Annotated in this window: 49 protein-coding genes and 2 pseudogenes (1 of these 51 running past the window's edge); 30 read left to right on the top strand and 21 right to left on the bottom strand. The window is 56.6% G+C overall.

Annotated elements, in window-relative coordinates:
• Positions 1-48: 48 nt before the first annotated feature.
• Positions 49-615 carry a hypothetical protein gene (locus tag AB8B33_RS38765; protein ID WP_439019492.1) on the top strand — a complete coding sequence of 189 codons (567 nt, stop codon included), beginning with the start codon at positions 49-51 and terminating at the stop codon, positions 613-615.
• Positions 616-1182: 567 nt separating this feature from the next.
• Here AB8B33_RS38765 and AB8B33_RS38760 read toward each other — a convergent pair.
• The gene (locus AB8B33_RS38760) at positions 1183-1650 is read right to left on the bottom strand and encodes a toll/interleukin-1 receptor domain-containing protein (RefSeq protein WP_439019491.1); all 468 of its coding nucleotides are present in this window, start codon (positions 1648-1650) and stop codon (positions 1183-1185) included.
• Positions 1651-2002: 352 nt separating this feature from the next.
• Between AB8B33_RS38760 and AB8B33_RS38755 the strand changes: the two genes are divergently transcribed.
• The gene (locus tag AB8B33_RS38755; RefSeq protein ID WP_439019490.1) at positions 2003-4339 is read left to right on the top strand and encodes an ATP-dependent nuclease; all 2337 of its coding nucleotides are present in this window, start codon (positions 2003-2005) and stop codon (positions 4337-4339) included.
• The gene (locus AB8B33_RS38750) at positions 4336-6219 is read left to right on the top strand and encodes a UvrD-helicase domain-containing protein (protein WP_439019489.1); all 1884 of its coding nucleotides are present in this window, start codon (positions 4336-4338) and stop codon (positions 6217-6219) included. The genes AB8B33_RS38755 and AB8B33_RS38750 overlap by 4 nt, the downstream gene beginning before the upstream one ends.
• A gap of 131 nt (positions 6220-6350) precedes the next feature.
• Here the strand turns inward: AB8B33_RS38750 and AB8B33_RS38745 are convergent, their stop codons facing one another.
• Positions 6351-7889 (bottom strand): GNAT family N-acetyltransferase, encoded by a 1539-nt coding sequence (locus AB8B33_RS38745; protein ID WP_439019488.1) that lies wholly within the window; start codon positions 7887-7889, stop codon positions 6351-6353.
• Complete coding sequence (locus tag AB8B33_RS38740) at positions 7864-8655, bottom strand: helix-turn-helix domain-containing protein (RefSeq protein ID WP_439019487.1); 792 nt, start codon at positions 8653-8655, stop codon at positions 7864-7866. The genes AB8B33_RS38745 and AB8B33_RS38740 overlap by 26 nt, the downstream gene beginning before the upstream one ends.
• An 87-nt stretch (positions 8656-8742) precedes the next feature.
• On the opposite strand from AB8B33_RS38740, the gene AB8B33_RS38735 reads away from it, so the two are divergent.
• From AB8B33_RS38735 to AB8B33_RS38720, 4 genes are all read left to right on the top strand, one after another.
• Positions 8743-9594, top strand: coding sequence for an HNH endonuclease (locus AB8B33_RS38735; RefSeq protein ID WP_439019486.1), 852 nt, complete (start codon positions 8743-8745; stop codon positions 9592-9594).
• A 168-nt stretch (positions 9595-9762) separates the two neighbouring features.
• Positions 9763-10818 (top strand): N-acetyltransferase, encoded by a 1056-nt coding sequence (locus AB8B33_RS38730; RefSeq protein ID WP_439019485.1) that lies wholly within the window; start codon positions 9763-9765, stop codon positions 10816-10818.
• Between the two features lie 29 nt (positions 10819-10847).
• Positions 10848-12002: a hypothetical protein gene (locus tag AB8B33_RS38725; RefSeq protein WP_439019484.1), complete on the top strand. Its 1155-nt coding sequence runs from the start codon at positions 10848-10850 to the stop codon at positions 12000-12002.
• Positions 12003-12090: 88 nt separating this feature from the next.
• Entirely contained in the window at positions 12091-13008 is a 918-nt protein-coding gene (locus AB8B33_RS38720) for a Shedu anti-phage system protein SduA domain-containing protein (RefSeq protein WP_439019483.1), read from the top strand.
• A gap of 27 nt (positions 13009-13035) precedes the next feature.
• On the opposite strand, the gene AB8B33_RS38715 is transcribed toward AB8B33_RS38720, so the two are convergent.
• Entirely contained in the window at positions 13036-14187 is a 1152-nt protein-coding gene (locus tag AB8B33_RS38715; protein ID WP_439019482.1) for an RHE_PE00001 family protein, read from the bottom strand.
• Between the two features lie 189 nt (positions 14188-14376).
• Here AB8B33_RS38715 and AB8B33_RS38710 point away from each other — a divergent pair, with 189 nt between their 5' ends.
• Complete coding sequence (locus AB8B33_RS38710) at positions 14377-15525, top strand: site-specific integrase (RefSeq protein WP_439019481.1); 1149 nt, start codon at positions 14377-14379, stop codon at positions 15523-15525.
• A gap of 92 nt (positions 15526-15617) precedes the next feature.
• On the opposite strand, the gene AB8B33_RS38705 is transcribed toward AB8B33_RS38710, so the two are convergent.
• Complete coding sequence (locus tag AB8B33_RS38705) at positions 15618-16493, bottom strand: hypothetical protein (RefSeq protein ID WP_439019480.1); 876 nt, start codon at positions 16491-16493, stop codon at positions 15618-15620.
• An 81-nt stretch (positions 16494-16574) separates the two neighbouring features.
• On the opposite strand from AB8B33_RS38705, the gene AB8B33_RS38700 reads away from it, so the two are divergent.
• Both AB8B33_RS38700 and AB8B33_RS38695 read left to right on the top strand, forming a co-directional pair.
• A complete protein-coding gene (locus AB8B33_RS38700; protein WP_439019479.1) occupies positions 16575-16703 on the top strand; it encodes a hypothetical protein in 129 nt (42 codons plus the stop codon).
• Between the two features lie 22 nt (positions 16704-16725).
• Positions 16726-17184, top strand: a complete 459-nt coding sequence (locus AB8B33_RS38695) for a hypothetical protein (RefSeq protein ID WP_439019478.1) — start codon at positions 16726-16728, stop codon at positions 17182-17184.
• A 72-nt stretch (positions 17185-17256) separates the two neighbouring features.
• On the opposite strand, the gene AB8B33_RS38690 is transcribed toward AB8B33_RS38695, so the two are convergent.
• The 5 genes from AB8B33_RS38690 to repA form a co-directional block, all read right to left on the bottom strand.
• The gene (locus tag AB8B33_RS38690; RefSeq protein WP_439019477.1) at positions 17257-18000 is read right to left on the bottom strand and encodes a hypothetical protein; all 744 of its coding nucleotides are present in this window, start codon (positions 17998-18000) and stop codon (positions 17257-17259) included.
• Positions 18001-18037: 37 nt separating this feature from the next.
• Positions 18038-19000 carry a DUF4238 domain-containing protein gene (locus AB8B33_RS38685; RefSeq protein WP_439019476.1) on the bottom strand — a complete coding sequence of 321 codons (963 nt, stop codon included), beginning with the start codon at positions 18998-19000 and terminating at the stop codon, positions 18038-18040.
• A 362-nt stretch (positions 19001-19362) separates the two neighbouring features.
• The gene (gene repC, locus AB8B33_RS38680; protein ID WP_439019475.1) at positions 19363-20577 is read right to left on the bottom strand and encodes a plasmid replication protein RepC; all 1215 of its coding nucleotides are present in this window, start codon (positions 20575-20577) and stop codon (positions 19363-19365) included.
• Positions 20578-20731: 154 nt separating this feature from the next.
• Positions 20732-21718, bottom strand: coding sequence for a plasmid partitioning protein RepB (repB, locus tag AB8B33_RS38675; protein ID WP_439019474.1), 987 nt, complete (start codon positions 21716-21718; stop codon positions 20732-20734).
• Positions 21719-21792: 74 nt separating this feature from the next.
• Positions 21793-22980, bottom strand: coding sequence for a plasmid partitioning protein RepA (gene repA, locus AB8B33_RS38670; protein ID WP_439019473.1), 1188 nt, complete (start codon positions 22978-22980; stop codon positions 21793-21795).
• A gap of 365 nt (positions 22981-23345) precedes the next feature.
• Here repA and AB8B33_RS38665 point away from each other — a divergent pair, with 365 nt between their 5' ends.
• From AB8B33_RS38665 to trbI, 12 genes are read left to right on the top strand one after another with little or no spacing between them, the layout of a single operon-like run.
• The gene (locus AB8B33_RS38665) at positions 23346-23984 is read left to right on the top strand and encodes an acyl-homoserine-lactone synthase (RefSeq protein WP_439019472.1); all 639 of its coding nucleotides are present in this window, start codon (positions 23346-23348) and stop codon (positions 23982-23984) included.
• The gene (gene trbB / locus AB8B33_RS38660) at positions 23981-24952 is read left to right on the top strand and encodes a P-type conjugative transfer ATPase TrbB (RefSeq protein WP_439019471.1); all 972 of its coding nucleotides are present in this window, start codon (positions 23981-23983) and stop codon (positions 24950-24952) included. Before AB8B33_RS38665 ends, trbB begins: the two co-directional genes overlap by 4 nt.
• Positions 24942-25352: a conjugal transfer pilin TrbC gene (gene trbC, locus AB8B33_RS38655; protein WP_439019470.1), complete on the top strand. Its 411-nt coding sequence runs from the start codon at positions 24942-24944 to the stop codon at positions 25350-25352. Before trbB ends, trbC begins: the two co-directional genes overlap by 11 nt.
• A complete protein-coding gene (locus tag AB8B33_RS38650) occupies positions 25345-25644 on the top strand; it encodes a conjugal transfer protein TrbD (protein WP_439019469.1) in 300 nt (99 codons plus the stop codon). The genes trbC and AB8B33_RS38650 overlap by 8 nt, the downstream gene beginning before the upstream one ends.
• An 11-nt stretch (positions 25645-25655) precedes the next feature.
• Positions 25656-28124, top strand: a complete 2469-nt coding sequence (locus AB8B33_RS38645) for a conjugal transfer protein TrbE (protein ID WP_439019468.1) — start codon at positions 25656-25658, stop codon at positions 28122-28124.
• Positions 28096-28905 (top strand): P-type conjugative transfer protein TrbJ, encoded by an 810-nt coding sequence (trbJ, locus tag AB8B33_RS38640; RefSeq protein ID WP_439019467.1) that lies wholly within the window; start codon positions 28096-28098, stop codon positions 28903-28905. Before AB8B33_RS38645 ends, trbJ begins: the two co-directional genes overlap by 29 nt.
• Positions 28902-29129 (top strand): entry exclusion protein TrbK, encoded by a 228-nt coding sequence (gene trbK / locus AB8B33_RS38635; RefSeq protein WP_439019466.1) that lies wholly within the window; start codon positions 28902-28904, stop codon positions 29127-29129. The genes trbJ and trbK overlap by 4 nt, the downstream gene beginning before the upstream one ends.
• Positions 29123-30313: a P-type conjugative transfer protein TrbL gene (gene trbL, locus AB8B33_RS38630; RefSeq protein WP_439019465.1), complete on the top strand. Its 1191-nt coding sequence runs from the start codon at positions 29123-29125 to the stop codon at positions 30311-30313. The genes trbK and trbL overlap by 7 nt, the downstream gene beginning before the upstream one ends.
• A gap of 15 nt (positions 30314-30328) precedes the next feature.
• Positions 30329-30991, top strand: a complete 663-nt coding sequence (locus AB8B33_RS38625) for a conjugal transfer protein TrbF (protein WP_439019464.1) — start codon at positions 30329-30331, stop codon at positions 30989-30991.
• 17 nt (positions 30992-31008) lie between these two features.
• The gene (gene trbG, locus AB8B33_RS38620; RefSeq protein ID WP_439019463.1) at positions 31009-31857 is read left to right on the top strand and encodes a P-type conjugative transfer protein TrbG; all 849 of its coding nucleotides are present in this window, start codon (positions 31009-31011) and stop codon (positions 31855-31857) included.
• Entirely contained in the window at positions 31857-32336 is a 480-nt protein-coding gene (gene trbH / locus AB8B33_RS38615) for a conjugal transfer protein TrbH (protein WP_439019462.1), read from the top strand. The genes trbG and trbH overlap by 1 nt, the downstream gene beginning before the upstream one ends.
• Before the next feature lie 12 nt (positions 32337-32348).
• Positions 32349-33656: an IncP-type conjugal transfer protein TrbI gene (trbI, locus tag AB8B33_RS38610; RefSeq protein WP_439019461.1), complete on the top strand. Its 1308-nt coding sequence runs from the start codon at positions 32349-32351 to the stop codon at positions 33654-33656.
• 454 nt (positions 33657-34110) lie between these two features.
• Here the strand turns inward: trbI and AB8B33_RS38605 are convergent, their stop codons facing one another.
• Together AB8B33_RS38605 and AB8B33_RS38600 are read right to left on the bottom strand one after the other, a co-directional pair.
• Positions 34111-35244, bottom strand: a complete 1134-nt coding sequence (locus tag AB8B33_RS38605) for an MFS transporter (RefSeq protein ID WP_439019501.1) — start codon at positions 35242-35244, stop codon at positions 34111-34113.
• A gap of 269 nt (positions 35245-35513) precedes the next feature.
• Entirely contained in the window at positions 35514-35942 is a 429-nt protein-coding gene (locus AB8B33_RS38600; RefSeq protein ID WP_439019460.1) for a VirK family protein, read from the bottom strand.
• A 42-nt stretch (positions 35943-35984) separates the two neighbouring features.
• Here AB8B33_RS38600 and AB8B33_RS38595 point away from each other — a divergent pair, with 42 nt between their 5' ends.
• A complete protein-coding gene (locus AB8B33_RS38595; protein WP_439019459.1) occupies positions 35985-36281 on the top strand; it encodes a hypothetical protein in 297 nt (98 codons plus the stop codon).
• A 162-nt stretch (positions 36282-36443) separates the two neighbouring features.
• Here the strand turns inward: AB8B33_RS38595 and AB8B33_RS38590 are convergent, their stop codons facing one another.
• From AB8B33_RS38590 to AB8B33_RS38575, 4 genes are all read right to left on the bottom strand, one after another.
• A complete protein-coding gene (locus AB8B33_RS38590) occupies positions 36444-37661 on the bottom strand; it encodes a cytochrome P450 (RefSeq protein WP_439019458.1) in 1218 nt (405 codons plus the stop codon).
• 1515 nt (positions 37662-39176) lie between these two features.
• Positions 39177-39638, bottom strand: a complete 462-nt coding sequence (locus AB8B33_RS38585) for a cupin domain-containing protein (protein WP_131612034.1) — start codon at positions 39636-39638, stop codon at positions 39177-39179.
• Positions 39639-40158: 520 nt separating this feature from the next.
• Positions 40159-40833 carry a GNAT family N-acetyltransferase gene (locus AB8B33_RS38580; RefSeq protein WP_439019457.1) on the bottom strand — a complete coding sequence of 225 codons (675 nt, stop codon included), beginning with the start codon at positions 40831-40833 and terminating at the stop codon, positions 40159-40161.
• A 142-nt stretch (positions 40834-40975) separates the two neighbouring features.
• Positions 40976-42268 carry a condensation domain-containing protein gene (locus tag AB8B33_RS38575; RefSeq protein WP_439019456.1) on the bottom strand — a complete coding sequence of 431 codons (1293 nt, stop codon included), beginning with the start codon at positions 42266-42268 and terminating at the stop codon, positions 40976-40978.
• A gap of 1064 nt (positions 42269-43332) precedes the next feature.
• Here AB8B33_RS38575 and AB8B33_RS38570 point away from each other — a divergent pair.
• From AB8B33_RS38570 to AB8B33_RS38550, 5 genes are all read left to right on the top strand, one after another.
• Positions 43333-44160, top strand: coding sequence for a hypothetical protein (locus tag AB8B33_RS38570; protein ID WP_439019455.1), 828 nt, complete (start codon positions 43333-43335; stop codon positions 44158-44160).
• A gap of 825 nt (positions 44161-44985) precedes the next feature.
• Positions 44986-45714, top strand: a complete 729-nt coding sequence (locus AB8B33_RS38565; RefSeq protein WP_131612043.1) for a response regulator — start codon at positions 44986-44988, stop codon at positions 45712-45714.
• Positions 45711-46745 (top strand): cytochrome-c peroxidase, encoded by a 1035-nt coding sequence (locus AB8B33_RS38560; RefSeq protein WP_439019454.1) that lies wholly within the window; start codon positions 45711-45713, stop codon positions 46743-46745. The genes AB8B33_RS38565 and AB8B33_RS38560 overlap by 4 nt, the downstream gene beginning before the upstream one ends.
• A 34-nt stretch (positions 46746-46779) precedes the next feature.
• On the top strand, positions 46780-49368 hold the full coding sequence (locus AB8B33_RS38555; RefSeq protein WP_439019453.1) for a two-component system VirA-like sensor kinase: 2589 nt from the start codon (positions 46780-46782) through the stop codon (positions 49366-49368).
• Positions 49369-49516: 148 nt separating this feature from the next.
• Positions 49517-50785: an MFS transporter gene (locus tag AB8B33_RS38550; RefSeq protein WP_439019452.1), complete on the top strand. Its 1269-nt coding sequence runs from the start codon at positions 49517-49519 to the stop codon at positions 50783-50785.
• 63 nt (positions 50786-50848) lie between these two features.
• On the opposite strand, the pseudogene AB8B33_RS38545 reads toward AB8B33_RS38550, so the two are convergent.
• From AB8B33_RS38545 to AB8B33_RS38525, 5 genes and pseudogenes are all read right to left on the bottom strand, one after another.
• Positions 50849-50935: pseudogene (locus AB8B33_RS38545) on the bottom strand (IS5/IS1182 family transposase); the annotation flags it as partial.
• A 51-nt stretch (positions 50936-50986) separates the two neighbouring features.
• Positions 50987-51245, bottom strand: a pseudogene (locus AB8B33_RS38540) (IS5/IS1182 family transposase); the annotation flags it as partial.
• Positions 51246-51529: 284 nt separating this feature from the next.
• A complete protein-coding gene (locus AB8B33_RS38535) occupies positions 51530-52645 on the bottom strand; it encodes a branched-chain amino acid ABC transporter substrate-binding protein (protein WP_439019451.1) in 1116 nt (371 codons plus the stop codon).
• A gap of 720 nt (positions 52646-53365) precedes the next feature.
• Positions 53366-54337 carry an SDR family oxidoreductase gene (locus AB8B33_RS38530; RefSeq protein WP_439019450.1) on the bottom strand — a complete coding sequence of 324 codons (972 nt, stop codon included), beginning with the start codon at positions 54335-54337 and terminating at the stop codon, positions 53366-53368.
• A gap of 359 nt (positions 54338-54696) precedes the next feature.
• Positions 54697-55581 (bottom strand): LysR family transcriptional regulator, encoded by an 885-nt coding sequence (locus tag AB8B33_RS38525; protein WP_439019449.1) that lies wholly within the window; start codon positions 55579-55581, stop codon positions 54697-54699.
• A gap of 351 nt (positions 55582-55932) precedes the next feature.
• Between AB8B33_RS38525 and AB8B33_RS38520 the strand changes: the two genes are divergently transcribed.
• Positions 55933-56568 carry a glutathione S-transferase family protein gene (locus AB8B33_RS38520; protein ID WP_439019448.1) on the top strand — a complete coding sequence of 212 codons (636 nt, stop codon included), beginning with the start codon at positions 55933-55935 and terminating at the stop codon, positions 56566-56568.
• 193 nt (positions 56569-56761) lie between these two features.
• Positions 56762-57671, top strand: the 5' portion of a protein-coding gene (locus AB8B33_RS38515) for a ketopantoate reductase family protein (protein WP_439019447.1). Its footprint extends 197 nt past the window's final position; the window shows 910 of its 1107 coding nt (coding positions 1-910); it begins with the start codon at positions 56762-56764; its stop codon lies off the right edge, out of view.

The raw sequence follows: 57671 nt of genomic DNA, 5'->3' as shown, positions 1-57671 counted from the left end.
AAGGTGTAGAGATTTGTCCCTTTCAGGGTTCCCCCCATGGAGACGCAGATGCCTGTCGACCGCCCGAGTTCGTTCATAGGCGACTTCACGCTCGCCAGGAATGTCGCGCACAGCCTCGATGTAGTTCGCACATTGTGGACCCTACGGGAGGAGGCGAACCCCGCGCGGAAGCGCTACCTCCAGAAGCCAATGATCATCCTCAATGTGGCGATCATTGAGGCCCTACTCTACGACCTCCACAAGCGGGTCAAATGGTTCACCCGTGAAGGGGTCATGGGCATGCCGGCGAATATCATTACTTATATCCGAGGCAAACAGATTGACAAACTGGAGACCCTCATCGCCAGTTGCCGGAAGCATGACCTATTCGATGAGCTTGAGTCGACCTTCTACGACGACCTCGATCTTCTCAGGCGGATTCGGAACCGGCTGCATCTGCAAAACGATAAGAACGATCTCGAGCCAGATGACGTCAATGCGTTTTCGGCAGAAAGGCTCGCGCTATCGGAGCGTGCGGTAGAATTCGTCATGATGACGCTTGAAGCCAAGCACCCGCGGCCGGGCAACACGTACACTCAGCCGTTTCATCTGCCATGGCCGAGCTATTTCACCTAATTTAAAAATTCCAGGGCCAGGTGCAAGTCGGAAGGCCGAGGGCAACCCTCTCCCGTAAGCAAAAAAAGATGGGTGCGAGTCTAGGCAGCATGGACGGATTGCCTATTGTTGGGAACCCTCTCGGCTCGAGCTGGTCGAAATCAAGCGCACCGGGTCAGCGCCAATCGCCGAAAGGCGTGAGGCGGATCGGCGTAACTCTGCCGGATACGCCGGGAAAGGCAATCGCGATGCAGGACGGTCGGGCGCCATCATTCCGGGGATCCCGAACAAATCCAACGAGAAGAGAAAACCGGGCTCCTTCGCAAAGGCAGTCTACAAAGGCCGCGCGCGCATCGCACAGGCCGCCGCCAAGCTCAAACGCTTGAAGCGGGTGGCAATAAGCAGCGAGAAGACGAAGCGAAATTTCGCTGCCGATCGTTCCATCGCCGCAGCATTCATCTTGGTCAAATCCGTCCACACTGCCTAGCGTTAGTGCTTGCCATCTGCCTTCGACAGGAACATGCATTCATAGTCAACATGTACTTCCTTTAAGCTTTTATATGGCGTTAAGGATCTGGGTGCGGGAAGCTAAGTGGCAATAAGATCAGCGAGCTTATCGGCCACGACCGCCAACGTGTCCTCCCCAGTGCTCAGGCCGTTTCGCGAGGCCAACAGCGGACTGACGTTGCGAAGAGCATCATAAGTCGTGTTGTGAATAATGGGCACGAGTTGGTCAGTCGCGAGAAGCGCCGAAAGTTCTCGGTCTGCAACACCTCCCGTAGGAAGGCGAAGCAGAAGCGCGGGTGTCACGAGCACGATCCCGATGCGCGACTTTGCCAATCCCCTATCAATCTCGCGAAGGAACGACGATCCAAGAGGAATGTCCTTTTCGCTGAACCACACGGATACACCGCGCGCTTTGAGCTGATTATAGAGTTCCGTGGCGTCTTCAAGACGGTCGGCCCACGCATGGCATAGGAAGACATCACGAAGATCGGGTAGTTCCGCGCGCCTCTCAACGGTTTCGCGGATCGGTTCGAGCGCCTTAGCTTCCACGGGCGTATACAACACTGTTGAACCAGCTTTCGACCACTTCGCTCTAACAGTGCTGGACCCGCCGCCGCTACGGCCCGACGAAGAGGAGTAGGACGGGGAGGAGTATGACCGGGACGGGGGCGAATACGCCCCGTACCCGTAGCCGCCATACCGGCTAGAGCCACCACCGCAAGCAGGGCACTCTGCTCTACCACTTGCTGTGCGGTGGCCCCGCGATGGTGCTGTGCATCGAGCCATTTGAGACCGTCCCTATTCTTCATTAAAACTAGACGCGGGTATCCGCTTACAATTACGAATCACGCCTCCTTAAGCTACAGTACAATTATTGAGGGTATTGTTGGCGGAAAGTTTCATGCACATCGAATCCATACGAATTCGCAACTTCCGTCGCCTCCAAGACGTGCGCTTAGATCTTGCCTCCGATATTTCTATCTTGGTAGGAGCGAATAACAGCGGAAAGACGTCCGCCACGCACGCTCTCCAGCTCTTCACCGCCGCTTCGCGCGAGCGGTTTTCCATTCACGATTTCAGTTCGGAATGCTGGGATTCGATCGACGGTTTCGGAGCGGGCGTTCCCGACGCCGTGCTACCCGCAATCTCCATGGACATCTGGTTCAGTGTGGAACCGGCGAACCTCCACAGAGTCGTCGATCTTCTTCCCAGCCTTTCCTTTACGGGAAACACGGTCGGCATCCGGGTCGAATTTGCGGCCACTGATCCCGCGGCGCTGCTACGGGATTTTCAGGCCGCCTACGCTCTTGCCGCGGCGAACTCGCGCGCCGGCGAAAACGGAGCTCCCGGCTATCATCCGTCACCAAGAACGCTGTGCGACTATCTGCGCGACGAGAGCGGCATTAGACTCCGTAAAGGATTCGACCTCCGCTACTACGTTCTTGATCGACCTCGCTTCGACGACGAATTACGCGAGCAACCGGGCTACGTTCCCCGCTTGATATCTACCGACAAGGGCCGTGGCGGAAAGGATATTCTCGCTGGACTCGTCAAGGTAGACTTCCTGCATGCACAGCGTCACCTTTCCGATTCATCGGGCGGGACGCGCGCGGAAGAGCTGTCACGAGTCCTTGGAAGGTTCTATCAGCGAAACCTTGAGCAACGAGCCGCAGACTTCGAGGCGCAGCGAGCCCTGGCAGATTCGGAGACGATGCTTAACGAGCATCTTGACCGGGTATTCGGACCAACGCTCAACCGGCTTGCAGAGCTTGGCTATCCCGGTCTGGGCAACCCGCGCCTGCTCATCAAGACAGCTTTGAACCCCGCTACGATAATGAGCTCCCAGGACGGTACGCGAGTGCATTATGCACTCGGCGAAGCAGATCAGCATGGCGTCTTGCCGACGCTCCCCGACCGCTACAACGGGCTCGGGTTCAAGAACCTGATCTACATGGTCGTCGAACTGCTTGATCTGCACGCGAGATGGCTCGACGTCGAAGAAAGCAGGCCGCCTCTTCACCTGGTCTTCATTGAGGAGCCGGAAGCCCACCTGCATGTCCAGCTTCAACAGGTATTCGTCCGCAAAGTCCTCGACATACTGAATATTGACGGCGCCGACGCCCAGTACTACACGAGCCAGCTCGTGGTTTCGACCCACTCTTCGCACATTCTGTACGAGCGCGGCTTCCGTCCCATTCGATATTTTCGACGTACGGCTGGCGCGACCTCACACACGTCCGAAGTGCTCAACTTGTCGGCCTTCTACCACGGCACATCATCACCATCTCGAAACTTCCTCGAGCGATATCTCAAGCTCACTCATTGCGACCTTTTCTTCGCGGACGCCGCAGTGCTTGTCGAAGGGAATGTCGAACGTCTTCTTCTACCGCAGATGATAGCGACCGCAGCTCCCCGTCTCCGATCAGCCTATCTGAGCGTCCTCGAAATCGGCGGTGCGTTCGGACACCGGTTCAAAAGTCTGGTGGACTTTCTCGGCATCACGACGCTGATCATAACCGATATCGACAGTGTCCTTCCGGGGGCGGCGCCTGAGCACGACGTGGACGAAGACAACGTCGATCAGCCTGCCGACGCTCTCGCGGCGAACCAACTAGCTCCAGATGAGGAGGCTTTGGGAGCGCTTGTAGTCGCGGAGGAAGAGGAGGAACTTGAAGACGAAGACGGAGAGCCCGGCCCCGGAACGGCCTGCATGGTCTCGGTCGAGGGCGCGGTGACTTCGAACCAGACGCTCATCAAGTGGCTGCCAGGTAAAAAGCCAATCGCGGAGCTGCTTGCTGCCGAAGAAAGCGACTGCATCCAGGTCAGAGGCGCCAACAGAGCGCTTGTTCGGGTGACGTATCAGACCGCTGTCGATGTCGCATGGAAGGAGGAGACCGCCGTCCTTGGGGGGCGAACTTTAGAAGAGGCATTCGCACTCGAAAATCTGGTGTGGTCGCAGGACAAGGATCGCAAGAACCTCAAACTTCGTGTTCAAGGTGCTGCAAAGCTTGATCTGGCGGCAATCTCGGCGCGTCTACACAGGAAGATCGCCGGCTCAAGCTTTCACAAGACAGACTTCGCGTTGGCGCTTCTGGAGCAGAACCCGTCGGACTGGCTCGTACCCCGGTACATCGCTGACGGACTTCGGTGGCTCGAACGTGAAGTCACGCCTCCAGACCCCGGCGACGACGAAGGTGACGCCGGCGGGGAGCCTGGGCTCTTCGAGGAGCTCCTATGACAAGTCGAATTGGCAAGCCCGACACACAGGCGGACGTCGACCTGCGCACGGCGCTCGACACGCGACCGCCGACGAACTTCGTCATGGTGGCGGGGGCTGGGTCCGGAAAGACCACATCCTTGATCAAAGCACTGTCTCATCTATCGCAGACACGAGGAAGTGAGCTTCGCGTGCGCGGACAGCAGGTCGCCTGCATCACTTACACGGACGTGGCAGTAAACGAGATTAGAAGCGACGTCGGAGACGACCCTCTCTGCCGTGTCTCCACGATTCACAGCTTCCTGTGGTCGCTCGTCCAGTCTTTCCAGTTCGATATCCGCGACTGGATCCTCTCGCGGCTAGACGAGAAGATTGCAAAAGAAAGCGATAGACTCGCGAAGCCTGGTACGCGTGCCGCTTCCCGTCCGAAAATCGAAGCAGCGGTCACCAGATATCGACTGCAGAAGGAGATCGTCGCCGGGCTGGACAGGTTCACATACGGGACAGGCAGCGACTACGGACACGGCGTGCTTGGACATTCGGACATCATCAAGTTGGTCCCGGCTCTCCTAGCAGAAAAGCAACTTCTTCGAGACCTTCTTGCCGCCCGGTACCCTGTCCTTTTCGTCGATGAAAGCCAGGATACCACGCCGAACTTCGTAAACGTCCTTCGTACCGTCGCGGAGACCGTTCAGCATGAATTCTGCGTAGGGTTCTTCGGTGATCCAATGCAGAAGATCTACACCACTGGCGCAGGCGCCGTCGCACTTGGCGATGGATGGACAGAAATTCAGAAGCCGGAAAACTTTCGTAGCTCGCAGAGCGTCCTTAGGGTGGTCAATGCGATACGGGCCGAAGATGATGGCCTTCGACAGGTGGGAGGCAGGACGACCCGCCGGGGAGATCAGCACGTCTTATTGGAAGGCACCGCGAGGATCTTCGTACTGCCCGCGGACGAACATCGCACGGCACGCGTCGGCCAGGTACGAGCGTTTCTTGGCCGGGCGAACGAAGATCCTCTGTGGTTGAGCGATCATGATGAGGCCAGCGTCCGGATGCTGGTAGTGGTGCATCGTATGGCCGCTACGCGGCTTGGTTTCCCAAATCTTTATGCTTCGCTGAACGATGATTCGCCGGACAGCCTGAAAGAAGGTCTCGTCGACGGGACTGCATGGCCTCTGCGGCCGTTCATCAATTTTCTCCTGCCCTTGACGGCCGCTGTGCGTGCCGGTGACGAGATCGAGATTATGAATCTTTTGCGGGACAAGGGTCCGCTTTCTGCTCCGAAGACAAACGGAGATTTCATCGAGACCTTAAAACGCCTTGACGATGCAACGCTTGAGCTCAACCGGCTTTTTTCAAATCCTGCTACGACTATCAGAGAGTTGCTTTCGTTCGCGATTGAGACGACGCTGCTGGCCGCCGACGAGCGAATGTCTCGACATCTCGCGCTCCCGCTCGATCCGGCCGATGAGCTCGATCCAGAACACCTCCCCATGACTGCATTTTTTGCGTGTCCGGCAAGCGAGCTGTGGAATTATCGAGCCTACATCGAGGACTTGTCGCCATTCGCCACCCAGCAGGGTGTCAAGGGCGCCGAATTTAACAGAGTTATGGTTCTTCTCGACGACGAGGAGGGCAAGGGGCAAACCCTTTTTTCTTACGGCAAGTATTTTGGGATCACCGACCTGTCAAAAACAGACGACGAAAACATCGCCGAACGCAAGGACTCAGTGATTGAACGAACCCGCCGACTGTTCTACGTGTGTTGCTCACGCGCCATCCAAGATCTTGCCGTCGTGATGTTCGTGGCGGACGTTGCGAGCGCCAAGGCCGCAATTCGTGCAAAGGGTTTCTTTCGGCCGGAGGACATTTTAAGCGAGGCGGAATTACTTGTTTAGCTCGATGTGCTGATTCGGTAGTCCACGTCGAATCTAATTGGCGCTCGCAGGTCGCCGGCATGTCCGCTTAACCTCCGTGACCGAGCTAATTTCAATGGCCGAGAAGAGGGCGCGAAGCCGGTGACCGCTGGTCATACCTCAAACTCAAGGTTGGCGCGATTGAGAAGCTTCGGAAGGATCTCAGGCCGAATCTCGTAGATCGATTGTTGCGGGTTACCGTTCACAATACCCAAATCTCTTAATTCATCTAGCCCGACCACGGGATCTATATAGGCGACCAAAAGATAGTTGATGACTTTGACCGGCCGGGCCGTCGTCGCCTGCCACCGCTCAAGTTGCTGCTCGCTGTAGACCGATCGGCCGCCCGTCAATTGCATCAATTCTCTGGTGGAGCTCGCAAATGTAACGCTCTCCAAAATTCCTAGCGTCGTCATGGCTTGGGAAGGACGCTCCTTTGATGCTCCCTTGTAGAAGAACAGCAGAGAGCCCGCGTCGCCGAGGTTTGACGGCGCTCGGCATAGGTAGACTTTCCGGATCGTATTACCTGGCCGGGTCGGGCGGTCGGCCCGAGAAGCGCCGACGAAGAAGTCCGGCTGCTTAGGCTTCCATAGATCGGGATAGAGGGTGTCGTGATAGTCTTCCTTGATAGGAATTCCGAAGGCGCGAACTTGGTCTGTCACAAGAAAGCGGGGGTAGTTTTTCCTTGCGGTCTCGAAAATCGACATGGCGGGATCATCAAGTAGCTTTGCAGAGGAAAAAGCCCGTTCATAGATGAGCTCGCCGTTGTCTTTCGTGCCGGCATGAGTAAAGCCATAGAATTCCAGGAGGTTCATCAGCGCCGCTTGGTCTTCATATGTCGTGAGATACGCCAAGTCGTAGCCGTTGCGCTGGGCGTACCAAAGGACCTGTTTTAAAAGTAGCTCCCCGAGTTTGACACCGCGTTTGTCGGGCGCCACCTTGAAGGTGCAGACTTTCAAGATCTTGTTGGCTTTCGTCACCGCATCTGTGTCAGTCGCACTCTCATCCTTTCGAACGATCAGACCCGCGAGTTCGTCGTCATCATAAACAACCCAGCACGGGCGGTGTTGGCGAACACACTTCTCGCGCCACCAATCGTCGAACTCCGGATACCCCTGGCGGAGGCTGTCGAAGAAGTTATCTTTGTTGTTGATGGTATGAGCCTCAACCTCGGCAACATGCCTGATTGGGACCTGCTTTGGCTCGTATGTCTGCGTGAGAAGATCGACAGCGTCGCCAACGAACAAGATGCGCCGCCCAAGCTCGGCAGAATGTTTGAAGGCGCGTTCATGGAGGCCTTTGTCCTGCGTAACAAGGAAATCGACAGCGTCACTTTTCAAGGCGTGGAGGAGAGTTGCGTCGACTATGTCATTGGGCCGCTTCAAAGGGCCGAACTCAGCGTCAAGAGCGGCTTGGCTCAGGCCGCGCTGTTTTCCCAAGACTTGGTATTTTGAGATTTTGCTTAGGGAGATTCGGCGACGTTCCGCGTTCTTATCGCGGGCGATGTCGTCGCGGGCCGCCTCGTGAACGAAAATCGTGATCTTGTGGGCCGCGGCGAGACTTGAGAATTTAGCGTATGCGGCTTCCACCGCGTGGTAGTCTTCCAGGCCAATCAGGATGTTCGTATCAATGAGATACGACTGTTGCCTCATCTCTCAGGGCCTTTCGCAGATCGCGGCTCGCGTACAGGAATGACTGTGGTGGTTCGAATCCAAATTTCTCTCGCAACTCCGTGAGTGGCACGGGCCGGGAGAATGGCTTAACATCTTCAAAGAGCAGAGCGAAACCAAACTCTAAACCCTGAAAATAGCTTTCAAAATCATTGCGCTCGATAAATGCGGTGTCTTCAAACTCGGACCAGATTTGCTGCACGGGCAACTTCAGCACATCCTTGATCTCCGCAATTCCGACCATCGCTCGAATTGGCGACGTCGAATAGATGTATGCCAAGGTCCCCCCAGGCGCGGAAACCGGAAATCGCCGGCGAAGCTCAACTGTTTTGCGTCCTTCCATAATTTTCTCCGAGTATTGCGGACGAATGGAAAGAACAACATCTCGCTGCGGACGAAACGGCTCATCTGCCAAGAGGGGAAAGACGAGCTGATCGTCGTTGCCGTATTCAATGTCGAAGGTCTCTTTCACGCGCAAGACAAGGCGAGCATTTGCGGGAAAGACTGCGTCTACGCGCAACGACGCACCAAGAGCTTCCACGTAGCGTTTGACCGTGGACAGGTGAACCTCGCCACCCTTTTCAAGTTTTGAAACGGCTGCTTGCTGGATATTCATGCGGATAGCCATTTCGGCTTGTGTCAATCCAGACAGAAGCCGAAGTCGACGCAGATCGACGCCGGCGGCATGCTCGTCGCGTGGCTCGGTGGCTGCCGAAGCTTCGATAACTTTTCCCGCCAGTTTGCCCATGCTATGCTACTCCATGTTGTGGAGTTGCTACCCCGAAGGAACATTCCTTGCAAGGAATATTCTTGTCGGGAGACATGGAACGCAAATTTGAACTGGGCTTTCTGCATTCTTGCCGCAGTTTTAGGGGGAACGAACTTCAAGCAATGTATTTTTTGTCGAGGGGATGCGACGCAATCGCGCTCGGTTGAGCATATTGTTCCCGAATCACTGGGTAACTTTGAGCATACGCTGCCATCTGGCATCGTATGCGACCGCTGCAACAATTACTTCGCGCGGAAGATTGAAGGCCCGCTACTCGAGACGGACTACTTTCGTCACCTGCGTAGCATGATGGCGGTCCCAAACAAACGGGGCCGTATTCCGCCCATGAGCGGCCACATTTCCCATTCGAAAATTCCAATAAACATCGGGATGGATGCAACCGGGATTTTCGTGGAGCCAAAAGATAGGAGCCGAGCCAGTGAGCTTGAACGTTCCTTGCTCGCGGAAACTCAAGGCACTTTGCTGGTGCCCATCCCACACAAATCACAAGTCGATCCTCATCTCATGTCTCGCTTCATTGGGAAAGTTGCGATCGAAGCGCTCGCGCTGAGGGTCATGCAAGTCGACGGTTGGCGCGAAGAATTGCTTTCTAACGAAGGTTTGGAGGCTTTGAGAAAATTTGTCCGCGTTGGAGAGAAGCCTAAAGAATGGCAATTCCACCGCCGCAGTCTCTATCGCTTTGATCAGCGGTTTCGTGATGGGACCGATACTTTCGAGATGCTACATGAGTATGACTTCGTCTACACAGATAAGAATTTGCTGTTTTTTATACTAGCAATTTTTGGCGAAGAATTTGCGATTGATATGGGCAACCCTGACATACAGTCCTATGAGGACTATTTACGAGAGCACGACGGAGCGAGCCCCCTTTACCCCGTAGCCACAAAAGATTGTTGATGCCTCTGGCTCATGCAGACAATTGTTCTTTAGCGGATAGCAGTTGGCCTCTTTGCTACAAACATTATTCGATAATCTACCTTCCTCGCTACTTCAAATTGTGCCCGCGGAATGATCTATTCGTTGCACTGGTAGGCTGTATTTTCATACGATTCGGGGGGAAGGCGCATGGGGCAGACTCTACGCCCGACAAAATTCAAAGATGTGGATCTCAACGACAAATTCTTCGACAGTTTGAAGGCGCAATACCAGGAATTTTCAAACTGGTTCGCCAAGAAAGCGGCGGAACCGGTATATGTCATTGACGATGATGTCGGACAGGGGGTTCGTGGTTTCCTTTATATCAAGGTCGAGACTGGAGCGATTACAGATGTTCATCCGCCTCTGCCTGCCAAGCGCCGGCTTAAGGTGGGAACTCTGAAGGTAAATGCGAAAGGAACCAAACTCGGCGAAAGGATCATAAAGCGCATCTTTGATCACGCTATCCTGGAGGGCGTTTCAGAGGTTTACGTTACCGTTTTCGATACGCACGTCTCGCTTATAAGCCTTTTCAAGCGGTACGGCTTTGAGCAAAAGGGCATAAAATCCACGCCCAATGGGGAAGAGCTCGTTCTACTCCGCTCGTTTGCCGACCTGGCGAATGACATCGTCAAAGACTATCCGTTGATGCAGACCGCCGGAAAGTCCAAATGGCTGCTGGCGATCAAGCCGGAGTTCCACACGGATTTGCTGCCGGACTCAATCCTCAAGACAGAAGATCCATTTTCGGAAGAAGACGTTCCTCACACCAATTCGATTCATAAGGTCTATATCGCTGGGCTCTCTTTAAATCGCATGAAACGAGGCGACCTCGTCGTAATTTACCGCACGACGGACATCCAAGGGAAAGCATATTATCGTTCTGTGGCAACTTCGGTATGCGTGGTGGAAGAAACCTACTCTCGCAAGCATTTTAAAGACGCAAACGCGTTTGTGTCCTTTGCAAAGGACCATAGCGTATTCGGCGAACAACAGCTCAGGGATCGCTACGACGATGGGCGGCCATTGTACGCTGCGAAATTGACCTACAACGCCGCCTTCTCGAAACGCCCAAATCGCGCCGCTCTTCTGGACGTTGTCGGCATTGCGGTTCAGCCCAAGTGGGATTTGCGTGCGCTTACCGATGCTCAATTTTCGAGCATTCTAGATCTAGGCGAAGTTGATGAAAGTCTGATCGTCAATTGAGCTCGAAGGTTTGAAAGGTCTGATGTGAGATGAACGGAACTTTGGCGATTTGGTACGAGCCGGAGGAGTATGATCATTCTACCGCACCGATCGATCGCGACCCGCAGCGGCCGAACTTGGAGATTCACTTCAACCTTTGGCGAGACAACCCGTCAAAAACCAATTTTCTCGACATCGGCCTTCGGTTGTCCGAGATTGAATTGGTCAAACGGATCTACTTATATTTTCCGATATCGCTCCAACTCGATCAGTTTCAGGATCTGAGCGCGGTGATGGCCTACGACCAGACATTGGACGCGGTTTTTAACATGGTCGTCGAGGTCGGGAGCAAGACCGACCTGCGATACGAGACAACAACCAATGGTGAGCCGTTTGTAACTGTTCACAAAGTGAACGTCGGTGACGACCTCGTCCTGACGCCGGTTGAAGACGGCCTGAAAGGACCTGGCTCGACTATTACGCTGACCGAGGCCATGTGCACGCGCTTACGGCTTGCTGGGGCTGGACCGCAGTATATTCGCCTCAGGCTACACCTTACGGGCAAAACCCAATCTCTATTCACACAAGAGATAGTCGGGCAAGAGAAGGTGTTCGTCAGTTCGTCACAGCGATTAGAGTTGACCGAGCTCAGACTGAACGAACAGCGTAGCTTCCCCCATTCAATCGCAAAGCGGGCCTCTGCCAACGCTTTTAATATCATCCGCGTGCATTATTTTCTGATCCGCGAGCTTGGTCATGCACTTGTTACGCAGCATGCCCCTTTACGAAAGGTGCGCAGGCTTGAAGCAAAACTATGGGCCTCTTACCTGCGTGGCCGTGAGATTGCCGCGCGAGACGCTGCCGAAGAGGAGCGGCTCCTCTCTCGCCTGATCATTTATCATTGGCGTGAAGGTTCGAAAGAAGATCCAATTCAGGACTTTACGGCGTTTGCGAGTTTTCAAGCGAGCACTCCGGGCCTCCTGTTCTATATGATAGGGGTCATCTTGCTCGGTGCGATTGGAAGTGCCCTGTACGACTGGGGCAAGAGCTTTTGGGGCGTTACGGAAACAACTCTACCGTATTGGTGCGGTGGGCTAGCCGTTTTATGGGCAATTGCGCGAACTGGTGTATGGGGATGGCTGGAAGCGGGAGCCAGTCGGTTTCGGCGAGTATGTGCTCGAACCTTAAAGCGACTATCGCAATAACGGTACGATTTGTGCCGGGCACGATCCTCGGCTGAATGAGCGTGACAGGCGAAATCCGATAGACCTCCCGATCGATTGGCGAAGAGGGATGGCGAGTGACCGATTGGGAAAAGCATCAAGGGGCAAAGAAGTGCTGACTGCTGAGCGAACCTATAAACTGGAAAGCGGGCCCCCACCTTTAACTTGGGAACGCTATAGCGAGCTGGTGCGGCGAGATTGGCGCGACTTGCTTGATTCAGCTGAGCATCACGACGAGGCGATCTTCCAAAAATTTCTTGAGACACATCCGTGCATGGTCCCTGGCGGGCAGAGCATGTCAGGTCCATCGGGGCACAGCGCGTTCCCCGCAGCGATGATCACTCAACCATCTCTGCCGGGCTTCAGCGAGCATATCCCAGACTTTCTGTGGCTCGCGACTGACAGTTTGCACATTTATGCGGTACTTGTTGAGATAGAGTCCCCGAAGAAAAAGATGTTCACCAAAAGTGGTCAACCGACAGCGCAATTCACCCAGGCGCAAAATCAAATCGCCCATTGGAAAAGCTGGTTCCGCGACGCTTCAAACCAGAGATTGTTCTGTGATCACTACCTAATGGACGGGTTGCCGCGCTGGCGCACCTTCGTCCCTCAGTACGTGCTGATTTACGGCCGCCGATCTGAAATCGAGGGAAACACGCGACTGAATGGCCTTCGTGCCAACCTCAGTAGGGATGGCGAATATTACATGACGTTCGATCGCCTACATCCGATAAAAGACCATGACCAGTATATGACCGTGAAGTTTCGAGACGGCGGGTATCAAGCAGTGTCTATGCCGGCGACACTGGAGATGGGCCCGCTCTGGGCGCCAAATCGGTCGAGAATTGAAGGCAAAGATCTGATCGTTGATAGCACGCCCCACATGGCGGACGACCGCAAAGAATTTGTAAAATCGCGGTTGGCATATTGGGACAAATGGGCAGCCGATGGTCGTACTGGCATAATGAGTCTCGGCGATCGGGAGTGATGAGAGTTTACAACCGTCCAACGCGCATTATGCTATTCCCCACGCCCGAAACCTCCCCCGTCCCGTCATCTCCCGCAAGCCCAACTCCAAAACAATCCGCCGCGCCGCCTGCGGCGTCACCTCGAGCGTCTTCGCCACCATTTTGGCCGACACCAGCGGCCTTGCCATCACCAGTTCGACCAGCTCCGGCAATTTAGACGATGTCCGCCTCCCCTCCAGTTTTCGGTCCATCATTGTTTTCGCCAACGCCAGCCGGTCATGCTCCTTCAGCCCGATCTCCGCGGCCGCGATCAGCCCATGGGCGATGGCGAGCAGCCGGGTCTCCCGATCACGATGCCGGCGCCGACCGACGGGAATGGTTTTCAGGCCAAGGTTGATGCCAGCGAGATGAGCACCTAACGTGATGCCCGACTGGCGCAGGATCGATGCAGCAAACAGCCGGCCGAGCCAGGGCGCGTGCTGCAGCACGGAAAGCTCGTTCCAGCCATCGAGGGCAACGATCGCCTGCAGCACCGCCGGGAGATCGCCTATCTGTCGCAACACGCCGCGCCACTCGTCGAGCCTGGCATCCTCGTCCCAATCGAGATCGTAGATCATCGGATCTTTCTCCGACGCACGGCTGCCCGCCGCGGCGCGGCCGGGCCGTGTTGCCTTTTCGATCGCCGCGTCGGATCGGGCGAGCACCGCGTCGATGGCCGCATAGTCGAGACTGGGCAGATTTTCGGTGTCGGCGTCGTCGGCGCCCTCCCCTTCCGGATCGGTCGCGACCACGCGCCGAATGGCATCGGTCGGCTCCACCGCCTCCGCGCCTATCGGATTGATGTCCGACGTCTGTCGCAAAGTTCGGATACCCTCTGCGGACAAAGCCCAATCCGGCGGCTGTGCGGCGATGCGTCGGCGGGTCCGGAGCACGTCGCGGGCGATTGTCAGTTCGTGGGTTGGCGTGCGAATATCGCGTGTTGCATCATGAAGGACGAGGTCTTCGAGATGGACGAGTTCGCCGTCGATCCACAGCGAAGCGCAGGCATCGGCGAACTGGGCGCGCTCGAGAAAACCCTGGCCGACCGGCGAACGGGCGATACGCTCGTCCAGCCGCGTCAGCGCGATACCGGCGTCGAAAGCCGGCCCGATCAGGGCTGTCATGCTGATTTTCGCGAGATCGTAAGCCATTGAAATCATGGTAAATGATTTCTTATAGGAACTCTATATGAATATTGCGGTTCCTCACATGCTATGATCGACGGTCATGCCTATAACCATCGATAAGTATCTCTTATCGATGGTAGATTGATTTCGGCCTGCAAATCGGAAAGAATCGGGGCAAATCACGGTCTCAGAGGCCGCCGAAACCGTCCTTTTGGAGCGCCTGTGGCCAAACCGAAGACACCACTGACCGCCGTCGAGCGGCGCGCCGAAGAACTCGACACCATCGCCGCCGTGCTGCCGATCGAGCGTCGCGACGAGCTCGCCGAACTTTTGACCGACCAGGATGTCGAGACGCTGCGCCATCTCGTCAACCAGGGCATGGGTGACAATACGCTGCGCGCCCTGACTTCGGATCTCGCCTATCTCGAAGCTTGGGGCATGGCCGCGACCGGATCCTCCCTGCCCTGGCCGGCGCCCGAGGCGCTGCTTTTGAAATTCGTCGCGCATCACCTCTGGGATCCGCACCGACGCGAGACGGACGCCGATCACGGTATGTCGGCCGCGGTAGACGAGAACCTACGGAGCCAAGGATTTCTGAAGTCCGTTGGCCCCCACGCGCCCGCCACGGTGCGCCGGCGGATGGCGAACTGGTCGACGCTGACCAAATGGCGTGGCCTGGACGGCGCGTTCGCCTCCCCGGCCTTGAAATCGGCCATCCGCCTTGCGGTTCGCGCTGTCCCCCGGACGCGGGGCCGCAAGAGCGCCAAGGCGGTCACCGGTGACGTCCTGGCAAAACTACTGGCGACCTGCGCGACCGAGAGCCTGCGCGATCTGCGGGACCGGGCGATCCTGATGGTCGCATTCGCGTCCGGCGGCCGCCGCCGCAGCGAGATTGCCGGGCTTCGATGCGAGCAGCTGACCGTCGAGCCGCCGATCGAGATACCCGATGGCCCTCCCCTCCCCTCTCTCGCCATCCATCTCGGTCGCACCAAAACCACCTCCGGGGAACAGGACGATGTCGTCAATCTGACCGGCCGGCCGGTGGAGGCGCTCAATGCCTGGATGGCGGCAGCCAAGATCGAGAGCGGAAGCGTGTTTCGGGCTATCGGACGCTGGGGAACTGTATCGCGGCGGGCGATCGATCCGCAGTCGGTCAACGCAATCCTCAAGCAGCGGGCTGAGATGGCCGGGTTGGAGAGTGGGGACTTTTCGGCGCACGGGCTGCGGTCGGGATATCTGACCGAGGCCGCCAACCGCGGTATCCCCCTCCCCGAGGCGATGGAGCAGTCACGGCATCGCTCGGTCCAGCAGGCATCCAGCTATTATAACAGTGCCACACGACGAAGCGGACGTGCTGCTCGCATACTTTGACGGCATTCGCGCGAAAACCGTCGCCCAATGTCCGGTTAGCTGCATCATGGCCAACCGATCGAAGATTTTTGCCATACTGATATTCTCCTCGGTCAGAACCGCATCTTCATTGTCTGGGCTACGCTGAAAGGCGGGAAATTCGGCTGCCGTAGTGATCCCTGCATCAGCTCGAAGAACTGGGCCCAAGCGAACTTGTTGACGATCTCGTCTGGCCGCTCGAAAGTGAACATCTCCAATCCATCGACATTTCCAGTCACTCTGTACCGTTCCTTCGCCACTGGCGTGATGTAGAGCCGGATCGCATAACGGATGTTGTTCAAAAACTCCGCGATCGTGCTGGCGTGGTAGGCGAGCAAGTGGGTGTGAAACCAATCCCAACAGTCCGGCAATGCCAGATATGCGTCGCTCTCATCGATCTCGACCTTGTTATCGGCCAAGATCCTGCGGAGGGAATTTGCTTGCCCACCCAGACGCAGGAAGTTGTGCTTTCCGATGTCACCGCTCATACGGATGAATTCGATTCGCTTGATCCGAAGATCCACCTTCACCTCGATACTGCCTAACCAGACCTTTTCTACGAAAGAATAGGCCTCGAGCCAGTCGCTGAACTCTTGAACGATCCGGCTGAGGTGATCGATTTTCGTTCCGATCAGCGGTTTCTCGCAGATGCGCTTCAGATAATAAAGTGTCGTGTGATCGACTTTACTGCCATCCTTTGGCGGCTTTGGCAGGCTGAATGGCAGGCGCGAGCCACCCTTACCCGTTACCGGTGACAGAAAGTCCCGGAGGAAGGTCCCGAACTGCCGCAGGCTTCCGGCGGTCTGTGGAAGGAGGTTCGTGTCAGTGCGCTTATCGTCAAGGGGACAGAAGATCGCGTGATTGACCATGTCGTCGACCATACTGATGACAGCACTGAGGACGATGGCCTCCTGCTCGATCTCGGAAAATGTCCCTGGTTCAACCGTCATTGACTCGCCGAAATTGCTTGAGAAATTGGATGGTGCGAATGTGCTGACCACAAGACCACACCGAAGGAAGGAAATCGAGATATGGCACGCCGAAAGACCACAATGTCGCTGGACGAGCGCGCCGCGGCGTTGCCGATCGCCGAGGAGAACCCCGGCATCGAATACCTTCGGTTGAACAGGCAGGAGATCGATCAGGCTATTCCTGATTGACGAAGATCCGATCTCGGCTCACGTGCTCGCCAGCGCCGCGACCGCCATCATGGAAATCCTAGGAAAGGGCCGCGCCAGCGTCGGATTGAACAGCGTGCGAGATATGCTGAAAGAAGCAGAGCTCCCCCCAGATCTCGAAAACGAGGTGTTCACCGGCCTGCAGCACCCGTACAATTTTCTCAAGTACTCATCCTCCGATCTCGCGGTAGAGAACGACTTCTCGGTCGATTATATCTTGATGACGGTCTACGGCGCCGCCCATAGCTCCAAGCTGATTTTTCGAAACTACGACGGCAGAGATGCGGGTGTTCAATGCCATAGTCCAGGCATGGGGCGCCCGCAATGGTGGTCGGACGATCCAAACCTTGACGGCAAAGTCGCAGTCGCTCGGCAAATGGGGCTGCTGGGAGCCACACGGCACGAGTTCTGCGAGATTGGTCGGAGATATCTTCAGCGGGAGTGGGATCGGCAAGGCTTATGAACGAAAACAGGCGACCTAAAGGCCGCCCGTTTCCCTCAATGACAATCAGGTGGTGGCCGTGGAAGGCTCGGCCTAGCCAACCGTCGCAATCGGCTTATCCAAGGGGGCCTCCTCGATATTAATGAGGCCCTCTCCTTCCAGCGTCGCCATGGCATGGTAAAGCATCTTCTCCTCGTCCTCAGACGCTCCGTCAAGGCCGATGGCATCGTGGATCTGGCTGGTCAGCCTACCGATCATCACAATGTAGCAGACATGCAGCGAATATAGGTTCCGGGCGAGGTCGCGATGGTAGATCGGGAACGCCGATGGCCCACGAAGTTCACCCTGCTCCATCTCTACGATATCGTGAAGAAGTGCCGACTGGGAAACGTGGGCGGCACCGCTGAGGTCACCGTAGACTTTTCCCATATTCTTCAAAACGCCGATCGTGGCGTGCGGCGTCTTCCCGTCTCTGCGCTTATCGATCCCGAGCTCCTGAACAGCTGAGACGATCTCGTGCTCCTGTCGCAGAAGGGTCGCCGCCTGCACGTAGAGCCCCTCGACGATCGCCTCTTCGCATAGATGGATGCCCTGCATGAAATGTGACAACAAATTGATCTGCTTGCTCGCTTTAGGATCTTCCTTAATCTTCCTGCCGGCATTTCTCGAAAAAAGATTCATTAGCGCGCTGCAGGCAAAAGCGTGTGCTTCCGTCAGCGTGATGTCGTTTTCCTTGAACTTAGCCCTGTTTGCCTCGCGTCGTTCCATGTGCTTTCCGCCAACGATCGACACAGGGATCAAAGCCTTCTCGCCCCAATTGTTGAGCGCACCGACCATATCGTCGCCGAATTTCAGCTCTCTCTTCTGTTCCATTCTACTGACCCTTCACCGCAGCCTGCCGCCACAGCGCGGCCACCAGATCTTTGCCGCGGGTGTAGGACTCTGTTCGAGTATGGAGCTCAAATTCGCCGTCTCTGGCATAGAGCTGCTTTGTTGCATTCTTCGCCATGCTTGTATTCATGTCGGCAACTTGATCACGTCGAAATGCGCGGTTCGGAGGTTGCTTCACGAACAGACCGATAAGGGCGAGCTCGGGCGAGATGGGAAACATGACAATGGTTCCCTCAAGACCGAACCCGGGTGAATACGGCCCCTGATCCTTACCATCGGCCCATGCCAGCACAACAGGATCGTCACAGGTTGTGAAGGTCGATCCCGCAGGAGCCGATGCTAACGCCCAGCTTCTTCGAGCCAACTGTTCAACAATCGTTGGAACGGCGTCGAGCTCCAAGCCGATCAGATAGGTCTGATCGATTGCGATCCTGTATTCACCGCGATCTATAAACCCCTTCATGTCCTCGTAGCCTATGTCGTCGCGTATCGGGGCGCCGCCCTCGCGAGCCTGCCGTATCGAGTCATGGTATCTATCCTTGTCCTGAAGTGACATCCTTATCATGCCTGAGGCAACTTGGATGTGGAGGTCTTCCAGCATCGAACGGAAGCGGGGATTACGGACAGCCACGTTCCCCATCAACAGCATGACAGAGGTGAAATGGTCATCGGATGGGAAGCTTTTCGTTTCGATCACTTCAGCCAGGCGCGGGGCGATCTCACCCTCGATTTCTGCCATGCCGTCTTCCACATGGTTCGGATCAAATCCCTCTGCCTCGATGCGGAAGAAATTTCGGCGAGCTCCGATGTTTCGGACCAGCGTGCGGAATGACTTCTTTGTCGATTGGTCGAACACGAACACCTGCGCCTTCCGCTTAACGACAGCGTCGCTAAAACCTCTGAGGTAGAACTGCGGAATGAAGTGGTGATTTACAGTGTCTGACATTATTTCCCACAGTGCTGGCAGACCTTCGGGGGCGCGACCTGGTCTATAATTGCTGATATCGCGTTCAGCGGGTTCCATTAGAGGCCTACATATATCCGAACGGCTCTAGCGAGCCTTTGCCCGTTTACGAGTTACCTGTGAAGTCTCTTCCTTACTTGATTCTTTGGAAACCCTTATCCAGCAAATATCGGCCCGCCTCATACCCCAACCGGCTGCCAGGACGCCCTACGATAGTTACGCCATACCGCGTAGGCATCCTTTTATTTTCATTGGCGAAAACGTCCGTTTGTACGGCTGACAACTTGATATCATGGCAGCGATTCTCGCAAAACCGGGGTGACGTGCGTCTCGGAGCGAGTGCTTCATGCCGACTTGCGTCCCTCGGGCTCTTGCGTCCGAAGCAGCGCCATCAGCATCGGTCCAAGCGAGAACTCTCCTCGTGCTGCCCTCCTCGTCAGGTCGCGCAGATAACCGCCGGGTGAATTGATGTGCCCAGCCCGCTCTAGGACGCAGGCCATCGCAACCGCGGCGTTCTCCGGTCCCATCGCATCGCAGGCTTCTTGATAAGCCGACGGACTGACCCCGAGCATGGTCCGCACGACAACGGCGGCGGTCATCAGGTCCCGCCAATGCGAGATTATACCTCCCGTTGCGTAATCTGAAACCTGCGGGCAAGCCCTAAGCACCATACCCAACGGGAAAGCCTTTTTCGGCTCGGCAGGCCCTCTCGGTTTTAGCACCGTCCCCTCGCCCTGCTCTTTTCCAGAGCTAGGTTCAAGTTCATATAAGGATTCGGTATTTGAATTCTGTATGTGGTGACGGTTTCCGTTATCATTGGTGTCGGATTTTATCGAAATAAGCTGAATTTCCAGCATGTTGATAGCTTCCTCGCTTAACAACGTCAGCTCGTCGAGGCAAGCTTCGAGCGACGCTGCTGTCTTTGCCGTCTTGACGCGCGCGATGGCAGACACGAGGGCGTCTTCGACCGAATGCCAGTTGCCTGCCGCACCTTCTTCCATTGCTGCTGAGATGAGTTTGCGGATGTCGCGACGCGCGATCGTGATGCGCTCTTTGATAATGCGTAGCCGCCGGCTCTCCTCGGCAACCTGGTGAGCCATCACCGCGAGTTCTTCTGCGCGGGCAAGGAGCGGCGCAAGGCTGAACCCGTAGGCAGTTTCTATTCTACCATCGCTGCCTTTGCGAGCGTAGCGCTTGCCGTTCGGACTGTCGTTGCGCTGGATAAGTCCGGCCTCGACGAGAAGAGCCAAGTTTTCACGCAGGGTAGTCCCTGCGATACCGTTGGCACGGATCGCCAGCTGCGCATTCGAAGGAAAGACAATGAGATTGCTCTCCTCGCTCAACTCTTGCTCCGGGTAAAAAGTCAGCAAGGCATTTAAGACGGCAAGGGCACGGTCACGCACACCCAGCATTGTTCTCGCCTCGCATGCGCTGCGATAAACTTTCCATTTATCGACGGATTTTCCCGCCTTGATGTTCGCCGTTGCGAGCTGACCTTTTACCAAGGCGAGCGTCATCGGCCGCCGCCCAAACGGCGTCGTCACATTTCCTGTTTGCATTTCCCTCTCACCTTTCTAAAGGCAAAGGAAATCCGCTCACCAAACTGGCGCCAAAGACTCTTGACTGCGATTCATGGAAATGCGATTCTCAGGCTGCTTAGACATGAGGAAGGCTTCCACGACGGCGACGTTTGGGGGCCTTTTTCTTTTGCCGCTATTTTCCTTCTGTTTCAGTTGATTTCAGAAACTCCTGATGCAAACGATCGAGGTTTTCGGCGATGAACCGACCAAACCTTGCCGCGTCGTTTGCCTTCAGTGCGATAGAGTAGCTTTTCCCGCTACCCTTGAACTCTGCCCGCACGCTCGAATCATCTGCGCGCCATTCGCTCGCGTTGCTTGGGCGCTTTGCGTGCTTCGCTGCTTTTTTGAACGCTTTCGCCAACAGCTCGAAACGCACATCGGAGGCGAGCGAAGAGAATGCCGGATCGTCAACAAGGGTCCGCGCCAGTTCCAGCGTTGCCGGCCTTTCGATCTGCTGCGCGAATTCGGTCCAACGATCACGGCCGACGGACTTGGCCGCCCCGATCGCAGTCGCGATTTCAGCCGGAACACGACCCGACACCGACAGCATTCGCGTCAACATAGGTGCATCGACGGATAGTGCGGTTTGGATCGTCGAGCGGTCGTAAGACAGTTCGACCAGCCGCTGAGCAAACATTGCCCGCTCGATAAACGAGAGGTTCTCACGCGCGGAGTTTTCCTGACCCTGGGTGATGACATGGTCTGCATCCGAGATTGCTTTGACTACAGCGCGGACCGACCGCCCGAGATCCTTTGCAGCGCGCGCACGACGATGCCCAAAAACGATCTGATAGCGGCCATCGACCGTCGGGTGAGGGCGGACCTGTATCGGCGTATCCTGACCGCGCTCCCGAATGGCTTCGAGCAGCTCGGTGTAAGCGATGTCATCAACACCGATTCTGTCTGAGACGAACGAGGAGTCGAGAAGCTCAGGATTGAGCTCGATGATCGTGTCGCCAGGAACATGTTGTTCCGCTTGCGCAACCTTATCCCGAAGCTCGCTTAGCGAACTGATCATGGACCGCGAAGCACCATGAGTGGCATAGCCTGGTGTAGCCTTGCGCTCGGTCACTTCGTTTGAAGGAGAGGTGATGTTGGCAAATACGTCTTTACGCGCCATGCGAGCACACTCCGTGTTCGACAACACTGCTGTTTTCGTTGCGAAATCTCGCCATTTGTACGGCTGACAATTGATTAGCCAATGCGCCGCCCCCAAGCCTTTTGAAGCTGCTCGATGACTTCGTTGTTAACAGCATCCATCGACTCGCGGGCGCGATCATATGTCGTAGCCGTGAACTGGGCGCGCTCGACTTCATACAAGCTCTGCTTCGTAAGGCCCGCATCGGAAACCGCGGTCGACTTCACCATATGGTTCTTCATCATATGCTGAGCGAACATCGACTGCATGAAACCGACCATCTGCTGTTGCGGAATGTCAGTCGGTTCGTAGCGCGTGACCAAGTAGCGGAACCAATCAAGCGAGACGTCGACGCCCACGCCCTCGACGCTCTTCAGGATCTCGCCGAGCATCAAAAGGAACTGAGACATCGACATGATGTCGAGCATCTGCGGATGCACCGTGATGAGCACGGATGTCGCTGCAGTCAACGCGGTCAGCGTGAGATAGCCGAGCTGGGGAGGGCAGTCGATGACAACGACGTCATAGCGATCATCGACTTCAGCCAGCGCGTCGCCAATACGGGTGTAGAACATCTTGCCGGCAGTCGAGTCTTTGCGCTGCATAGCGATCGGCGTATCGTACTCATATTCCTGCAGTTCGAGATTGGCAGGCACGACATCGAGGTTGGGGAAGTTGGTGGGCTGAATTACATCCTTGATCGACTTGCGCTCGTTGTCATATCGCAACGCTTCGTAAAAGGACTTCTTCTCGTCCAATTCTGGTTGGATTCCATATAGCGCGGTCAGCGATGCCTGGGGGTCGAGGTCAACGGCTAGCACCCGATAGCCCTTCAGGGCGAGGAACTGGGCGAGATGGGCTGAGGTTGTGGTCTTACCCGAGCCGCCTTTGAAGTTTACGACTGCAATGACCTGAAGCTTCTCATGGCCCTGCCGATGCGGGACGCGATCGAGAAGCTGACGAAGCTCGTTGACTTGGTCGGCCGTATAATAGCGTCTGCCGGTCGAGGTCGTGCTCGGCTCAACGCCTTTTCCCTGGAGGTGCAGCTTCTTGAGGTAGCTCTGCGAAACGCCGACAAAATCAGCGACCTCCGCCAGTGAAAATTGGCGAAGCGTTTTCTGAGCGTTGGGCGGAAATTTCTCTTGCCGCAGCATGTCGAGCTTCGAGGATATATCCCCGCCCTGTGCGAGGATGGTATCCGCGAAACTCGTCACTTTCTCCGAAGCGGCCATTTTCACGTTCATTTAGCTATTCGCCTTCAGTCACGATATTGTTCGGAATTTGATCCAATTATCGTGACAATTGCCCGATTCCCAAACCGTGGCAAGGAAAATAAGGTTAACAAGGGGTTAACAACATTACCCCGATCGGTGCAGCTATGCCGAATCTGCGAAACGTTACTGACAGTTAGCCAGAATTACCCCAAGAGGTAAACGCGGGGGAAACTGCAGATCTGCAGAAATCCAGCGCGCTTAGCACGCCTCATGTTGGCTCGATTCACAACTCGGCTACCCAGACTCACCAGAATCACCGCCTGCAGATCTGCAGATGGCCAACTGTGGATTGAGATGATCTTCATCCCGCTGACGAAGTTCACGCGGAGATAAGGATGCAGGTTCTCACCATCTCGCCCGACCGATATGTCGAGCATCAAAATCTTCTGAAGCAGATGTACCGGCTGCGCGCCGACGTGTTCGGCGGCCGGCTTGAATGGGACGTAACCGTCACCGATGGTGGGGAGCGAGATCAGTACGACGATCTGAACCCGACCTACATCCTCGCCGTCTCAGTCGGCAACAAGGTTGTGGGATGCGCACGCCTTCTTCCCGCAGTGGGCCCGACCATGCTGGAGCTGACATTTCCGCAACTCTTGAGTGATGGTTCGCTCAATGCAAACAGCGCGATGATCGAGAGTTCCCGCTTTTGCGTCGATACGACCCTGCCCGTGGGCAGGGGAGGGGGTCAGCTCCACCTGGCAACGCTCACCATGTTCGCTGGGATCATCGAATGGTCGATGACGAATGGTTACGACAGGATCGTTACCGCCACTGATCTTCGCTTCGAGCGCATCCTGAACCGGGCAGGCTGGCCGATGGCGCGGTTGGGTGAACCGGTGGCAATTGGCAACACTGTCGCCATTGCCGGCACACTTCCAGCGGATCAGGAGAGCTTCGAACAGGTTCGCCCATCGAACTATCGGTCCGCTCTCTCTCGTACTGATGATCATTCGGAGAGGAGCGCAGCGTGACCCAGCTTCGCTCCCACACAAGACTTGTCCGCAAACTCCAGGACGCACTTGGCGACCAGCTCTGCGTAGCGCTCGACGATGCGACAGTCGTCGAGATCATGCTCAACCCTGACGGCCGACTGTTCATTGAACGCCTCGGTCACGGTGTAGCCGAAGCCGGGGTCATGACGCCAGCGGCTGCGGAAGTCGTGATCGGCAGTGTCGCCCACGCACTGCAGTCGGAGGCAGATGACGAGCGCCCGATCATCTCCGGCGAACTGCCGATTGGTGGCCATCGCTTCGAGGGTTTGCTTCCGCCAATCGTATCCGGACCCGCCTTCACAATCCGACGCCGCGCCTCGCGTCTCATACCGCTCAGTGATTACGTGTCCTCGAAGGTGATGACGGAGGCGCAAGCGTCTGCCATCCGTAGCGCGATTGACGCTCGCATGAACATCGTCATTTCCGGGGGCACCGGGTCGGGCAAGACCACACTCGCCAACGCAATCATCGCCGAGATCGTCTTGAGCGCACCCGACGATCGCATGGTCATCCTCGAGGATACCGCCGAAATCCAGTGCGCAGCCGAAAACGCAGTGTGCCTGCATACCAGCGACACTGTGGACATGGCACGGTTGCTGAAAAGCACCATGCGACTGCGGCCCGACCGCATCATCGTCGGTGAGGTCCGCGACGGAGAAGCGCTCACCCTCCTGAAGGCGTGGAACACCGGTCATCCCGGCGGGGTCACCACGATCCATTCAAACACCGCCATGTCGGCGCTACGGCGGCTTGAGCAACTGACCGCCGAGGCCAGCCAGCAGCCGATGCAGGAAGTGATCGGTGAGGCGGTCGATCTTGTCGTCTCGATCGAGCGGACAGGGAAGGGGAGGCGGGTCCGCGAGGTGATCCACATCGAGGGATACCGCAACAACCACTACCAGACCGAACATTATGCCCAGATCGACGAGGACAGCCATGTCGCGTAACACCTATCCCATTCTCGCAGCGATTATGTTTGCTGCCATCTCCTTTAGCGTTTCGGAGCCCGCATTGGCGTCCTCGGGCGGTGGCGGCCTTCCGTGGGAATCGCCGCTACAGCAGATCCAGCAGTCGATCACCGGACCCGTCGCCGGGTTCATTGCGCTTGCCGCCGTCGCGATTGCCGGCGCCATGCTGATTTTTGGCGGGGAACTCAACGATTTTGCCCGTCGCCTTTGCTATGTCGCCCTGGTCGGCGGCGTTCTGCTCGGCGCCACACAAATCGTCGCGCTTTTCGGCGCAACTGGCGCCTCGATCGGCGAGTATCATGCCAAGGCCGGTGTTGATCCGGTTGCCTCTGTGCCAGAGACGATGCTGTCCGTGGCAGGGGAGGAGGGCCGTGGCTGAAGCCGGTTCCAACCTAATCCGATCGCGGGTACACAGGGCGCTGTCGCGCCCCAACCTGTTGATGGGTGCCGATCGCGAGCTTGTCCTGCTGACGGCGCTTGCCGCCGTCATCCTGATATTCGTGGTTCTGACCTGGTACGCAGCTCTGTTCGGCATCGCGGTCTGGCTGATCACGGTCGCGGCCCTTCGATCAATGGCCAAGGCCGATCCGCTGATGCGAAGGGTCTATGTCAGGCACATCTCCTACAAGACGTTCTACCGCGCCACATCGTCGCCGTGGCGCAGGTATTGAGGGGGTACGGCATGGTTGCCCTCAAATCTTTCCGCCAGTCCGGACCGTCCTTTGCCGATCTCGTTCCCTATGCCGGGCTGGTCGACAACGGCGTCATTCTCCTGAAGGACGGCTCGCTCATGGCCGGCTGGTATTTTGCCGGACCGGACAGCGAAAGCTCGACCGACGCCGAGCGCAACGAGGTGTCGCGACAAATCAATGCCATCCTGTCGCGGCTTGGTTCCGGTTGGATGATCCAGGTCGAGGCTGTCAGGGTGCCGACCGGCGATTATCCAGGGAAGAACGCCAGTCATTTCCCCGATCCGGTCACCCGCGCCATCGATGCGGAGCGGCGGGCGCATTTCCAGAAGGAGAGGGGGCATTATGAAAGCCGCCATGCGCTGATCCTGACCTGGCGCCCACCGGAACCGAGGCGGTCCGGACTGACGCGCTATGTCTATTCGGACATCGGTAGCAGATCCGCCACATATGCCGACAAGGCGCTGGAAAGCTTTCTGATGTCGATCCGCGAGATCGAACAATATCTCGCCAATGTCGTGTCGATCCGACGGATGATGACACGCGAAACGCCAGAGCGCGGTGGTCATCGCGTCGCCCGCTACGACGAGCTCTTCCAGTTCATCCGCTTCTGCATCACCGGGGAAAGTCATCCGGTGCGTCTGCCAGAGATCCCCATGTATCTCGACTGGCTTGTGACGGCCGAGTTGCAGCACGGTCTGACGCCACTGGTCGAGAACCGGTTTCTCGGCGTGGTGGCGATCGATGGCCTGCCCGCGGAAAGCTGGCCGGGAATACTCAACAGTCTCGATCTGATGCCGCTCACCTATCGCTGGTCGTCCCGCTTCGTATTCCTTGACGCCGAGGAGGCCCGCACCCGGCTGGAGCGTACGCGTAAGAAATGGCAACAAAAGGTGCGGCCATTCTTCGACCAGTTGTTTCAGACGCAGTCGCGGTCACTCGACCAGGATGCCATGCTCATGGTGGCAGAGACCGAGGATGCGATCGCCGAGGCGTCGTCGCAACTTGTGGCGTACGGTTATTACACCCCGGTCGTCATACTTTTCGATGAGGGCCAGAAAAACCTACAGGAGAAGTGTGAGGCAGTCCGCCGCCTGATCCAGGCCGAAGGTTTTGGCGCACGGATCGAGACAATCAACGCGACCGATGCCTTTCTCGGCAGCCTGCCGGGGGTCTCCTATGCCAACATCCGCGAGCCGTTGATCAACACCCGCAATCTTGCCGACCTCATCCCGCTGAACTCCGTCTGGTCGGGCAGTCCGGTGGCACCTTGCCCATACTATCCGCCGGCTTCCCCACCCTTGATGCAGGTCGCAAGCGGGTCGACACCGTTCCGGTTGAACCTGCATGTCGACGATGTCGGCCACACGCTAATCTTCGGCCCGACAGGCTCCGGCAAATCAACGCTGCTCTCACTGATCGCAGCGCAGTTCCGACGCTACGCCGGTGCGCAGATCTTCGCCTTCGACAAGGGGGGCTCGATGCTGCCGCTGACACTCGGGCTGGACGGCGACCATTACCAGATCGGCGGCGATATCGGCCCGTCGGCGAATGGCGAGGTCAGGGCACTCTCTTTCTGCCCGCTGGCGGAACTCTCGACCGACGGCGACCGGGCCTTCGCCTCCGAGTGGATCGAGATGTTGGTTGCGCTGCAGGGTGTGACGATCACACCGGACTACCGCAACGCCATCTCCCGACAAACAGGGCTAATGTCGGAGTCGCGCGGTCGCTCCCTCTCCGACTTTGTCTCTGGCGTGCAGATGCGTGAGATCAAGGACGCCCTGCATCACTACACCGTCGATGGCCCGATGGGGCAGTTGCTCGACGCCGAAGAGGACGGTTTGGCGCTCGGCGCCTTCCAGTGCTTCGAAATTGAGGAACTGATGAACATGGGCGAGCGCAATCTCGTGCCCGTGCTCACCTATCTCTTTCGACGCATCGAAAAGCGCCTGACCGGTGCGCCCAGCCTGATCATTCTCGATGAAGCCTGGCTGATGCTCGGCCATCCAGTGTTTCGGGACAAGATCAGGGAATGGCTGAAGGTGCTGCGCAAGGCTAACTGCGCCGTGGTGCTCGCCACGCAGTCGATCTCTGATGCCGAGCGGTCCGGCATCATCGATGTGCTGAAGGAATCCTGCCCAACCAAGATTTGCCTGCCGAATGGTGCCGCACGAGAGCCGGGCACACGCGAGTTTTACGAGCGCATCGGCTTCAACGAACGGCAGATCGAGATCGTTGCGACCGCAATCCCGAAGCGGGACTATTACGTTGTCTCTCCCGAGGGCCGCAGGCTCTTCGACATGGCGCTCGGGGCCGTCGCGCTCTCCTTTGTCGGAGCGTCCGGAAAGGAAGACCTCAAGCGCATCCGCGCCCTGCATCTTGAACATGGGGCCGCCTGGCCTCTCCATTGGCTCCAGCAAAGGGGGATCGTCCATGCCGAAACGCTTTTGTCCATCAAGTAGAATGTTGCTCGCCGCGCTCGGTGCGGCCCTCACGCTCCCCTCCGCACTCGCGCTTCCGGTGCAAGCAGGCGGCGTCACGGGGCAGGCGACGGAATGGACGCAGCTCGCCAACAATGCGGAACTGATCAGCCTCGTCGGCAAATCGACCGAGCAGGTGAACAACCAGATTACCCAGATTTCGCAGTTGGCCGAGCAGATTCAAAATCAGCTCAACATTTACAAGAACATGCTGCAGAACACTGCGCAGCTACCGAACCATATCTGGGGCCAGGTCGAGAACGATCTGAAGAACCTCCAGACCGTCGTCAACCAGGGCCAGGGCGTCGCCTTCTCCATGGGCAATGTCGATGATGTCCTGAAACAGCGTTTCCAGAGTTTTTCGGAGATGAAGAGCAACCTGCCGGACGGAGCGAGCTTCTCGACCACGTACCAAAACTGGTCCGACACCAATCGCGACACGATTTCCGGCACCCTGAAGGCCGCCAATCTGACGGCCGATCAGTTCTCCAGCGAGGAGAGCACCATGTCGCAGCTCAGGTCAATGTCGGAATCATCCGACGGCCAGATGAAGGCGCTGCAGGTCGGGCACGAGATCGCCGCGCAGCAGGTCGCCCAGATGCAGAAACTGCGCGGTCTGGTCTCCCAGCAGATGACGATGATGGGGACTTGGTACCAGTCCGAACAGGCGCAAAAGGATCTGGCGCAAGCGCGGCGCGAACAATTTTTCAGTGGGACCGAGCGCGATATCAGGGGCGGCCAAACAATGGAGCCACGCTGGTGAGTACCCGTCTGATCGTCATTATCGCTTTTGTAGCGGTCGTCTCCGCGGCGAGTGCAAGCGTCATAACCTCGGTCTTGCTTCGACCGGAGCCAGTTTTGGGATCCGGCGCGATCGCGACAGGCTCTTCCTCCGATGAAGACCGGCGCCGACATCGCGATGAGTTCTTCGGTGGAGACGCCAACCGCGACATCCTCGGCGGCCAGGAGATGAAACCGCGATGGTAGTCGCTCCGTCTTCCCGCACGCTCGAACGGGTGTTCGTTGCGATCGCGGTCGTCCTGCTGGTGACCACGCCGGCGCTGGCACAACAGGGCCAGGTCCTGACCACACTCGAAAATTCCGTCGTCACCGCCGCCAAGGGCTGGGAGACGACGGTGATGAATGCAGCCCGCTCCTTGTTCTGGATCCTCGCCGGCATCGAGGTCGGGATCGCCGCGGTATGGCTGGCGATCAACGCCGCCTCGCTCGACAGCTGGTTTGCTGAACTGGTCAAACGCATCATGTTCATTGGTCTATTCGCCTTTATTCTCGACAGAGGACCGGAGTTCGCCAAGGCCGTCGTCGACAGTCTCTATCAGATCGGCGCTGGTGGCGGCTCGGCATCTCCCGCCAACATCTTCGATGCCGGCATTCGTGTCGCGACGAAGATGTCAGAACAGGCGAAGTTCGGTCTCTGGGAGGATAACGCGCTGGCGATCGCTGCCGTCTTCGCCATGGTGGTGGTCGTGGTGTCGTTCAGCCTGGTCGCTGCGATCTTCGTGGCCGTCATGGTCGAGATGTATGTCGGCCTGCTCGCCGGCATGATCATGCTTGGGCTCGGCGGCTCTTCCCATACAAAGGATTTCGCGATCAAGTATCTGGTCTACGCCTTCTCCGTCGGCATGAAGCTGATGGCGCTGGTGATGATCGCCAAGATCGGCTCGGACATCCTTCTCGGTCTGGCGGAGGCGCCAACCGCGACTTCTGAACAATTCATCACGACGCTCGCGATTGCCGGCATCTCCGTCGTCGTCTTCGTCATCGCCATGTATGTGCCCCCCATTCTGCAGGGCGTGGTCCAGGGCGCATCGGTAGGCGGCGGCATGGAAGCCATTCGTCATGGCGGGCAAGCGGCATCCGCTGCACTCGGCGCCGGCTTCCTGACGATCGGCGCTGCCAACAGAGGATTCGGGGCCGCCAGTGCCGCAAGGGCAGGGGGCGCGTCTCTCGCCAGTGCGGCCCTGCGCGGCATGCAGGCCGGGATTGGCGGAGCCGCCGGTGCCGTCGGCTCGGCAGCAAAGGAAAAGGCGATTGGTTCGCCCGGCGCCTATGCCGGATCGATGCTCGGCCTTGCCAACGCCAAACTCGATCAACCATCCGGCCGGCCAGGCACACCGCCTCCACCAACGCCGATCAACGACAGCAAGTGACGGGACGCTGAAAGAATGGCCGGACAAAATATCCCAGACAATCCCTATATCGCTGCGCGCAACGAATGGAACGAGCGTTATGGCTCGTACGTCAAAGCGGCAGCCGCTTGGCGCATCGTCGGCATTGCCGGAATGACCATGGCCGTCGTCGGTTTTGGCTACGCGCTCTATCAGAGCACTCAAGTCAAGCTGATCCCCTATATCGTCGAAGTCGACAAGCTCGGCACATCGGTCAATGCCGGTTTCCCGCAGCAGATCGAATATGCCGATCCGCGAGTGGTGCGCGCCACGCTCGGCAGCTTCGTGTCGAACTTCCGATCCGTCACGCCGGATGCGGTCGTGCAGAAGCAATATATCGACCGGACCTATGGGCTGCTGCGCACTTCTGATCCCGCCACGGAAAAGGTCAACGCGTGGTTTCGCTCGAATTCGCCCTTCGAGAAGGCGAAGAACGCGACGGTGGCGATCGAGGTCAACAACATTGTCGCTCTATCAAACCAGAGCTACCAAATCGACTGGACCGAGTTCGAACGGGATCGCCGTGGCAAGGAGACCGCCACTCGCCGTTTCCGCGGGATCGCCACCGTGACTTTGACGCCGCCCCAGGACGAGGGAGTCATCCGCCTCAATCCCATCGGTCTCTATCTCCGAGACTTCGACTGGACTGCACAGCTTTGAAAGGCATGGCTCCCAACATGAACATAAGACACTTCAGAATACGGGCCACGCTGACTGCGAGCGCCGCCATGCTGCTCATTTTCCCGCTGATGGGTTTCGCCCCCGCAGTTGCCGCCGATGGTGTCACCGCCAATGAGGCGAAAGGCATAGGGATTTCGACACAATGGCGCGGAAGCCGCGGCCTCGTGACGAAAGGAGCGGATGGAAAGGTGATTTTCCTCTATGGCGAAGTGCAACCCTCCGTCGTCTGCTCACCACTGCAGGTCTGCGACATCGAGCTTCAGGGTGGCGAGGTCGTTCGTGATGTGCTCGTCGGCGACACTGTGCGCTGGAAGGTGGAACCTGCGACATCTGGTGCGGCCGGTGGGCAGGCGATCCACCTGATCGTCAAGCCGTCGGAGCCGGGTCTGGTCACGTCGATGGTCGTGACCACTTCCCGCCGGACCTATCACATCCAGCTGAAATCACATGCCACGCAGTACATGGCGCGCGTCGGGTTCGAATATCCCCAGGACGTCTCGGCAAAACTTGCCGACGTCAACGCACGGCTGGAAGCCAGCACGATACCCGGCGCCGGCGTTCCCGCCGAACAATTGAGCTTTGCCTATTCCGTGTCGGGCAGTGCTGGCTGGCGGCCGACGCGGGTCTATTCGGATGGACAAAAGACCTACATCCAGTTTCCGCGGTCGATTTCCGGTCAGGATGCCCCGGTTCTGTTCGTCGTCTCTGGCGGACAGAACCGCATCGTCAACTATCGTATGAAGAACAATATGATGGTGGTCGATTACAATATCGATCGCGCTGTCCTCGTCTCAGGCGTCGGCTGGAAACAGCAGAAGGTGACGATCAGCAGGGGAGGGCGGTGATGCTGAAGCTCCTCCGTCGCAGAGGAAACCGTCTGGGCCCGATCCGGTGCTTCGCCGCACCGACTGCCCTCGCCATCCTCGTTTCCGGATGCCAGTCGATGGACACCAACGTCCTCGCCTACAGCGCGGCACCTCCAGAAATCTCCGGACCCGCGGCGGGTGCCATTGCGGGCGATATGGTCAGCCGTCTTGCCGAACAGATCGGACAGGGGAAGGCAACCGTTGCGCTTAAGCAGGATGGTTCTCTATTCGGACAGGCACTCGAAGCAGCCCTGAAGGGATGGGGGTATGCCGTTGTCACCGACCAGAAGACGGATGGCGGCGCCGCCGTCGTTCCGCTCGCCTATGTCATCGTACCTCACGAGGGCCAGGTGCTCGCGCGGCTTTCGACGAGCAGTGTCGAACTCGGCCGGGCCTACACAGTGACGACAGCGGGTGCGACACCGGCAAGCGCCCTTTCGCTCATGCGGCGCGGGTGAAGGAGAAACATCATGGTGCAGTCTCTCAAGCTTGGTGGCGCCGCGAACAGTCAGGCCACGTCCGGCATCAGACGGGTGAACCGTCTGCCGGTCATCGTTGTGATCGTGCTGTTGGTCGCGTTTCTCGGCATCATCTTCTTTGGGCTCTCCTCACGCGGGCTTTACTTCGGCAAGGATAGCGGCCCGGACACCAGTTCGGGAAATCCGGCCTCGACCTATGCCGACCAGATCAAGCGGGGCGTCACCGACGGCATCATTAGCGAGCCACAGCCGCAGACGACGTTCCAGCCGACGCCGGTCGAGACGAAACAGGCGCAAGAGAAGGCGGCCAATCCCTTTGCGCCTCAGTCGGAGCACAAGTCTGAACGAAGTGGATCGGAACTGGAATCGGAAGAGGTGTGGCGTGCGCGTCTCGCCCGCGAGCAACAGGAGCAGGTTCTGCGCGAGCAGCAGCGTCAGCGGATGGCACGGATGCAGGCCCGGGACTCCGCCTATGACGCCCCGCTTGCCATCGATCGCGGCAAGCTGGATGCACGGTCGGATAAAGATGACACTGCCGCGGCCCGGATGACAACGACAGCCGTCACGAATGGGAACGCGTCCGACCTTTTCTCCACGGCCTTGCGCGCCGGTCTGGGCGGAGAGAACGTCGATCCAAACCGACAGAGTTCTAAAGAAGACTTCTTCAATGCCGATCTCAAGGATCTCGGCTATTTACCGAACCGTGTCGTGCCGCAGCAGTCCCCATACGAACTGAAACGAGGCTCGGTTATTCCGGCGACTTTGATAACAGGCATCAATTCCGACCTTCCAGGGCGTATCACTGCGCAGGTCAGCCAGAATGTCTATGACAGCGCAACAGGCAATCGCCTGCTGATCCCGCAGGGCACGAAACTGTTCGGCCGTTACGATAGCAAGGTTTCGTTCGGGCAGAGCCGCGTTCTTGTCGTCTGGTCCGATATCATCTTCCCGAACGGCTCGACATTGCAGATCGGCGGCATGGCCGGCACAGATGCGGAAGGTTACGGCGGCTTCAACGACAAGGTGAACAACCACTATCTCAAAACATTCGGCTCCGCGGTCATGATCGCGCTGATCGGAACGGGCATCGACATGGCGGTGCCCCAGAGCTCGACGCTCGCGACACAGGATACGGCATCCGATGCGGCAAGGCGCAATTTCGCCGAGACCTTCGGGCGAGTGGCCGACCGGACGATACAGCGGAATATGGATGTGCAGCCGACCCTGCAAATCCGGCCCGGCTACGAATTCAATATCCTTGTTGACCAGGATATTGTTTTCGCAGGGCAATATCGTTGAGGAGCGCAGATGAAGGTCAACTAACTCATGCTCCGAGGGCACTTGTGAAGGGCGAAAGACCGCTCCCTTAGTCTCCTGATTTCGTGGGAGCCGTGATTTGCTTTTCCTTAGGGGCGGGGTTTCTGTCCCTTCAAGGCATAGGAGCGTCCGCCGTCGCAGCGGCATAGCAAATCGGCTGGAGCTAGCTGAGAAACTCAGGCGCGTGGTGTGTGTAACGGCATTCCTGTGCTGGTCGGATGGAAGCCGCGCCATAGGCTGGGTGTTGAGGTCGCGCGGCCAAACGGTGCACCTACGCACGACACTCGAAACTGACTTCATTGTACATGCGGTATGACGCTGTGCGAATAATACTGAAAGAATGCCCAACCGCTGAACAGCATAATGGTCAATCTGGGCACGACCACCGCTCTCTTGGTTTGGCTGACTTGTTGATCAGGGTCGGACTTCTTATGAATCAAGCGTCACCCTGCCGTGAGGACATCCTGTCGCGCGTAAGCGCGCTAGCTGCAACAGCGGCGATGGCAAATACCAAGCCCGCTCCACAGACCGCAAACCAGCCGCCCGACTGCCAGACGACACCCGCAACAGCGGACCCGACAGCGCCACCCAGGAACGTCAGTCCCATGAGGATGGTGTTCATCCGAGCGCGCGTGACTTCCCCGAGCCCGAAAATCGTATGCTGGTTTGAAACCAGGGAAATCTGCACGCCTATGTCGAGTAGCACGACTCCGAGGAGCATCCCGTAGATGTTGGGGATTGCAATGAATAGAAGCCAGGAGACGAGGACGAGGGAGATGCCGCTACGGACGGTAACAGTTGTTCCATGCTTGTCCGCCATCCTGCCCGCAATCGGTGACACGAATATCCCGAGTGCTCCAACAAGACCAAAAACGCCTGCCACGCTTGTGCCGTACCCAAAGGATTCCAGCCGCAGCGCAAGGACAGACCAGAAAATGCTAAAGGAGCCGAAGAGTGCCGCTTGAGTTATTGACGCCCGACGAAGAGGGGGCGTGAATTTCCAGATTTCCGGCAGCGATACAACGAGCTGTCCGTAAGTCAGGACACCCTGCGACTTCGTGGATGGCAGGCTAAACCAGAGTGTCCCTGCTGCTATCAGGTTGATCGGGACCGCAGCGAGGAACGTGTAACGCCATCCAATATAGCTCCCGACGAAACCTGCAACAGCGCGGCTAAGAATAATGCCGGATACCAAACCTGACATCATCAGCCCAAGGGTCTTGCCTCTCTGCGATGAAGAGGCAAGGAGCGTCGCCAGCGGGATGATTTGCTGTGCGACCGTCGCAAAAGCGCCCAGGGCTAGCGACGCGACGGCAAGCACCGCGATCGACGGTGCCGAGGCGACCGCCATTAGCGTGAGAGTCAAAGCGAGAAATTGTACAGTTACAAGACTACGGCGCTCGAACTTGTCGCCAAGTGGAACGAGCAGGAAGAGGCCCACCGCGTAACCGATCTGGGTCATTGCCGGAACTATTAGCGCGGCTCCATCACCGAAGCTGTCCCGGACGAGGCTTAGGAGTGGCTGATTGTAATAAATGCTCGCAACTGCCACGCCCGCAGACGCCGACATGAGACAAAGTAGCGGGCGCGCGAGGTTTTTATCAGGCTCTGCTAGCATGTAGACTTGTCAGTCATAGTGTGACCCCAACACCTGTTCATCAATAATGGCGTACAACGCCCGGAAAAAAGGAGAACACTCGGTGCACACGGCGAACGCCAGTTCAGTTCCAAGCTAGCTGCCGTGATGCGTAATACCCTGGAGAAGGTCCACTGCAGTTTAAAGGCGCGCCTCAATTATCGCCAAAGGACGATTGGCAGAGTTTGGCTCCCTTACGACGATTACCATACGAAGTGGGCAGCATTCCCAATGGCGCAGCGGTAAGTTTCGGCTGGTTTGATAGCCGCACCGCCGGCATGGACCATATCATGGCGAATTTCGACTACACCTTCCCGTTTGACGCGATAACGGACGTAGTCGGTAAAGGGATTACCGTCTTTGTCGAGAGCCGTATGCGCGTCAGAAAACGCGATTTGGTCACCGTCCACGACCATGAAGCTCTGTATTCTCAATCCTGCCTGTATCCGTGTCGCGGGGCTGTCTTGTGGATCTTTGCAACTGCTGAAATCGACGATTAAAGTCACTTGCTTTGCTTGTGAAAGCGCGCCGAGAATATCGTCAAATTCCGAAGCCTTGGTCGGCTCTTGAGCCGACGCCTGACCAAAGATAACCAGCAGTGCAACACTTGAGCCAATTAGCCTTCTCAACATGAATGCCATCCCCTAATCAATGTCGTATGCAGAGTTACCCTGTTGGCCCCGGTAAATGATTTCAAACTTGCAGCAATTCGTTACACTTGTAACCTGTTGAAGCCGTGCGGTTTCTTCCGTTTTTTCTCGATCACCGCCTCGCATCATGGAGCGCGGGCCGGAAAAAGCTCGACAGCGTCGACCAATGCAAATCTTAAACAGATCGGTATATTCGCCGGCTTGGGCGCTTCAGCTGACCTGAAGATCGGACCTCTCCCGAACTTTGCCGACCACGATCGATCCCTCGGCGCCTACTTTCTCGGCGATCTGGCGAACCGGGCTTCGACGGCACTCGGATGATCAATGCCGACGCTTGCGGCAAGGACTGTCGTGGTGGTGGCGCCGCGCCGGCGGGGTCATTGGGTCTTCGACGCGACCTCGCGCAGCATCTTTGCGCCCATGCTCTCGAACTTGTCTTCTCGTCCTGCCTATCAAAACCGGGTGATCCATGCCGAAAACCATTCAACTCCAACGGAGATGAAGCGGGGATATGCGTCGAAGGCCTGTGTGACCTTTAACTTGAAACTGTTCACCATCCGCATGTAAATCGGGAAGTCGAGTAATTAGAGCGAGTAGACCTTCCTCGAGTTCGATCTTTGCTAAAGCTTCGCCGAGAAATCCGCGAACGCCGCCACCTAGTATCGGATGCCAGCGCGGCTGGCCGCGGAGAATGTCGAGCCGATCGGGGTGGGGATAGATTTGCTCGTCCCGCATAACAGAAATCGTCATGAGGCTGACAAGCGCGCCGGCTGGAAGTGTTTGTCCATCGATCTCAATGGTATCTCGAGCGAGGTAGCATGCGGAGGCGATCGGCGGTTCGAACCGAAGAGCCTCGACAACTGCCTTAGGAACAAGACCCGGGTACTCGCATAGCGTATTCCACTGTGTCCGGTGTTTAAGTAACAGGGCTGTCTGGATAACCATCGCGTTATGCGTTGCGTTGCTTCCCGCCAGAATGACGGAAACGATCTGCATAACCGCTTCAAGGGAGGTCAGCTCACTTTTGCCGTCCACGGCAGCGACATACTCGGACAGGAAATCACCTCGAGGATTGCGGCGACGGAATTCTATTAGGGCTCCCACATAATCGTTGAGCTCCTGTGCCGCCTTTTCAATACTCAAAATTTCTTCCGGCCTAACCGCGTAACCAAATGCTCTCGCGACTTTGCTAAAAAGGCTAGTGAATTTCGGTTCGTCCTCGCGCGGAATGCCCAATACGAACGCTGCCGTGCGCGCCGGGATTAGCGACGCATAGTCCTTCAATAATTCCATCCGGTTTTTGGCCTGATGCTGATCAATGATTTCGTTCGCGTAGGAACGTACACATGGCCGCAGACCGTCAATCATGCTGAAAGTAAATGTCCGAACCAACGTCGCACGCCAGGCGCCATACTTCGCCCCAGTCGACGTCAGCATCGCGTTGTTGCAGAAGTTAAAGAGCGCGCCTTTGGTTATGCCGTGTACCTGGGTCACTTCGGGTTCAACCTGACTAGCAAGTTCATCATTCAAAAGCGAATTCACCTCGCTCGCTCGGATGGCTAGATACACGCCGTCGTCGCGCTGGATAAATGGACCGCTACCCCTATGTCGCTTGAATACGCCGTGGGGATCCGCCTCCAATTCGGCAATCGTGACTACTTTCGGCGCGCGCGTGTGGACAGCTTTTAAGGAGGGGGTCATCGAAAGATCCTTTCAAACATTTAGAGGATCGTTGACCGAGCAGGCTACAAAGATGTTTCACATCGCTTAATTGGATTAGGTATGTAACGATTGAGGAAACCCGTGCGACCGTCCACTCCGTCGGGAAGCTCCAAGAGGTGAGATTGCGAGCCTGTGCTCGCGCTTTATCACTTCCTGTCTCCCAGCAAGCCCGCTTCGCCGAGGCGCCAGCTAAATAAGGGCGTATTGCAAGCGTTGTTGAGGGTGAACTGCCCGCTGAAGCCCTTGGGTTCAGCCGTGGGACCCCGATTCCAATTGAACGATCAACATGCTAATTAATGCGCGGAGCAATGGTGGCGAGTCACATGACTCGGCTCAAGCTTCGATCGCGGCCAATCGCATGCCGAGCATGGCAGCGCTTGCGCCATCGATCCACCGCTTGGCGGCCGGATATGTGCGTCTAGACCGTTCGATGGAGAAAGCCAGCGCCACGATCATCTAACATCCGGCTTCGGCTGTAGAAACGCCGAGTGGTAACTACAACGCAAGTTCTGTTGTTACCCTTTGAGGGGAAATACCGCGAAAATGCCGGTATAGCCGACGATGGCTTTCGGGTTCCTCAGCCGGTCAACAGTGCGCCTCGAAAGCTTTGCAGACCGGACCGCCTGGACTGCTGCGCAGCTTGCGCATCGACTGGCTGCGCGGTCCCCTTCCAGATCTGCAGGCCTTAGTCATTTGCCCCGCATGTCACGTGAGCCTAGCATTTCGCCATGCCAAAGCGTTCCTGGTTCAATGCCGATATCCCGTTGCATATGCCTATTGAGTGCCCTGAGTTCGTGCATAGCAACTTTCCTCCTGCGCCGCTCCTCGAACTTTTGTAATACCGCAGTCACGGTCTGCATCCAAGAACGTTCTGCGGACGCAACATTCAGCCCCGGAGACTCGCTTGCCAAATCTGATGGTGAGCCTAGAAAAGTTTTGGGTGACAGGGTTGAGGGTTTCGACAACCCTTTAGCATCAGCCTGGCCGGTGGTTCCAGCGACCAAGAAGAGCCTTGGACGAGTTGGTTGCTTTAAGGATTCTGCGGAGAATCTGTCACGCATCTGTACACCTCATGATGATTTCACAGAGTTAGTACGGGAATACGGCAACCGGCTCATTGCAGAAAGCGGCCTTCTGGTTACGGCTGTAGCGTCTGGAACAGGGCATCTTTGGAAATCTGAACGCCGGGGAAAAGTGGAGTTTCCGCTGAGACTGGTTTAGATGGCGGGAACACGAAGTACCTTGACTAGACGAGTATGCGAGAACAACAGTCCGGCTTCCAACGCCGGTTGTGCGTCAAGCGTTGAATTTACCGAGATATATTCGCTCGATGCCGTCCCTCTCTCCGAGATCCCGGCCCCTCTGGCATATCAGGGCCTGCTCGCCTTTGATCGAGGTGACGAGTGTCGCCACGGTCAGTGCTGTTTGGACCAATGACCGCCGCGAAAAAGCGCGGCGTCCGGCACCGCGCTTTTTCTTTGTTCTTCCGTGATTTCAGGCTTCGATCGGCGGGCCGACAATGACGGTGCCGTATTTTGATGCAAGCTCGACGATCTGAGGCAGTTCGAGACCGGCAACCTCGGTGAACATCTGCTCGACGCCGCCGGGCGAGAAGAATGCCAGCATGCGGGCCGGGGTGCCGGCACTGTTGCGCCAAGCATGTTGCGTGCCGCCAGGGATGTAGATCGCATCGCCCGCGGTGAGAACGGAAATCTCTCCACCGAGCGAGAAGATCACTTCGCCTTCGAGGATGTGGAACACCTCGTCCTCGACATGGGTATGGGCTGGGGTTGCGGTGCCGTGGCCGGCAATGCTTTCCATAATGGAGAACTTTCCACCCGTCTCGGAGGAGTGGACCCGGATCGTCAAGCGCTCGCCAGGAATGGCGTCAAACCATGTCTGGTCCCTTTCGAACCGGACAAATGGCAGGGCTGTGAGGTCGACTTTCGCGTTCATGTACTTTCCTTTGACCGATGATCGCAGCGCCTGTACCAAGGAGCAACACGGCGGTTCCCTGCGGATTGAAATTAGTGCGGACGATGTCGGCGCGCCGCGCGGCGCGTCCGTTTCAAGCGGCGGTCCGAAGACGATTTCCGGGGTGCCGCCTGCTTGATGATCGGGAAATTAAGGACGGTTTCTTACGGATCGACTGCGTTTCTTGGCTTGCGCGTTACGGCTGTAATGAACAGCGGCTTTACGCATTCTTTTTGGAACGGCTGACATTCGCAGCTCGACAGCCTCGGAAACGAATGAGACGAGAGAGCTGATCCTGAGCTCGCTTCAGCTGACGCGGGCGGTCGCGTCAGCGTCCGCGACGTGGGATGGGCTAGGATCCGAACAAGTCGCGTTCGAAGGTGCGCGTTGCGGCTCACGAAATGGATCGTCTATTAACCGGAGACAACGGCGGCGGTGTCGGAAGCAGTTACGAATCGCGCCAGACGATTGCGGCCACGCGGCCTTTTTTGGCCATGACCGGCTAAATTTTCTTAACAATAGTCACATGCATGGGTTTACGAACGTTGAAACCAATTCTCTGATAAACGATCCTCGCTTCGTTTTCCGTTTTGACATGCAAGAATGGCACCTTGCCGACTTCCAATATCTTCGCGGCAATCAGGGAAACAAGTGATTTGGCATAGCCGCGGCCACGGAATTCTGCGTGCGTACACACCGCGCTGATCTCGACGAACCTGTCGAGTGCCAAGCGCTCGCCAGCCATTGCCGCGAGCTGTCCATCGTCCGTTCGAATTCCGTAATAGCGCCCGAATGAGATCGTTTTTGATCCAAACGGTCCGGGTTCCGTGGCAGCGGCTAATTCCAGCATGTCCGGAACATCCGCCTCCCCCAATAGCCGGACACCATCTGTCCTAACTCCGGCTATCTCAGTACAGACCATTTGGTCGATCACCCGCTGCCGCGCCTCCCACCCGGCCGGAACGGCAATTGGATAGGCAGTAAAAGTGCCACCGCCAGTCCCATCGGAAAGCACGAGAGCAAGATCATTGAACGAGCTCTCGGATCCGTCAAGCATTCCAACAAGTGGAGAAACGTCTGGCGAGAAACGCCCCGCGGACTTATGTAGCGTAGCTAAAGAGCGATGATCAGAGTTGAGAGAATTCCATATTGGATTGTCTAAAAGCGAGAAATTCATACCCAAGCTCTTTCTAAACGTGTGACCAGCCACTGCACCGTGGACTCAACACCCTGCGTTTTCCGCAGCCAAGACGCGCGATTCTTGCGATTTGCATAAGGGACCAACGCAATCCGAGCACGTGAAGCCCTTGTTTCGATCTCTACGTGTTAGTTTCGCAGGCCATGAGAATATGTGACCGAATGTGTCCAAGGAGTGCTCTGGCATGTGCCGGTCCCGTCTGCGTAAGATGCAGACGCCCGTCAAACGTAGCCGCTCCGATGGTGTATTCCTCATTCAACCGTCCCACGACACATGGCCCCCAAATTGCGGAAAGTCGAAGTTCGTCATCGACCTGCTCGTCTGGCTGGATGATGCCTAGGTTGCTGACAACAGAATCATAGCCCAGGGCCCCGATTAAACCGCACGCTGCATCAGAGTCTGCTTTCGGCGGGATCATTCGATCGAGCTGTTCAAGCCATTCGACAACTCCTTTCTCGGAGCGCGCAGTGGCCAGATCGTCGTTGATTTGTCGAGCTAGGGCCCAAAAATCCGTGTCTCGATCTACGTTCACAGAAACAGAGCCGATCGCGAGGAACAAACCAATGTCGTGGCGTTCGACGCCTGCTCGTTGGCGGACGTTGATCGGTGAAACTACTCTTAGAGTCTCTTGCCGTTTGATACCGCTTAAGCTGATCGCGACGGCTGCGCAAAGCGCCCCTTGCACGGTGGCGGAATGCGATCTGCACGCCCGGACGATCGTATCTGTTTCCGGGGTAGTGAACCTGTGAGCATCGACACGTGGCCGATCGGTCGCAAAGTCGCGCCATAGGGGCCGCTTTGAAATTTCTCGCAGGGTCTGCATGCTGGGAATTCCGGCCGGCGGTGCATTGTCACGCAAGATCGCATCTGGAGGGGAGGCCACGAGAAGTGCCTCGATCGGCGGCTGGTGGGGCAGGGCTGGGAGATCTCTGCCGTTCAACAACGCGATGAGGTCGTTTAGGACCGCAATGGCGGATAAGCCGTCACCTAACGCATGATGGAAGGTAAGGATCAGCGTCTGCCGATTACGGGGATATGCGTTCGATAGGAGTGTCAGCCGCATGAGCGGTCCCAGGTCTGTTGGAAAAGGAGTACGCAGTTCCTCCTCGACCAGCTCTTGCCAGTTGGCAGACGAATCATTCTTCAACCGGAGTGGGATTGGGTGGCGATGCACTCCGAACTGCGGCCCGTCCTCTGCGTCGTGGATGAACAGACACAGCGGTAGGTGCCGTGCCTGCAGATTTTGCAGGGCCGTTTGCAATTCAACTGGTCGCAGCTGGCCTATTACTTCGGCTGCAATACAGAAATGCCGAGGGTGCTGCTGGGAGTATAGATAAAGCAAGCGCTCATGTGTTCCGAGTTTGCGACCAGAATCATAATTTCCTTGAGTTTCGGAACGGGCTTCAATGTCCATGCGTAAATCTCCTGAGAATTTACCCGCAATAGGAGACCGCTGATGTTAAATGATGACAGATGCGCATAAGATAGTTTCAATTGTCACATGGTCTCCGGCGCAAGCCCCGGCAGACCGCCGGCTCCTCGTCACCGATACTGCTTCTGATGTCCGGAGTGGGGATCGATTATCAAGCTAAGACAGACAAAAATGATTCTGGATTGCATGGGCAAGGGCTGTCGGTATCGGCGATCGTCAGGAAGACCGATATAGGTCCCAAGTTGGTTCGCGAATACATCGAACCGGGCTTAAGGCAGCCGCCTACAAGCCGAGAAAGCCAAATACCGGTGATCGATCCGTTCGCCAGCTATCTCCGTGAACGGGTGACGATCTATCCTGGCCTTACCGGCAGCCAACTGCTTTGTAAGATCAGGCGGTGCGGCTCCCCGGGGACGCTATACCGCCGCGGCCTATGTTCTCCGTGATATACCCCCACCGGCAGACAGGGTTTGTAAGTCCGCTTCGAGACGCCGCCCGGTGAGCAGGCGCGGGTAGTTTTCTACTTGTCCATATCATGTCCAACGACGAGCCGATGACGGCGAGGATCGTATGGTTATTCTCGGTGGTTCTCGGTCTAGTCCGCCCGAGCTACGCTCGTAACCATGGCATGCCGCCCGGCCGACATTGCATCATTAGTCCGACAAGAGCTCGTCTACAGTGTAACGCGACGAAGTGTTTGACCGCTAAGGCTGCCTCCAAATGCCTGCCCCGTGGCGTTTTGGACGGCCTCGACAGACCGATTTGCGCGAGATTGTTGGCGCGCTTCTCTATATTGCCTAGACCGGCTGCCAGTGGCGAAAGCTCATCAGGGGCTCTCCGCCCTCTTCGACGGTGCACAAGACGCCTCGCACGATATGCAACATCGTCGAACCCTTTTGGAATTCGACTCTTACATCTGAAATGATTTGTCCTCTTTCAAAACGATACATTCATAGACGGACTATAGGGAGTGACCGAGCGTTTCGGCGCTGAGGTCTCGCGGGTGGGCCGGCGGCGCATCGGCTGGCAGCAAAGGTGAAGTATTGATGTCAAAGGGGAAGCAACCAGCACAAATCTGGACGGCTGTTAGGGAACTCGAAGCTGCAGCGTGGAGCGACATGGTGGCCGCGGCCCCCATCGCCACGAGTAAATTGCTAGGTCTCCGATGCCACAAAACTGACAACGCGACGATGTTAGCGGCCAGTGCGGTCCCTCGCACGCCTTTCAATCGTTGCTTCGCTCTGGGCTCCGATTGGCACAGAAACAATAAGGAAGTCGCTGAAGCGATGACTTGGCTTCGCTGTCACGCCGCACCGGGGTGGGTATTTCAACTGGACCCAGACGAACTTGGAACAGCGGCTTCAGTGATAAAGCGGGAAGGAATGGTCGCTTCAGGACAAGGATGGGCCAAGTTTCAGTGGATGGGGCCGGGGCCTGGCGCAGAACGGACACCCGACATCGAGATCGAGGCAGTCAGCGACGACGCGATGGCGTCGGATTTCGCAGACTTGGTCCTAGCCGGCTTTGGTTTCCCTTCTGCGGCCGCTCCATGGTTTGCGGAGCTGGCGCGTCGCGATGGTTGGAGCGCTTACATCGCCTATGTAGACGGCAAGCCAGCCGGTGCTGGCGCAGTGTTTTGCAAATTGCAACAAGCATGGCTTGGCATCGACACGACCTTGACAACTTTTCGGCGCCGCGGCCTGCAGCTCGCCTTGATCGAAAGAAGACTGCGCGATTCCAACCCGCAATTTGCAATTGCTGAGACGGCGCTACCTCAATCGTCGGAGCTAGACGGTGCAAGCTACCGGAATTACTCAAAGTCCGGGTTTCTGAACACATACAATTCCATGAATTTTGCGAGTGTTTCGACCTGATCGTTCCGGGGCTCGCCTCGGCCTCGGCGTTTGCGGTAGGCAATCCAGTGAAGATCGTCGTGCTCGACGACACATGAATGTATCTGCTTCATCAGAGGAGCGGCCTTACGAGTCCATTCGTTGTGCTTTCGAAAGCATGAGACGCGGCATAAGGCGATGCGCTGGGTATTGGACTTGTATGAGCGAGGCAAGGGAATCCCGTCGTCCCATAGTCATCTTTGACGGTTCGTTTCCGGGATCAACAAGGCTATGGCGAATGCCGAGTACAAATCCGAAGATTACGCGCCACGAGATCGCGCCTGATCGCTGGCATTTGCGGTTTGGTGTGTTGTTTACCGATGCTGGCCATGGTGTTGGCTGCTGCGTTTCGCCAAGCCCGACGCATGCAAACTGACCTTGGACGTGGGGTACTAAGCATCAGGGGCCTTGATCTTCCCCATCATCGGCCATACATGCCCCGCAGGATCCGATCCCCGAAACCACTATAGTGGCCGCAGAGACGATCCTGAACTATGCAGGCTGGATGTTTCGGGCGACGTCAGATCATGTGAGCGGACTGCGGTTCATTTTGCGACTTCGGTCCATAGGGCTCACGTGAAGTCGGCATCTGCAAATATGCACGGACTCTGCCAAGTCTTCCCTCACGAGGAGATGGAGCGCGCGTCGAGATGTTGGCCGGGTGACCAAATTGCTGGGACTCTCTAGCGCTTTGACCGTATGCGAGATTAGCTCTTCCGTTACAATCGTAATCATTTGTCCAACCGACCGTAACATAGAGGACGACTTCGGCTGCTAAACGCCGAAAAGGATAATCACAGGTGATGCTTGAAACACGTTTTAGTTGTAGACGATGACAAGGCAATTAGAGGTCTGTTGGCTGATTATCTCTCTAAATACGCGCTTCGCGTAACAGCCGTGACAAATAGTCATGATGCATCGAGAGTATTTGCAGCGGAAACAGTCGATCTCTTGATTGTCGACCTGAATCTCGGTCACGAGGACGGTTTGGAGATTGTTCGTAGTCTTGCGAGCAAGACTGATGTCCCGATCATCATCATCAGCGGCCATCGGCTTGAGGAGGCTGACAAGGTGGTTGGCCTCGAGCTTGGCGCCATCGACTACATCGCAAAGCCTTTCGCGATGCGGGAGTTCCTCGCGCGCGTGCGGACCGGACTAAGATATCGTCCGATGCGAGTGACGGATAAGGATCGGCGCACTTACGTTTTCAGCGATTGGAAGCTCAAGCTATGGAAGCGACAGCTGATTGGCCTTGACGGCGAGGAGACCAAGCTCACGGCCGGTGAGTTCAACCTGCTGGTTGCTTTTCTAAGGTCGCCGCGGCAGATCTTGACCCGCGAGCAGTTGCTGTCTGCCAGTCGTGTGCATGACGAGGAAGTCTTTGATCGCAGCATTGATGTGCTGATATTGCGCCTGCGCCGCAAGCTCGAAAGTGACGCCTCGACGCCGCGCCTAATCAAGACGGAACGCGGTGCAGGGTATTTCCTTGACGCAGACGTGGAAACTGAAGACGCTCGGCGGAGCAGTGTTTCGTGAACTGTGCCTTTGCCAGCAGTATGAAATTTTTTTGCGCGGCAGCTTTGGCATTGGTCGCCATCAATGCGATCGCGGACGGTGTCTTTGGTGGCGACAACCAGTTCAGCGATCAGATCACGCCCTTGCAGGCCCCGCCTCCACTTGACGAGAGGAAACTTGCGCTTGGCGCCGAGCTGTTTGCAGATCCAATAATGTCAGGGAAGGGACGCCTGTCTTGCAACTCCTGCCATGACCTTGCTACCAGTGGTACCATTAATCTCAAGCGAACCATCGGTTACAACGGCGCAGTCCATAATTTTAACGCACCAACGATCTTCAATGTCGCCAACAACTATCGTTTGGGCTGGCGCGGCAATTTCACCTCGCTGGCCGCCCAGAATGAGCAGGTGCTACTTGACAGCAACATCATGTCGAACGACTGGGGGTCTCTGCTGGGGCGTTTGAAGGCCAGCTCCGACTACAGCAAGACGTTTCGCCTTATCTACGGAGAAGAGCCCAGCAAGGAAAGCGTGTTGGATGTTCTAGTGACGTTCCAGCTGTCGCTCGCGACCCCAAACGCACGTTTCGATCGTTTCCTGCAGGGTGAGAAAGATGCGCTGTCGGATAGCGAAAAAGCCGGCTACGAGTTGTTTCAGAACATTGGGTGCATTGCCTGTCACCAGGGGTCCAATATCGGAGGCAATCTGTTTCAAAAGTTTGGTGTGTTCGAACACCCGCCCGGAGGTGATGATGCCAATCCGGGTAATTTGGGCCGCTATACGATTACGCATCAAGATGGGGACAAGCAATACTTCCGGGTCCCCAGCCTCAGAAACGTCGCCGTCACAGGCCCCTACTTCCACGATGGCCGCGCTGACTCCCTGGAGGAGGCTGTTCAGGTCATGGCGAAAACACAGGTTGGGCAGGACATATCTTCGGAGGACATCCGTGCCATTGTCCAGTTCCTTGACACTTTGACAGGCGAGTATCGAGGCGCTCCGCTGCGCGAAGCCGCGGTTCCGCCGGACGGGGTAATGCCCAAGGATCGCTGATGTTGACTGGCAAGCTGCATCGCCGAGCCGGACATTGTCTATTCCCGAACAGGCATCGAAAATGGGCGCTATGGATCCCATGATTTTCTCGAATTGGACAACTGGTCTGGGGGCCTCTCTTGCAGGCTTCACAGGTAGCGGTGATCGAAAGACTATCATCACCACGGTCTGGACCGTGGTGATGATAATTGCCGCCCTGGTCTTCGCCATAATGGCGATTCGTCCTTTTCAGGATGGGCAATCGCACCACGCGATCCTGACGAACTTGCGGTCGCTTGATCTTCACAATGCATCGTTGCAACGCGATGTCCTGCGCGCACGAGCCGGTCTGTTATACAATTACGACCCCCTGGTGGATTCCATCGTTGGGCTGCACCAAGACGTAGCGGCGTTGAGAGGCTTGTTCGAGCGACCTGAAACGGCGAAGGACGATAGTATTCTCGGATCTCTCGATGAAATCCAACAGTCCATTGACTACGATGAAGCCGCTGTCGAATCCTTCAAAACTCAGAACTCGCTATTGCAGAACTCGCTCAAAGTCCTTGGAAGCGCCCTGAGCGACCTTGCCGAAGGGCGGGCATCGGGCAATCGAAAATCCATGCCTGAAGCAGGCGACTTGGGCAACCTGATGCTACAGTACCTCTCAAAAAACGATGATCGAACCGCCGCTCTGATCCGGCGTGATTTGGAAGCTATGACTGGTATCAGCGGCGAACACGCGTCTCTTGCCCGGCTTCTGATCATTCATGGACGATTAATTCTTCAAGCTCTGCCGCAAGTTCGAAACATCATCATCGAGGTACAATCCTCCGACACGATCAACCGTGCGCAGCGCCTGCAGCATCGGTATCTGGAAATCTATGGACAAGCCAACGCGAGCTCGCAATGGGTCCGGGCCGTTCTGGGCGCAGCCTCGGTAATGCTTTGCTTGTACGTCGTGGTTCTCGTGCATCGTCTGCGGTCACGAACCGAACGATTGACCCGGCGTCTGAACTTCGAAGCGATGACAAAAGATGTCCAAGCGTGTTTCGAGGGCGAGGGTGTGCAACATGATACCTTGGCATCTTCGGTGGATGCCTCCTTGAATGTGATCCGGGTATTTTTCGCGGCCAGCCGTTTCGGCTTGATGATCGTCGATTCCGACAGCTTGGATATCCGGGAAAAGTTCGGAGGTGAGCCAGCCGAAATCCTCGGCGGCCGCGATCTGATTGCGACCATGGTCCATGACCGCGAGCCTATTGTCTACCGGGATTTGCAGGCAGCAATCGCACCTTACTGCCTTACTGACATAAACTTTGGCGGCCGTGCGTTGAGCTTGCGATTGTCGGACGAGACGACGGCGGTCTGCATCTTGGAATTTTCTGACCCACGGTCGCGGCCGAGCGTGGATGAGGCTGTTCTACTGGAGAACGCGGTTCGGCATCTTTTGCAGACACTCAACTATCACCGCAAGCAGCAAGGGCACGCAATGTTGGAGCGGCGTCTGGAGCATGCTGAGAGACTGCAGGCCGTGGGCACACTCGCTGGCGGCATCGCCCACGAATTCAACAATATCCTGGTCGCAATACTCGGATATGGTGAGATGTTGCTGCAGTTGCTGCGCCCACGCTCGACCACGCGCCAATATGTCGAGGAAATTGTTAAAGCAGCCGATCGGTCGCGCGTGATCATTGACCAGATATTGGCGCTCAGCCGAAAACATGAACGGGTGCATAAGCCATTCGATCTGAGAGAGGTGGTCGGCGACATTGAGGCGCTGTTGCGGGTGTCCCTGCCGGTCGGCATCGAACTGGTCACACAAGCCACTAACGATGATTGTATCATAGATGGAAACCCCCTCGACATTCAGCAAAGCCTCATGAACCTGAGCAAAAATGCTGCCGAAGCCATGGACGGAACAGGAAAAATCCATATCGGCCTTTGTACAGTTTTCGTTGGGTCGCGACGGATCATATCACACGGGGTGTTGCGGCCAGGCGACTACGTCGTGCTGTCTGTAAGCGACACTGGCAAGGGCATTGCGGCAGGTGTGCTTGCCAACATATTTGAACCATTCTTTACCACCCGGAGTAGATCGGGAGGCACGGGGCTGGGTTTGGCTGCCGTTCACGGCAATGTCACGGCCTTAAACGGACGTATCGACGTTACAAGCGTGCCGGGTGAGGGGACAAGCTTTGAGATCTTCATCCCCAGGTCATCGAAGAACCCCGTTCCCATTCGGCAGTTCTTCATCGAAGAGCGCGTGCCGCTTGGGAACGGTGAGACTGTCGCTATCCTTGAAAAAGATAGAAATGCGCTTTCTGCTTATGAGGATCAATTGGCGGCACTTGGATACGAACCGATAGGCATGAATGACTGGGGCCAACTGGCGGACTGGCTCCGAAAGAATGATCACAACGTCGAGGTTCTTTTGATCGACATCACCTCCATACCTTCGTCGAAAACCACAGCAGAACTGCATGCAATTTTTGGAGAGACGCCCCTTTTGCTCATCTCCGAGCATCCTGAGATTGTGTCCGCACCGCTTCGGAACCTTACCCCGACAGACGTTATACGTAAGCCCGTCGCGTCCAATCTGCTGGCATTGGCGCTAAAATCACACGCGAAGAAATTGCATAACTAAGCGAGAAAATCAGATGCGCGATTACAAATGGAACCTGCCGGGCCCTCCAGAAACATCAAGTTAATCTGAACCTGGTGGATTGGGGCGCATAGTGCTTGGATGGCGAAATGGGAGTACGCCGGTGCGAACAGAAAGACCTAGGGACCCTATGGAGAGATTGGAACCGCGACACCGCGCGGTCATCTTGGTAACTTCCCTTGGAGGGGCCATGGTCTACTTTGATTTCGTGCTGCTTGCCTTTTACTCTCCCATGCTCGCGAAGATTTTTTTCCCATCTTCCGGTTCGCTGACGTCCGCAACCTATCAAGTGTGGGTTTTGTTTGCGGCCGGATATGTTGTCCGGCCTCTGGGTGGGATCGTCCTGGCAAACTTTGGGGACTTGTTTGGACGACGCCGCATCTACATGTTCTCCATCATTCTTATGACATTCTCCACCTTCGGGATAGCCCTTGCGCCGACTTACGAAAGCATCGGCATTGTAGCGCCGATCAGCCTAATAGCTTTCCGGTTCTTGCAGGGCATCGCGATCGGCGGCGAAGTTCCAGGAGGTTGGACGTTCATCTCCGAGCACGTGCCCAGATCGCGTCTTGGCCTGGCTTGCGGCCTTCTCTGCTCTGGTCTGTCGCTCGGGATATTGGCGGGTTGCGTCTCCGCTCTCGCTTTGGAGATGCTGGCAGGTCCTCGATGGACTGAGGCTTACGGATGGAGACTGTGCTTTCTGCTGGGCGGCATTTTTGGCCTGCTAGCAATTCGTGCCCGGAAATATCTCCAAGAGACCCCCGTTTTCCGCGAGATGATTGCGCAGCGCCAACTGGTGGCAGTCCTGCCCCTCAGCGTCGTCCTTCGCGACTTCCGCCCAAGCCTGGTCATATGCATGCTTCTCACCTGGGTGCTATCAGCGGGGATCGTGACCACTACGCTGCTGAACGTCAATTTTCTGCGGTTCTTTGTCGGCTATTCCGCATCCGAAGCGCTGTATGCGACGGCGATCAGTACATTGGGGTTGACCCTTTCGACCGCGCCGGTTGGGGCGTTGGTCGATCGATACGGAACAGGGCCGGTATTCATCATAGGAGGAATCTGCCTGTCTGTATCCGCGCTTCTATTTTACGGATTGGCCGACGTCTCTCTGCTGCACCTCTATGTCTTGAGTGCTGCGCTGGGTTCTTGTGTCGGAGTAGTCGGTGCCGTGCCTTACGTGATGGTTCGCTCTTTTCCTTCACAGGTCCGATTCACCGGCGTGTCATTCACATATAACTGCGCCTATGCAATCTTCGGCGGTCTGACTCCGTTTGCCGTCAACGGCTTGGTGCAGATCGACCGCATGGCCTATGCATACTATCTTTGTTTTCTATCCTGCCTGTCGATCGCCATCGGGTACTATATTTTGCGCAAAGGATTGGCGGACCAGAGATAACACCGCCTTGACGTTTGTCTGGCTGCGTAAGACCAAAGGGGACCACCGCGTCCTTGGCAGCTATCGGCCCCGCCACGCGAACGTTCGCTCGACGACCCAGCGGCGCGGCGGGCCTTCAAAGGTCTTCGACTTCCCGGCACGCTTGATAAGTTGAGCGTAAATTTGTGAGGTTCTTCGGCCATCTTTTCAGTTCATCGTCGACATAGCCCACCAATCATAAATAAATCGTTGGACCGTCGAGCAGGGTATAAGATCTTCGGGAGTAGCAGCCACTGGCATGCCGTTGAGTAAACGAGCGACGCGTGCTCACAATCCCGCGCAAGTAGCTTGCGCAGACGGCCGAGTCGGCGAGGTGCTGGCATGAAGGGAGCAAGGCTTATCATTCGCGATCTGTGACAGCCGTTGCGTATAGGCTTCTCCGCCGAACAGACATCCGCTGGATGTTAGTCCACGGTTCCATCGAACTTTACAAGTTTGAAGGAACCACAATTGACCAAATCACCGATTCGTTCGAGGCAGCATCATAAAGCTAGAACCCGCCGCCACCAGGTTGGTAGCGTACGGTTGAAGGTGGCAATTTACCGTGTTGTGTGTTTCGACCATCGAGTCCTCCCAAGCGGGGTGCAGCCCTACCAAAGCAACTGGAGCCCCGCGTTTGAACTCGCCGGACCTCCAGGGTCTTGTCGGAGCCAGTGCTGTCGCGATCGAGCTGAGATGGCGCCGTAACAAGACCCTGGATGTCGACTACTTCAACATCGAGTATTTGAGTTTGCCATCGCTGTCCGTTTTCCAGACGTAGAGAGTGTAGTCCTCATCCGTCCGGTCCCCCTTGTTGTCGAAGCGTAGGTCGCCAATAACTGTCGTGATTGGGTTGCCCGAGTGTAGGGCATCGGCGACGGTCTGCGGTTCCAGCGACCCGCTTTCTTCAATGCCAGCCTTGATCACCTCCAAGGCGGCATAGGCGTATAGCGTGTAGGCTTCGGGTTCAAAGCCGCTAGCCCGGAATTTTGCGACGGTGGATTGTGCGCCAGGTTTTAGGCGAGGATCCGGCGCAAAGGTCATCAGGGTGCCTTCGGCGGCCTTTCCGGCGATCTGGCCAAATTCTGCCGATGTGATACCGTCACCAGCGATCATGACAGCGTTGAGCCCCTGATCCTTTGCCTGCCGCAAGATCAGCCCTGCCTCGGTATAGAGGCCGCCGAAATAAATCACGTCCGTCCCAGCCTGCTTTAGTTTGGATATCAGCACCGAATAATCCTTTTCGCCGGTATTGATACCTTCGTTTAAAATTTCAGTAACACCGCCGCCGTTGATGACCTTTTTGACTTCCGCAGCGATACCGGCTCCATACGCTGTCCGATCGTTGATGATCGCGACGCGCTTTCCCTTGAAGGCCTTGAGAATGTGCGCGCCAGCGACCGCGCCCTGTTGGTCGTCACGCCCGCAGACACGAAACGTGCTCCAAAGCCCCCGTTCGGTAAACGTCGGATTAGTCGAACCGGGCGTGACCTGCAAGATCCCGTTCTCCGCATAAATGTCGGATGCCGGAATTGATACCCCAGAGTTATAGTCGCCGATCACGAATGAAACGCCATCGGCCGCAAATTTGTTGGCAACTGAAACGCCTTGTTTAGGCTCGGAGGCGTCATCGCCATACACTAGCGTAATCTGCTCGCCTAGAATGCCGCCAGTGGCATTGATTTCGGCGGCCGCTTTCTCGGCTCCTTGCTTGATTTCCTCTCCAACCGCCGCGCTTGGACCCGTAAGTGGGGCTGCGACACCGACAAGAATTTCCGCGTGCGCGACGCTGGAAAGAAGCGAAACTGCCAATGCAATTCCGATAGACGCGAACCTTTTCATTATCTTGCTCTCCGAAGATTGGGATATTAGAACAAGAGAAGTTTTGGCCTTTCAAGTTTCGTTGGCGTTTCAGATCGCCGTCAAATTATTGCAGCTGTCGCATGACCGCTTCAGCGCCGCCACTGTGTGCTACTACCGATCGAAATCCCTAAGATTACCGACACAACGAAGTCGAGAAGCACACCACTCAGCTTTTCTCTCAGAGCCTTTCGGAACTCTGTGCTTAATAAGTTTTGACGACCTGGTCTCGCGCAGCAACGGTGGGCAGACTGGGGGACAAAAGATTGTCGCTGACGATCAAGAGGTGCAGGGGCACCAAGCTGGCAATTCGGAGCAACGCTGATGCGAGATGCCCTGAGGCGATGGCAGTCTGTAGGTCAGTGGCGGGCAAATGTTACAAGGGTATTTGAACTACCAAGCGGCGCCAGACATTCGCCGATGATCGCGTGGGTTCAGACGGGACGGGGTGGCACTTGGCGACAGTCTTTGGTGCACCCAAACCTCCGAAACCGGCTGTCTGGGGATCGTTTCGAAAGGCCGCTTTTTAAAACCTGCCCATGTCGCCCGTTGCATCTGTAGCCAGGCGCTTGACCCATCATCACAACACTCGATAGGAGCCGTATGCGGTCTCCACGCGCAGACCTGCCCGGGGGCCGTTGACAACCGCACTCCCGACCGAGAAAGTTTGAGTCACGATGTTCGGTGAGCCCAGATACAAACTTACGCACTATCGACCAAATTTAGTCGAATCAGACTCTCCGCTGTTGCCACAATTGCTTCGGCACTGGATCTTGGCGACCAAGCGAGCATCTTCCTAGCCTTCTCACCGCTGGAGCGTCGACGGCTTGCGTTCGGTGACGGACCGGCGCTGCGGCTGGGGACTCGGGACGCTAGTTTACCAAAGCGGTTGCGCAGGATATTCGCGACTTCGAGCAGTGAAATAGGTTCGCCACTCACTGCGATAAAGCGCTCGCCCGCGGCGGTAGGCTCCGTCATCGCTCGCAAGTGCAAATCGACGACATCACGAACGTCGACCACGCCAAACCACATGTCAGGAAGCTCCGGCGGGAAAGAGCCGTCCAACAGGCCCTTAACGATTTGGATCGACGTGGAGAGCTGATCTCCAAGTACAGGTCCGAATATCCCAGTCGGATTAACGACACTGAGCTCCGGCGTCCCGGTGTTTTCAATGAATTCCCATGCCGCGCGCTCAGCGATAGTTTTAGACAAAATGTAGGGGGGATTTGCGGCTTGTATAGGAGTCCAGTCTTCTTCCGTGAAGACGTGGCTCGGTGGCTGGGAGCCGTATCCAACCGCTGCAAAAGACGATGTGAGAACAACGCGTTTCACACCCGCCCGACTGGCCGCGCTTAGCACGCGCAAGGTCCCGTCTCGGGCCGGTGCGATCAAATCATTTGGGTCTTCGGGCTGGTTTGCTGGGAATGGTGAGGCGGTATGCAGGACGTAGTCGCAACCGAAAACTGCCTCGTCCCAGCCTTCATCTCGTTCAAGATCGGCGGCGTGGAACGATAATCTGCTATCCGATCCCGGTAGTCCAAGCATCGTCTGTACTTGTTGGATTTTGTCCAAGTTGCGCAATGTCGCGCGAACCTCGTGCCCCGCCGCCAGCGCAGCCGAGATGCTGTGGCTGCCTAAAAAACCGGAACCTCCGGTAACAAGAATTCGGCTCATATGAAATCTCCTTTTTTTCCGGTTTAGGTCAATCAGATGGAAAGGAGCAAGTAGGATGAAATTTCAGACGTAGTATGAAAATACGGACCACTGGAGGTTAAAGCTGTCCGAGCCGTCACGGGGAGATGGCAAATGGCATCGTGTGAAGCCTTGTGGCTGGGCCGCTTCAATCACTGCTTTGTCGCTCATGCAGAAAATGCTAATGAAACAGCTGCGCGACTTGTATCTACCCGGCATCGTTATTCGCAGTGCTTGCAAGAAAAAGCGCCGCGCTCGGAACAGTCGTTATTCCAGGCGACATCGATCTCATGCTGAACTGCTGCGCGACTACCACCTTCGATACGAAAGTCATCGAGCTTCTAGCGCGGGAAACCTGAGGCGAGATGATCGATCAGCGCCCGCACGGCGGGTGATAGGCCACGCCGCGTGGTAAACACCAGGTGTACCGTTCCACGCACGCCACGCCATGCGGGCAAAACGCGCACAAGTCGTCCCGCTTGCAGCGCGTCGCGGCAGAGATGGTCCGGCAGGATAGCAACACCTAGGCCATCTATCGCAGCTTCGCGCACTGTCGCCATGTCCTCGCATCCCAGTCTCGGTTGGACACGGATGATTTGCTTCCGCCCGTCGTCCGCTTCGAGGTGCCACTCCTGATCGTCAGATGCATCGGTAGTCGCCAGCGTCGCCATCGTAGCAAGTTGCTCAGTGCTCGCGATGGTGCTCGCCAGTTGAGGACTAGCGACTAGAATACGCGTCGATACCCCCAACGATCGCATGGTCAGACCAGCATCGGAGGCGAGGCTGGATCGTACACGCAGAGCAAGATCGATTCGTTCTTCAATCAGATCGACGGCTCGGTCAGTCGCCACCAGTTGAAGACGGACCTTCGGAAAACGTATTAGAAACGATGAAATCAGCCCGCCGATCAAGGTGACCATTCCAGTTGGGCAGCTGAAACGCACGCGGCCGCCGGGCTCCGCCTGTGCCTGCGCCACCAGTGCCTCCGCCTGCTCAGCTTCAGCGAGTATCGCTCGGCACCGCTCGTAGAATGCCTGACCGGTATCTGTCACCCGGAACCGTCGACTTGATCGTTCTATCAAACGCAATCCAAGCCGCTCCTCTAGGCCCGCGATCCTTCTGCTAAGTTTCGACTTCGGCTCGCGCAACGCGCGCCCCGCCGCGGCAAACCCGCCGTGCGCTACGACTTCGGCATAATAAGCATAGTCGTTTAGATCAATCCTCAAATCGTTCTCCTTATGGAACGCAAGGTCGTAAAATTGGGTACTACAGCGATCATCGTTCTTAATTCAAGTATCACCCATCCCGCAAGTGCTCAGGACGCAGAGCATAGATGAAGGACATTGGAAAAGGGTTGGGTGAGACGCAAGAAGAAAACCGCCAGGGATTTCGTGGTGATTGAGCCTCGACGGTCCACAGAAGCGCTCGCGCCTTTTTTGACCCAGACGGGGTCGTCCCGGCAGTTCTCACTGGCTTTATGTGCGGCTGAGACGCGGTGAATTTACGGACTTCGCGTCTTCAACAGAGCAATAGTGCCGGTGGAAACGGCACAGCATCATAGGAAGAGAGATAACATTATGATTGAGCTTTTCGCGTTTCCGTCGTCGCCTAACAGCCTGAAGCCCGTAATCGTGCTTGAGGAGTTGGGCCTCGACTACAAACTATCGCACATCGATCTTCGAAAAGGCGAGCAACACGGTGTTCATTTTAAAGCGATGAACCCAAACGGCAAGGTTCCAGTCATTGTCGACCGAGGCATTACTCTCGCGGAATCCGGAGCCATTCTCGTCTATCTGGCAGAAATGCGTGACCAACTGATTCCCTTCGATCCTCCCTCGCGCGCGCGCGTTTTCGAGCAGCTTTTCTTTCACGCGTCGGCACTAAGCCCCGCATTTCTCCAGGCATTCTTTGCCAACATTCGGAAGGATACGTCCGAGGAGCACAAAAGTAACGCGCTTAAAGAGGTGGATCGTGTCCTCGGTGTGCTCGAGACACACCTAGAGACGCGCAGTTACGTTGCAGGCGACGACTATAGCATTGCCGATATCGCACACTTCGGCTGGTTGTGGCGACACGATGCCGTCGGCGTCGACTTCGAGAAAATACCTCGGGTCAGACGTTGGTACGAAATGATGAGCAGGCGCCCAACCGTGATCTCCGCAATCGGGAAGGTATCGGCGCTGTCGGGTAATGTGACGGCGGTCGCTGGATGAGTTTGCTTAGAACGTTCGTGTCCCGCTAACGTCGGACGTGGTCCGTGGCACTCCCAACGTCTGCCAGTCAAATTACACAGAAATGCCTCTCACACGTGAGGCTTGGACCCCACATCCCGACCGAAGGGGCGATTGAACTGCGCCCTTCGTGCTGAGGCGACCGAAAGCAACTTGGCCCTCGTGTCCCATCACATTGGAAAATTTCAACTGTAGTCAAATCGTTCGGGAGCGAAATGATGTCCGGGCAATCGAGGGAGATCTTGTTGCGTCGAAATATGAGGCTAACGAAATGAAGTTACACTTTAAAAGCCATTTGCCTAAGCGCGATTTCTCTATCTGTGTCGCAGGAGCCGGCGCAATCGGTGCCGCACTCTCCTTCAAGCTGGCCAGCAAGTTCGAAGGGGTGTCTGTCCTGGCGCGAGGCGAAACACTGCGCGCAATCAAAGCCAACGGTATCACGATGGTCGGTGAAAACAGCGCATCGAGCGTGCCGGTTTATGCCGGAGAACCGAGCGATCTCGGCGTCCAGGATGTGATCTTTTTATGCTCGAAAGCTCAAGATTTGCCTGAACTCGCCGAAGCAATCCAGCCACTGATAAGTCACACAACCATTATCGTGCCGATGACCAACGGAATTCCGTGGTGGTATTTTGAAGGAACCCCGGCTGCAGGCGACGCTCCTATTGAAGCAGTCGACCCAACTGGGCGCTTGAGTAAGCTGCTGCCGTCCACAAACGTTGTCGGCGCAGTCAATATGATCATTGCGGAACGCATCGCACCCGGCATGGTACAAAGCTTAAATCCCGGCCGCGTCATCGTGGGTCCCGTCCACAGTGATATCCAACCTGCTGAAACGATCTCTCTGATTTTGAATGAAGCCGGGATCGCGACCAGCTTGGCTGAGCCGATCAGAGCGGCGGTATGGAAAAAAGTCGTTCTTAATCTCGTGACTAATCCGCTCTCAGTTATCAGCGGAGGCAACACCACCGAGTTTCTCACCGACCCGTATTTGGCGGCCGTCTGCGAAGGTTTGTTTAAAGAAGCCAACGCGGTAGCGGAATTATATGGTTTCGAGGGTTGTCAATTCTCGGAATTTGAAAGAC

It is taken from the genome of Rhizobium sp. 768_B6_N1_8 (genome assembly GCF_051811225.1).
GTDB lineage: Bacteria > Pseudomonadota > Alphaproteobacteria > Rhizobiales > Rhizobiaceae > Rhizobium.
The sequence above is the reverse complement of the archived record's forward strand: the minus strand, read 5'-3'. Positions and strand labels throughout refer to the sequence as shown.

What these genes read in the sequence shown, in the direction of transcription:
- AB8B33_RS38765 (WP_439019492.1), top strand. Translation starts at nt 49, where the DNA reads ATGCCTGTCGACCGCCCGAGTTCGTTCATAGGCGACTTCACGCTCGCC.
- AB8B33_RS38755 (WP_439019490.1), top strand. Translation starts at nt 2,003, where the DNA reads ATGCACATCGAATCCATACGAATTCGCAACTTCCGTCGCCTCCAAGAC.
- AB8B33_RS38750 (WP_439019489.1), top strand. Translation starts at nt 4,336, where the DNA reads ATGACAAGTCGAATTGGCAAGCCCGACACACAGGCGGACGTCGACCTG.
- AB8B33_RS38745 (WP_439019488.1), bottom strand. Translation starts at nt 7,889, where the DNA reads ATGAGGCAACAGTCGTATCTCATTGATACGAACATCCTGATTGGCCTG.
- AB8B33_RS38740 (WP_439019487.1), bottom strand. Translation starts at nt 8,655, where the DNA reads ATGGGCAAACTGGCGGGAAAAGTTATCGAAGCTTCGGCAGCCACCGAG.
- AB8B33_RS38730 (WP_439019485.1), top strand. Translation starts at nt 9,763, where the DNA reads ATGGGGCAGACTCTACGCCCGACAAAATTCAAAGATGTGGATCTCAAC.
- AB8B33_RS38725 (WP_439019484.1), top strand. Translation starts at nt 10,848, where the DNA reads ATGAACGGAACTTTGGCGATTTGGTACGAGCCGGAGGAGTATGATCAT.
- AB8B33_RS38720 (WP_439019483.1), top strand. Translation starts at nt 12,091, where the DNA reads ATGGCGAGTGACCGATTGGGAAAAGCATCAAGGGGCAAAGAAGTGCTG.
- AB8B33_RS38715 (WP_439019482.1), bottom strand. Translation starts at nt 14,187, where the DNA reads ATGATTTCAATGGCTTACGATCTCGCGAAAATCAGCATGACAGCCCTG.
- AB8B33_RS38705 (WP_439019480.1), bottom strand. Translation starts at nt 16,493, where the DNA reads ATGACGGTTGAACCAGGGACATTTTCCGAGATCGAGCAGGAGGCCATC.
- AB8B33_RS38700 (WP_439019479.1), top strand. Translation starts at nt 16,575, where the DNA reads ATGGCACGCCGAAAGACCACAATGTCGCTGGACGAGCGCGCCGCGGCG.
- AB8B33_RS38690 (WP_439019477.1), bottom strand. Translation starts at nt 18,000, where the DNA reads ATGGTCGGTGCGCTCAACAATTGGGGCGAGAAGGCTTTGATCCCTGTG.
- AB8B33_RS38685 (WP_439019476.1), bottom strand. Translation starts at nt 19,000, where the DNA reads ATGTCAGACACTGTAAATCACCACTTCATTCCGCAGTTCTACCTCAGA.
- repC (WP_439019475.1), bottom strand. Translation starts at nt 20,577, where the DNA reads ATGCAAACAGGAAATGTGACGACGCCGTTTGGGCGGCGGCCGATGACG.
- repB (WP_439019474.1), bottom strand. Translation starts at nt 21,718, where the DNA reads ATGGCGCGTAAAGACGTATTTGCCAACATCACCTCTCCTTCAAACGAA.
- repA (WP_439019473.1), bottom strand. Translation starts at nt 22,980, where the DNA reads ATGAACGTGAAAATGGCCGCTTCGGAGAAAGTGACGAGTTTCGCGGAT.
- AB8B33_RS38665 (WP_439019472.1), top strand. Translation starts at nt 23,346, where the DNA reads ATGCAGGTTCTCACCATCTCGCCCGACCGATATGTCGAGCATCAAAAT.
- trbC (WP_439019470.1), top strand. Translation starts at nt 24,942, where the DNA reads ATGTCGCGTAACACCTATCCCATTCTCGCAGCGATTATGTTTGCTGCC.
- AB8B33_RS38645 (WP_439019468.1), top strand. Translation starts at nt 25,656, where the DNA reads ATGGTTGCCCTCAAATCTTTCCGCCAGTCCGGACCGTCCTTTGCCGAT.
- trbJ (WP_439019467.1), top strand. Translation starts at nt 28,096, where the DNA reads ATGCCGAAACGCTTTTGTCCATCAAGTAGAATGTTGCTCGCCGCGCTC.
- trbL (WP_439019465.1), top strand. Translation starts at nt 29,123, where the DNA reads ATGGTAGTCGCTCCGTCTTCCCGCACGCTCGAACGGGTGTTCGTTGCG.
- AB8B33_RS38625 (WP_439019464.1), top strand. Translation starts at nt 30,329, where the DNA reads ATGGCCGGACAAAATATCCCAGACAATCCCTATATCGCTGCGCGCAAC.
- trbG (WP_439019463.1), top strand. Translation starts at nt 31,009, where the DNA reads ATGAACATAAGACACTTCAGAATACGGGCCACGCTGACTGCGAGCGCC.
- trbH (WP_439019462.1), top strand. Translation starts at nt 31,857, where the DNA reads ATGCTGAAGCTCCTCCGTCGCAGAGGAAACCGTCTGGGCCCGATCCGG.
- trbI (WP_439019461.1), top strand. Translation starts at nt 32,349, where the DNA reads ATGGTGCAGTCTCTCAAGCTTGGTGGCGCCGCGAACAGTCAGGCCACG.
- AB8B33_RS38605 (WP_439019501.1), bottom strand. Translation starts at nt 35,244, where the DNA reads ATGTCGGCGTCTGCGGGCGTGGCAGTTGCGAGCATTTATTACAATCAG.
- AB8B33_RS38600 (WP_439019460.1), bottom strand. Translation starts at nt 35,942, where the DNA reads ATGTTGAGAAGGCTAATTGGCTCAAGTGTTGCACTGCTGGTTATCTTT.
- AB8B33_RS38590 (WP_439019458.1), bottom strand. Translation starts at nt 37,661, where the DNA reads ATGACCCCCTCCTTAAAAGCTGTCCACACGCGCGCGCCGAAAGTAGTC.
- AB8B33_RS38585 (WP_131612034.1), bottom strand. Translation starts at nt 39,638, where the DNA reads ATGAACGCGAAAGTCGACCTCACAGCCCTGCCATTTGTCCGGTTCGAA.
- AB8B33_RS38580 (WP_439019457.1), bottom strand. Translation starts at nt 40,833, where the DNA reads ATGAATTTCTCGCTTTTAGACAATCCAATATGGAATTCTCTCAACTCT.
- AB8B33_RS38575 (WP_439019456.1), bottom strand. Translation starts at nt 42,268, where the DNA reads ATGGACATTGAAGCCCGTTCCGAAACTCAAGGAAATTATGATTCTGGT.
- AB8B33_RS38570 (WP_439019455.1), top strand. Translation starts at nt 43,333, where the DNA reads ATGTCAAAGGGGAAGCAACCAGCACAAATCTGGACGGCTGTTAGGGAA.
- AB8B33_RS38550 (WP_439019452.1), top strand. Translation starts at nt 49,517, where the DNA reads ATGGAGAGATTGGAACCGCGACACCGCGCGGTCATCTTGGTAACTTCC.
- AB8B33_RS38535 (WP_439019451.1), bottom strand. Translation starts at nt 52,645, where the DNA reads ATGAAAAGGTTCGCGTCTATCGGAATTGCATTGGCAGTTTCGCTTCTT.
- AB8B33_RS38530 (WP_439019450.1), bottom strand. Translation starts at nt 54,337, where the DNA reads ATGAGCCGAATTCTTGTTACCGGAGGTTCCGGTTTTTTAGGCAGCCAC.
- AB8B33_RS38520 (WP_439019448.1), top strand. Translation starts at nt 55,933, where the DNA reads ATGATTGAGCTTTTCGCGTTTCCGTCGTCGCCTAACAGCCTGAAGCCC.